This is a genomic window from Nocardioides sp. (genome assembly GCF_031397825.1).
Lineage (GTDB): Bacteria > Actinomycetota > Actinomycetes > Propionibacteriales > Nocardioidaceae > Nocardioides.
Map to the genome: position 1 here is coordinate 1 of NZ_JANNML010000002.1, position 54409 is coordinate 54409.

58 protein-coding genes (1 of these 58 cut by a window edge) are annotated in these 54409 nt (G+C 71.3%); 23 read left to right on the forward strand and 35 right to left on the reverse strand.

Annotation, left to right across the window (positions count from 1 at the left end; translation table 11 throughout):
- The first annotated feature begins 236 nt into the window (after positions 1-236).
- The 3 genes from RMN98_RS00020 to RMN98_RS00030 all read left to right on the forward strand — a co-directional run bounded on the left by RMN98_RS00020 (position 237) and on the right by RMN98_RS00030 (position 3659).
- A complete protein-coding gene (locus tag RMN98_RS00020; RefSeq protein ID WP_309646745.1) occupies positions 237-1619 on the forward strand; it encodes an ABC transporter substrate-binding protein in 1383 nt (460 codons plus the stop codon).
- 130 nt (positions 1620-1749) lie between these two features.
- A complete protein-coding gene (locus RMN98_RS00025) occupies positions 1750-2712 on the forward strand; it encodes a sugar ABC transporter permease (protein WP_309646746.1) in 963 nt (320 codons plus the stop codon).
- Complete coding sequence (locus RMN98_RS00030; protein WP_309646747.1) at positions 2709-3659, forward strand: carbohydrate ABC transporter permease; 951 nt, start codon at positions 2709-2711, stop codon at positions 3657-3659. Before RMN98_RS00025 ends, RMN98_RS00030 begins: the two co-directional genes overlap by 4 nt.
- 27 nt (positions 3660-3686) lie before the next feature.
- On the opposite strand, the gene RMN98_RS00035 is transcribed toward RMN98_RS00030, so the two are convergent.
- On the reverse strand, positions 3687-5063 hold the full coding sequence (locus RMN98_RS00035; protein WP_309646748.1) for a GH1 family beta-glucosidase: 1377 nt from the start codon (positions 5061-5063) through the stop codon (positions 3687-3689).
- Positions 5064-5110: 47 nt separating this feature from the next.
- Between RMN98_RS00035 and RMN98_RS00040 the strand changes: the two genes are divergently transcribed.
- Genes RMN98_RS00040 through RMN98_RS00050 form a run of 3 tightly spaced genes read left to right on the forward strand, consistent with a single transcriptional unit; the run spans position 5111 to position 9277 of the window.
- Entirely contained in the window at positions 5111-6142 is a 1032-nt protein-coding gene (locus tag RMN98_RS00040) for a LacI family DNA-binding transcriptional regulator (RefSeq protein ID WP_309646749.1), read from the forward strand.
- A gap of 37 nt (positions 6143-6179) precedes the next feature.
- Positions 6180-7760 (forward strand): GMC family oxidoreductase N-terminal domain-containing protein, encoded by a 1581-nt coding sequence (locus tag RMN98_RS00045; RefSeq protein WP_309646750.1) that lies wholly within the window; start codon positions 6180-6182, stop codon positions 7758-7760.
- Positions 7757-9277 (forward strand): aldehyde dehydrogenase family protein, encoded by a 1521-nt coding sequence (locus RMN98_RS00050; protein WP_309646751.1) that lies wholly within the window; start codon positions 7757-7759, stop codon positions 9275-9277. Before RMN98_RS00045 ends, RMN98_RS00050 begins: the two co-directional genes overlap by 4 nt.
- A 9-nt stretch (positions 9278-9286) precedes the next feature.
- Here RMN98_RS00050 and RMN98_RS00055 read toward each other — a convergent pair whose 3' ends face one another.
- On the reverse strand, positions 9287-9661 hold the full coding sequence (locus RMN98_RS00055; RefSeq protein ID WP_309646752.1) for a thioredoxin domain-containing protein: 375 nt from the start codon (positions 9659-9661) through the stop codon (positions 9287-9289).
- Between the two features lie 47 nt (positions 9662-9708).
- Complete coding sequence (locus tag RMN98_RS00060; protein ID WP_309646753.1) at positions 9709-10452, reverse strand: hemolysin III family protein; 744 nt, start codon at positions 10450-10452, stop codon at positions 9709-9711.
- Positions 10453-10545: 93 nt separating this feature from the next.
- Between RMN98_RS00060 and RMN98_RS00065 the strand changes: the two genes are divergently transcribed.
- The 3 genes from RMN98_RS00065 to RMN98_RS00075 all read left to right on the forward strand — a co-directional run bounded on the left by RMN98_RS00065 (position 10546) and on the right by RMN98_RS00075 (position 13924).
- Positions 10546-11319, forward strand: coding sequence for an isoprenyl transferase (locus RMN98_RS00065; RefSeq protein ID WP_309646754.1), 774 nt, complete (start codon positions 10546-10548; stop codon positions 11317-11319).
- 284 nt (positions 11320-11603) lie between these two features.
- On the forward strand, positions 11604-12959 hold the full coding sequence (locus RMN98_RS00070) for a PhoH family protein (protein ID WP_397208395.1): 1356 nt from the start codon (positions 11604-11606) through the stop codon (positions 12957-12959).
- Between the two features lie 251 nt (positions 12960-13210).
- Positions 13211-13924, forward strand: a complete 714-nt coding sequence (locus RMN98_RS00075) for a lytic transglycosylase domain-containing protein (protein ID WP_309646755.1) — start codon at positions 13211-13213, stop codon at positions 13922-13924.
- A 7-nt stretch (positions 13925-13931) separates the two neighbouring features.
- On the opposite strand, the gene RMN98_RS00080 is transcribed toward RMN98_RS00075, so the two are convergent.
- Entirely contained in the window at positions 13932-14516 is a 585-nt protein-coding gene (locus RMN98_RS00080) for a class I SAM-dependent methyltransferase (RefSeq protein ID WP_309646756.1), read from the reverse strand.
- Between the two features lie 88 nt (positions 14517-14604).
- Here RMN98_RS00080 and RMN98_RS00085 point away from each other — a divergent pair, with 88 nt between their 5' ends.
- Positions 14605-15171 (forward strand): CGNR zinc finger domain-containing protein, encoded by a 567-nt coding sequence (locus tag RMN98_RS00085; protein ID WP_309646757.1) that lies wholly within the window; start codon positions 14605-14607, stop codon positions 15169-15171.
- Between the two features lie 11 nt (positions 15172-15182).
- Here RMN98_RS00085 and RMN98_RS00090 read toward each other — a convergent pair whose 3' ends face one another.
- Genes RMN98_RS00090 through RMN98_RS00105 form a run of 4 tightly spaced genes read right to left on the reverse strand, consistent with a single transcriptional unit; the run spans position 15183 to position 18359 of the window.
- Positions 15183-15896, reverse strand: a complete 714-nt coding sequence (locus RMN98_RS00090) for a class I SAM-dependent methyltransferase (protein WP_309646758.1) — start codon at positions 15894-15896, stop codon at positions 15183-15185.
- The gene (locus tag RMN98_RS00095) at positions 15893-17245 is read right to left on the reverse strand and encodes a class II fumarate hydratase (RefSeq protein ID WP_309646802.1); all 1353 of its coding nucleotides are present in this window, start codon (positions 17243-17245) and stop codon (positions 15893-15895) included. The genes RMN98_RS00090 and RMN98_RS00095 overlap by 4 nt, the downstream gene beginning before the upstream one ends.
- A gap of 38 nt (positions 17246-17283) precedes the next feature.
- Positions 17284-17976 (reverse strand): hypothetical protein, encoded by a 693-nt coding sequence (locus RMN98_RS00100; protein WP_309646759.1) that lies wholly within the window; start codon positions 17974-17976, stop codon positions 17284-17286.
- Positions 17977-18023: 47 nt separating this feature from the next.
- Positions 18024-18359, reverse strand: coding sequence for a zf-TFIIB domain-containing protein (locus tag RMN98_RS00105; protein ID WP_309646760.1), 336 nt, complete (start codon positions 18357-18359; stop codon positions 18024-18026).
- 112 nt (positions 18360-18471) lie between these two features.
- Here RMN98_RS00105 and RMN98_RS00110 point away from each other — a divergent pair, with 112 nt between their 5' ends.
- Positions 18472-18690 carry a hypothetical protein gene (locus RMN98_RS00110; RefSeq protein ID WP_309646761.1) on the forward strand — a complete coding sequence of 73 codons (219 nt, stop codon included), beginning with the start codon at positions 18472-18474 and terminating at the stop codon, positions 18688-18690.
- Positions 18691-18693: 3 nt separating this feature from the next.
- Here RMN98_RS00110 and RMN98_RS00115 read toward each other — a convergent pair whose 3' ends face one another.
- Complete coding sequence (locus RMN98_RS00115; protein WP_309646762.1) at positions 18694-20382, reverse strand: fumarate hydratase; 1689 nt, start codon at positions 20380-20382, stop codon at positions 18694-18696.
- Positions 20383-20444: 62 nt separating this feature from the next.
- On the opposite strand from RMN98_RS00115, the gene RMN98_RS00120 reads away from it, so the two are divergent.
- Complete coding sequence (locus RMN98_RS00120; protein WP_309646763.1) at positions 20445-21014, forward strand: DUF1707 domain-containing protein; 570 nt, start codon at positions 20445-20447, stop codon at positions 21012-21014.
- A gap of 108 nt (positions 21015-21122) precedes the next feature.
- Entirely contained in the window at positions 21123-22205 is a 1083-nt protein-coding gene (locus RMN98_RS00125) for an ABC transporter ATP-binding protein (protein ID WP_309646764.1), read from the forward strand.
- A 63-nt stretch (positions 22206-22268) separates the two neighbouring features.
- Here the strand turns inward: RMN98_RS00125 and RMN98_RS00130 are convergent, their stop codons facing one another.
- On the reverse strand, positions 22269-23213 hold the full coding sequence (locus RMN98_RS00130; RefSeq protein ID WP_309646765.1) for an alpha/beta hydrolase: 945 nt from the start codon (positions 23211-23213) through the stop codon (positions 22269-22271).
- Between the two features lie 90 nt (positions 23214-23303).
- Between RMN98_RS00130 and RMN98_RS00135 the strand changes: the two genes are divergently transcribed.
- On the forward strand, positions 23304-24140 hold the full coding sequence (locus RMN98_RS00135; RefSeq protein ID WP_309646766.1) for an alpha/beta fold hydrolase: 837 nt from the start codon (positions 23304-23306) through the stop codon (positions 24138-24140).
- Here RMN98_RS00135 and glpX read toward each other — a convergent pair.
- Genes glpX through RMN98_RS00160 form a run of 5 tightly spaced genes read right to left on the reverse strand, consistent with a single transcriptional unit; the run spans position 24108 to position 28138 of the window.
- The gene (gene glpX, locus RMN98_RS00140; RefSeq protein WP_397208402.1) at positions 24108-25121 is read right to left on the reverse strand and encodes a class II fructose-bisphosphatase; all 1014 of its coding nucleotides are present in this window, start codon (positions 25119-25121) and stop codon (positions 24108-24110) included. The genes RMN98_RS00135 and glpX overlap by 33 nt on opposite strands.
- 23 nt (positions 25122-25144) lie before the next feature.
- The gene (locus tag RMN98_RS00145; RefSeq protein WP_309646768.1) at positions 25145-26146 is read right to left on the reverse strand and encodes an ABC transporter ATP-binding protein; all 1002 of its coding nucleotides are present in this window, start codon (positions 26144-26146) and stop codon (positions 25145-25147) included.
- Positions 26143-26955: an ABC transporter permease gene (locus RMN98_RS00150; protein WP_309646769.1), complete on the reverse strand. Its 813-nt coding sequence runs from the start codon at positions 26953-26955 to the stop codon at positions 26143-26145. The genes RMN98_RS00145 and RMN98_RS00150 overlap by 4 nt, the downstream gene beginning before the upstream one ends.
- Positions 26955-27743 (reverse strand): molybdate ABC transporter substrate-binding protein, encoded by a 789-nt coding sequence (gene modA, locus RMN98_RS00155; RefSeq protein ID WP_309646770.1) that lies wholly within the window; start codon positions 27741-27743, stop codon positions 26955-26957. The genes RMN98_RS00150 and modA overlap by 1 nt, the downstream gene beginning before the upstream one ends.
- On the reverse strand, positions 27743-28138 hold the full coding sequence (locus RMN98_RS00160; protein ID WP_309646771.1) for a helix-turn-helix domain-containing protein: 396 nt from the start codon (positions 28136-28138) through the stop codon (positions 27743-27745). The genes modA and RMN98_RS00160 overlap by 1 nt, the downstream gene beginning before the upstream one ends.
- A 172-nt stretch (positions 28139-28310) precedes the next feature.
- On the opposite strand from RMN98_RS00160, the gene RMN98_RS00165 reads away from it, so the two are divergent.
- Positions 28311-28877 (forward strand): DUF4245 family protein, encoded by a 567-nt coding sequence (locus RMN98_RS00165; protein ID WP_309646772.1) that lies wholly within the window; start codon positions 28311-28313, stop codon positions 28875-28877.
- 60 nt (positions 28878-28937) lie between these two features.
- Here the strand turns inward: RMN98_RS00165 and RMN98_RS00170 are convergent, their stop codons facing one another.
- Positions 28938-29138, reverse strand: a complete 201-nt coding sequence (locus RMN98_RS00170; protein WP_309646773.1) for an exodeoxyribonuclease VII small subunit — start codon at positions 29136-29138, stop codon at positions 28938-28940.
- Positions 29135-30394, reverse strand: a complete 1260-nt coding sequence (gene xseA, locus RMN98_RS00175; RefSeq protein ID WP_309646774.1) for an exodeoxyribonuclease VII large subunit — start codon at positions 30392-30394, stop codon at positions 29135-29137. Before xseA ends, RMN98_RS00170 begins: the two co-directional genes overlap by 4 nt.
- Positions 30395-30457: 63 nt before the next feature.
- Here xseA and RMN98_RS00180 point away from each other — a divergent pair, with 63 nt between their 5' ends.
- The gene (locus RMN98_RS00180; RefSeq protein WP_309646775.1) at positions 30458-31459 is read left to right on the forward strand and encodes a 4-hydroxy-3-methylbut-2-enyl diphosphate reductase; all 1002 of its coding nucleotides are present in this window, start codon (positions 30458-30460) and stop codon (positions 31457-31459) included.
- Here the strand turns inward: RMN98_RS00180 and RMN98_RS00185 are convergent.
- Genes RMN98_RS00185 through RMN98_RS00205 form a run of 5 tightly spaced genes read right to left on the reverse strand, consistent with a single transcriptional unit; the run spans position 31437 to position 38478 of the window.
- Complete coding sequence (locus RMN98_RS00185) at positions 31437-31865, reverse strand: GtrA family protein (protein WP_309646776.1); 429 nt, start codon at positions 31863-31865, stop codon at positions 31437-31439. The two genes, RMN98_RS00180 and RMN98_RS00185, sit on opposite strands and share 23 nt — an antisense overlap.
- Positions 31862-32920, reverse strand: coding sequence for a glycosyltransferase family 2 protein (locus tag RMN98_RS00190; RefSeq protein ID WP_309646777.1), 1059 nt, complete (start codon positions 32918-32920; stop codon positions 31862-31864). The genes RMN98_RS00185 and RMN98_RS00190 overlap by 4 nt, the downstream gene beginning before the upstream one ends.
- Entirely contained in the window at positions 32913-34862 is a 1950-nt protein-coding gene (locus RMN98_RS00195) for a glycosyltransferase (protein ID WP_309646778.1), read from the reverse strand. Before RMN98_RS00195 ends, RMN98_RS00190 begins: the two co-directional genes overlap by 8 nt.
- Entirely contained in the window at positions 34859-36535 is a 1677-nt protein-coding gene (locus RMN98_RS00200) for a hypothetical protein (protein ID WP_309646779.1), read from the reverse strand. Before RMN98_RS00200 ends, RMN98_RS00195 begins: the two co-directional genes overlap by 4 nt.
- A 2-nt stretch (positions 36536-36537) precedes the next feature.
- The gene (locus RMN98_RS00205; RefSeq protein WP_309646780.1) at positions 36538-38478 is read right to left on the reverse strand and encodes a cellulose biosynthesis cyclic di-GMP-binding regulatory protein BcsB; all 1941 of its coding nucleotides are present in this window, start codon (positions 38476-38478) and stop codon (positions 36538-36540) included.
- 217 nt (positions 38479-38695) lie between these two features.
- On the opposite strand from RMN98_RS00205, the gene RMN98_RS00210 reads away from it, so the two are divergent.
- Positions 38696-39316, forward strand: a complete 621-nt coding sequence (locus RMN98_RS00210) for an L-threonylcarbamoyladenylate synthase (RefSeq protein WP_309646781.1) — start codon at positions 38696-38698, stop codon at positions 39314-39316.
- Here the strand turns inward: RMN98_RS00210 and RMN98_RS00215 are convergent.
- The 10 genes from RMN98_RS00215 to RMN98_RS00260 all read right to left on the reverse strand — a co-directional run bounded on the left by RMN98_RS00215 (position 39276) and on the right by RMN98_RS00260 (position 48065).
- Positions 39276-39701: a DUF6542 domain-containing protein gene (locus RMN98_RS00215; RefSeq protein ID WP_309646782.1), complete on the reverse strand. Its 426-nt coding sequence runs from the start codon at positions 39699-39701 to the stop codon at positions 39276-39278. The genes RMN98_RS00210 and RMN98_RS00215 overlap by 41 nt on opposite strands.
- A 10-nt stretch (positions 39702-39711) precedes the next feature.
- A complete protein-coding gene (locus tag RMN98_RS00220) occupies positions 39712-40797 on the reverse strand; it encodes a DNA recombination protein RmuC (RefSeq protein WP_309646783.1) in 1086 nt (361 codons plus the stop codon).
- Between the two features lie 54 nt (positions 40798-40851).
- A complete protein-coding gene (locus RMN98_RS00225) occupies positions 40852-41190 on the reverse strand; it encodes a type II toxin-antitoxin system PemK/MazF family toxin (RefSeq protein WP_309646784.1) in 339 nt (112 codons plus the stop codon).
- Positions 41174-41368: a hypothetical protein gene (locus tag RMN98_RS00230; RefSeq protein WP_309646785.1), complete on the reverse strand. Its 195-nt coding sequence runs from the start codon at positions 41366-41368 to the stop codon at positions 41174-41176. Before RMN98_RS00230 ends, RMN98_RS00225 begins: the two co-directional genes overlap by 17 nt.
- A 37-nt stretch (positions 41369-41405) precedes the next feature.
- Positions 41406-42185 (reverse strand): exodeoxyribonuclease III, encoded by a 780-nt coding sequence (locus tag RMN98_RS00235; RefSeq protein ID WP_309646786.1) that lies wholly within the window; start codon positions 42183-42185, stop codon positions 41406-41408.
- A gap of 4 nt (positions 42186-42189) precedes the next feature.
- Positions 42190-43428 (reverse strand): cysteine desulfurase-like protein, encoded by a 1239-nt coding sequence (locus RMN98_RS00240; protein ID WP_309646787.1) that lies wholly within the window; start codon positions 43426-43428, stop codon positions 42190-42192.
- Positions 43428-44636: an acyl-CoA dehydrogenase family protein gene (locus RMN98_RS00245; RefSeq protein WP_309646788.1), complete on the reverse strand. Its 1209-nt coding sequence runs from the start codon at positions 44634-44636 to the stop codon at positions 43428-43430. Before RMN98_RS00245 ends, RMN98_RS00240 begins: the two co-directional genes overlap by 1 nt.
- Positions 44633-45481, reverse strand: coding sequence for a poly(3-hydroxyalkanoate) depolymerase (gene phaZ, locus RMN98_RS00250; RefSeq protein WP_309646789.1), 849 nt, complete (start codon positions 45479-45481; stop codon positions 44633-44635). The genes RMN98_RS00245 and phaZ overlap by 4 nt, the downstream gene beginning before the upstream one ends.
- Positions 45471-47162, reverse strand: a complete 1692-nt coding sequence (locus RMN98_RS00255) for an alpha/beta fold hydrolase (RefSeq protein ID WP_309646790.1) — start codon at positions 47160-47162, stop codon at positions 45471-45473. The genes phaZ and RMN98_RS00255 overlap by 11 nt, the downstream gene beginning before the upstream one ends.
- 102 nt (positions 47163-47264) lie before the next feature.
- Positions 47265-48065, reverse strand: a complete 801-nt coding sequence (locus RMN98_RS00260; RefSeq protein WP_309646791.1) for an LLM class flavin-dependent oxidoreductase — start codon at positions 48063-48065, stop codon at positions 47265-47267.
- 44 nt (positions 48066-48109) lie between these two features.
- Here RMN98_RS00260 and RMN98_RS00265 point away from each other — a divergent pair, with 44 nt between their 5' ends.
- The 4 genes from RMN98_RS00265 to RMN98_RS00280 all read left to right on the forward strand — a co-directional run bounded on the left by RMN98_RS00265 (position 48110) and on the right by RMN98_RS00280 (position 50576).
- Complete coding sequence (locus RMN98_RS00265) at positions 48110-48535, forward strand: acyl-CoA thioesterase (protein ID WP_309646792.1); 426 nt, start codon at positions 48110-48112, stop codon at positions 48533-48535.
- A gap of 70 nt (positions 48536-48605) precedes the next feature.
- Entirely contained in the window at positions 48606-49682 is a 1077-nt protein-coding gene (gene ychF, locus RMN98_RS00270) for a redox-regulated ATPase YchF (protein ID WP_309646793.1), read from the forward strand.
- Between the two features lie 57 nt (positions 49683-49739).
- Positions 49740-50243 carry a diadenosine tetraphosphate hydrolase gene (locus RMN98_RS00275; protein WP_309646794.1) on the forward strand — a complete coding sequence of 168 codons (504 nt, stop codon included), beginning with the start codon at positions 49740-49742 and terminating at the stop codon, positions 50241-50243.
- Positions 50244-50378: 135 nt separating this feature from the next.
- Positions 50379-50576 carry a hypothetical protein gene (locus RMN98_RS00280; protein WP_309646795.1) on the forward strand — a complete coding sequence of 66 codons (198 nt, stop codon included), beginning with the start codon at positions 50379-50381 and terminating at the stop codon, positions 50574-50576.
- Between the two features lie 76 nt (positions 50577-50652).
- Here the strand turns inward: RMN98_RS00280 and RMN98_RS00285 are convergent, their stop codons facing one another.
- The 3 genes from RMN98_RS00285 to RMN98_RS00295 are packed head-to-tail and all read right to left on the reverse strand — an operon-like array spanning position 50653 to position 52480.
- Positions 50653-50913, reverse strand: coding sequence for a hypothetical protein (locus tag RMN98_RS00285; RefSeq protein ID WP_309646796.1), 261 nt, complete (start codon positions 50911-50913; stop codon positions 50653-50655).
- Positions 50914-50943: 30 nt separating this feature from the next.
- Positions 50944-51411 carry a DinB family protein gene (locus tag RMN98_RS00290; RefSeq protein ID WP_309646797.1) on the reverse strand — a complete coding sequence of 156 codons (468 nt, stop codon included), beginning with the start codon at positions 51409-51411 and terminating at the stop codon, positions 50944-50946.
- A gap of 34 nt (positions 51412-51445) precedes the next feature.
- The gene (locus tag RMN98_RS00295; protein ID WP_309646798.1) at positions 51446-52480 is read right to left on the reverse strand and encodes a zinc-binding dehydrogenase; all 1035 of its coding nucleotides are present in this window, start codon (positions 52478-52480) and stop codon (positions 51446-51448) included.
- 119 nt (positions 52481-52599) lie between these two features.
- On the opposite strand from RMN98_RS00295, the gene RMN98_RS00300 reads away from it, so the two are divergent.
- Together RMN98_RS00300 and RMN98_RS00305 are read left to right on the forward strand one after the other, a co-directional pair.
- Positions 52600-53193 carry a hypothetical protein gene (locus RMN98_RS00300; RefSeq protein WP_309646799.1) on the forward strand — a complete coding sequence of 198 codons (594 nt, stop codon included), beginning with the start codon at positions 52600-52602 and terminating at the stop codon, positions 53191-53193.
- 96 nt (positions 53194-53289) lie between these two features.
- The coding region annotated (locus tag RMN98_RS00305) for a fatty acyl-CoA synthetase (RefSeq protein WP_309646800.1) crosses the window boundary (this coding region is incomplete at its 3' end): on the forward strand, positions 53290-54409 show 1120 of its 1534 nt. 414 nt of the annotated region lie beyond the right edge of the window.

Here is a 54409-nt window from a genome sequence, read left to right on the forward strand (position 1 = left end):
CCCCCCCCCCCCGCGCCCCGTGGGGCGGCGTCGCTCCGCTCCTCTCCCCCCCCCCCCCCCCCCCCCCCCTCCTCGGCGATTTCGGGCTGGCTGACCGCGATGTGACCTGCGTTACAGAATCGTGACTCTTAACTCTTGACCGAGGCTGTGTGTAAGCGCTTGCATACACAGCGTCGCAACGATCGACCTCAGAGGTGTCCGACGGTCGTCGACGAAGACCCAGAGAGGGAACACTGATGGCATCACGCAACAAGCGCCGCACCGCGGCAGTGTCCGCACTGCTCGTGGCCGGCTTCGCGCTGGCTGGCTGTGCCGACGACAGCACCGACGGAGAGACCCAGACCGCCGGGGGCACGTCGCCCGGCGAGGGCAAGGCCGGCTGCGAGCAGCTGACCGAGTTCGGCGACCTCAGCGGTCGCGAGGTCAACGTCTACACCTCGATCATCGCCCCCGAGGACCAGGCCCACAAGGACTCCTACAAGCTCTTCGAGGAGTGCACCGGGGCGACGGTCAACTACGAGGGCTCCAAGGAGTTCGAGGCGCAGCTCGTCGTGCGCGTGCGCAGCGGCAACGCCCCCGACATCGCCTACATCCCGCAGCCCGGCCTGCTCAAGACCCTGGTCGAGCAGACCGACAAGGTCGTCCCCGCGCCCGAGACCGTGTCGGCCAACGTCGACGAGTTCTTCGGTGAGGACTGGAAGTCCTACGGCACCGTCGCCGACACCTTCTACGCCGCCCCGCTGGGCGCCAACGTGAAGTCGTTCGTGTGGTACTCCCCAGCCATGTTCGAGGAGAACGGCTGGACCGTCCCCGAGACCTGGGACGACATGATGGCGCTGTCCGAGGACGCTGCGGGCAAGGGCATCAAGCCCTGGTGCGCCGGCATCGAGTCGGGCGAGGCGACCGGCTGGGTCACCACCGACTGGCTCGAGGACGCCGTCCTGCGAGACGCCGGCCCCGACGTCTACGACCAGTGGGTCAACCACGAGATCCCCTTCGACGACCCGGCCATCGCCGAGGCGCTCGACCGCGTGGGCTCGGTCCTCAAGGACGAGAACATGGTCAACGGCGGCATCGGCGACGTGAAGTCGATCGCCACCACGCCCTTCCAGGAGGGTGGCCTGCCCATCCTCGACGGTGACTGCGCCATGCACCGCCAGGCGAGCTTCTACGCCGCCAACTGGCCCGAGGGGACCACCGTGGCCGAGGACGGCGACGTCTTCGCCTTCTACCTGCCCACGACCAACGAGGACTTCGGCAAGCCCGTCCTCGGCGGTGGCGAGTTCGTCGCCGCGTTCTCCGACGCTCCCGAGGTCCAGGCCTTCCAGACCTACCTCTCCAGCGACGTGTGGGCCAACGAGAAGGCCATCGCCACCACCGCCGGTGGCTGGGTCAGCTCCAACACGGGTCTCGACATCAACAACCTGGTCAGCCCCATCGACCAGCTGTCGGCCTCGACCCTGCAGGACCCCGACGCGGTCTTCCGCTTCGACGGTTCCGACCAGATGCCCGGTGCCGTCGGCGCCGGCTCCTTCTGGAGCGAGATGACGTCCTGGATCACAGGTGCCAGCACTGCTGACGCCCTGGCCAACGTCGAGTCGTCCTGGCCCACCTCCTAGCGGTCGGGCCCTGACCGGGCCGGGCCGCGGTGTCATCACCGCGGCCCGGTCCGGCCCACGACGCAGCACCGATCGACAAGTCCAGATCCTGTGAAGACGACCCTGTGAAGACGACAAGGACGGGTGAGGCGTGACCACCACCGACAAGCTCCTGCAGATGGGCATCGCGGTGGCGCTGTTCTTCGGCGTCATGGGCGTGATCCTCGTGCTGACCTCCCGGCTGCGCTCCCGCGCCGGGGAGCGGGTCCAGACCGCGGCGTTCCTCGCTCCGTCCCTGCTGCTGATCGCGGCCGGGTTGCTCTACCCCGCGATCAAGACGATCTACCAGTCGTTCTACGACGCGGCCGGCACGACCTTCGTCGGCCTGGACAACTACCAGACGATCGTCACCGACGGCGACCAGCTCCAGGTCCTGCGCAACACCGCGATCTGGGTGGTCCTCACCCCGCTGGCCGCGACGGCGGTGGGGCTCGTCTACGCCGTCCTCATCGACCGCGCCAAGTTCGAGAAGTTCGCCAAGGCCCTGATCTTCCTGCCGATGGCGATCTCCCTGGTCGGGGCCTCGATCATCTGGAAGTTCGTCTACGACTACCGCGGCACCGACGAGAACCAGATCGGCGTCGTCAACCAGATCCTCAAGAGCCTGGGCTTCGACACCTACCGCTTCCTGCTCACCGAGCCGTGGAACACCCTCTTCCTGATCGTCATCATGATCTGGGTCCAGGCCGGCTTCGCGATGACGATCCTGTCGGCCTCGATCAAGGCGATCCCCGAGGACGTCATGGAGGCGGCGCGCCTCGACGGCGCGTCGGCGATGAAGATGTTCCGCTACATCACCGTGCCGAGCATCCGGCCGTCGCTCATCGTCGTGCTCACCACGATCAGCATCTCCACGCTCAAGGTCTTCGACATCGTCCGCACCAGCACCGGCGGCAACTTCGGGACCAGCGTGCTCGCCTACGAGTTCTACGTGCAGAGCTTCCGCTCGTTCAACCAGGGCCTCGGTGCCGCGCTCGCGGTGCTGATCTTCGTCCTGGTGACCCCGATCGTCATCTACAACATCCGTCAGATGCGAAGGATTGAGGCCCGATGACCGCCATCGCTCCGATCACGCCCGAGGTCGAGCCCACGCCCGACGCCCCCCGTCGTACGGCGTCGGAGGCGGCGCACACCGGCCTCACGAGCCGATGGGCCTCGGTCGCCGCGATCGCCATCGCGCTGCTGTGGACCGTGCCGACCTTCGGCCTGTTCGTCTCCTCGTTCCGTCCCGAGGGCGACGTCAAGACGTCAGGGTGGTGGGAGTTCTTCGCCAGCCCCGACGTCACCCTCGACAACTACCGCGCGGTGATCTCCGGCTCCGACACCGACCTCGCGACCTACCTGATCAACTCGATCGTCATCACGATCCCGTCGGTGCTGATCCCGATCAGCCTGGCGACGCTGGCCGCCTACGCGTTCGCATGGATGCGCTTCCCGGGCCGCAACTTCCTGTTCGTGGCCGTCTTCGCGCTCCAGATCGTCCCGATCCAGGTCACCATGATCCCGCTGCTGTCGGCCTACGTGCAGCCGCCGTTCAACCTGATGCCGCTCGCCGGCTCGGACGCCCCCGGTGGCGGTCTCTACACGATCTGGCTCTCGCACTCGATCTTCGCGCTGCCGCTGGCGATCTTCCTGCTGCACAACTTCATGCGCGAGATCCCCGCCGAGCTGATCGAGTCGGCGCGCGTCGACGGCGCCGGGCACGTGCAGTTCTTCCGCCGGATCATGCTGCCGCTGATGATGCCGGCGATCGCGGCCTTCGGGATCTTCCAGTTCCTCTGGGTGTGGAACGACCTGCTCGTCGCCCTCGTCTTCGGCGGCGGCAGCCTCGACATCTCACCGCTCACGGTGCGGCTGGCCGAGCTCTCCGGACAGCGCGGCCAGGACTGGCACCTGCTCTCGGCCGGTGCGTTCGTGTCGCTGGCGGTCCCGTTGATCGTCTTCCTGTCGCTCCAGCGCTACTTCGTGCGCGGGCTCCTCGCCGGCAGCGTCAAGGGCTAGGTCCGCGAGATGACCCCCGCCGGAGCGTCACGCTCGGGCGCGGGCCTCCGAGGCGAGCCATGCGTAGGACGCCTTGGGGGTGCGTGCCTGGTCGTCCGGGTCGATGTGCACGAGGCCGAAGGTCTTCGTGTAGCCCTCCGCCCACTCGAAGTTGTCGAGCAGCGTCCACACGACGTAGGCGCGCACGTCCGCCCCGGCGGCACGGGCGCGGTCGGTGGCGGCGAGGTGGTCGCGCAGGTAGGCCACGCGGTCGTCGTCCTGGACCCGGCCGTCGACGACAGCCGTGTCGGCGTAGGCAGCGCCGTTCTCCATGACCAGCACGGGCAGCGCCGTGCGCCGTGCGGTCTCGACCAGCAGCTCCTCGAGGCCGGCGGCCTCGACCTCCCAGCCGATGTCGGTCACGGGCTCGCGCACCACCAGGTCGAACGACGGCACGCCGGGGTAGGCCTGCCCCTCCGGGTGGTCGTGGGCCGCCGCGTCGGCTCCGGCCAGGTCGGGACGCACGGGGGTGTAGTAGTTGATGCCGACCCAGTCGGCCGACCCCTGGATGAGGGCGAGGTCGTCCTCGCGCACCAGTGCGGGATCGGCCAGCACGGGCGCCACGCTCAGCAACCCCGCGTCGTAGGCGCCGTCGACCAGCGGGTCCAGCCACACCCGGTTGCGGAGGGCGTCGACCCCGTCGGCGACCCCTGCCGCCTCGGGCCGCTCGGGCCAGATGGGGGCCAGGTTGAGCACGATGCCGACGTCGCACGGGCTCGCGGCCCGCATCCGCTCGGCCGCCATCGCGTGTCCCAGCATCAGGTGGTGGGCGGCCCGGTGCGCGTCGCCGCCCTCACGCCGGCCGGGTGCGTGCACGCCGGCGGCGTAGCCGAGGTAGGCCGCGCACCACGGCTCGTTGTGCGTCGCCCACAGCCCGACCCGGTCGGACAGCCGCTCGTGCACGACCATCGCGTAGTCGGCGAAGGCCTCCGACGTCTCGCGCACGAGCCAGCCGCCGGCGTCCTCCAGCGTCTGGGGGAGGTCCCAGTGGTAGAGCGTCGCGGTGGGCTTCACGCCGCGCGCGAGCAGGTCGTCGACCAGGCGGTCGTAGTAGTCCAGCCCGCGGGGCTCCACGCGTCCGGTCCCGCCCGGCACGACGCGCGGCCAGGCGACCGAGAAGCGGTACCAGTCGACGCCGAGGCCGGCCACCAGGTCGGCGTCCTCCTCGGAGCGGTGGTAGGAGTCGCAGGCCACGGCACCGTCGCTGCCGTCGCGCACCGCGCCCGGCCGCTGGGTGAAGGTGTCCCAGATCGAGGGTCCGCGGCCGTCCTCCGTCGTCGCGCCCTCGATCTGGTACGACGCCGTGGCGGTCCCGAGCTCGAGGGTGGAACCGTCCGGGAGGCGCGAGGGCGCGGCGTGGCTCATGGAGCCACCGTAATCTCCTGCGCCGGGGGGAAAGGAACACCGCGGCGATGACCAGCATCGATGACGTCGCTCGCGAGGTCGGCATGAGCACGGCCACGGTCTCCCGGGCGCTGCGCGGCCTTCCCCGGGTCTCGCAGGAGACCCGAGACCGGGTGATCGAGACCGCTCGCCGGTTGGGCTACGTCCCGTCCCCGCATGCGGCCAGCCTGGCCAGCGGGCGCACCGGCTCGATCGCGATCGTGGTCCCCTTCGTGACCCGGTGGTTCTTCGCGATGGTGGTCGACGGGGCCGAGCAGGTGCTGCGCGCCCAGGGCTTCGACGTGCTGCTCTACAACCTCGCCGGTGACGCCGGCACCCGCCACCGGGTGCTCCAGACCCACGTCCTGACCAAGCGGGTGGACGCGATCCTCGTCCTCGGACTGAGCCCCACCGCCGAGGAGGTGGACTGGCTCACGCAGCAGGCCTGCCCGGTCGTGATCCTGGGTGCCGAGGTGCCGAAGTGGCCCAGCGTGCGCATCGACGACACGGAGGTGTCGCGCACCGCCGTGCGCCACCTCGTCGAGCTGGGGCACCGCCGGATCGCCTACGTCGGCAGCCTGGTCGACGAGGGCCTCGACTTCGCGACGCCGAGGGCCCGGCGACGCGCCTACCGGGAGATGCTCGCCGAGCACGGCATCGAGCACGACCCGGCGCTGGAGACCGAGGGGCACTTCACCCTGGTCGGCGGGCGCGAGGCCGGCAACGCGCTGCTGGACCTCCCGGAGCGTCCGACGGCGGTCTTCTGCGCCTCCGACGAGATGGCGATCGGGGTGCTGCGCGCCAGCCGCGAGCGAGGGGTGCGGGTGCCCGAGGACTGGTCGGTCATCGGGATCGACGACCACGAGATGGCGCCGTACTTCGACCTCACGACGGTCCGGCAGCCGGTCAGCGAGCAGGGCGCGGTGGCCGGGCGCCACATCCTGCGCTGCCTGGGCGTGGCGACGGTCGAGGAGCCCGAGCACGTCGTGCTCCCCACCGAGCTGGTGGTGCGCGGGACGACCGCTGAGATCGGTCTGTCGGTGCAACCTACGCGCGGGTAGGTTCTGCCCCAGGACCTCGAGGTGAAGGGCGTCACACATGCCGCAGGACACGTACGACTACGTCATCGTCGGAGCAGGGAGCGCGGGCGCCGTGCTCGCCGCCCGCCTGACGGAGGACCCGGGCACCACGGTGCTCCTGCTCGAGGCGGGGGGCGAGGCCGACGCCGACGAGGTGATGATCCCGGCCGCCTTCCCCACGATGTTCAAGACCAAGTGGGACTGGAACTACTCCACCACCGAGCAGAAGCAGCTCCACGGCCGCCGGGCCTACTGGCCGCGGATGAAGGCCCTCGGCGGCTGCTCCTCGATGAACGCGATGATCTACATCCGCGGCAACCGCGCCGACTACGACTCCTGGCGCGACCAGTACGGCGCCGAGGGCTGGGGCTTCGACGACGTGCTGCCCTACTTCGTGAAGAGCGAGGGCAACACCCGCCTCGGGGGCCCGCTGCACGGGCAGGACGGCCCGCTGCACGTCGAGGACCGCGCCTACGACCACGAGCTCAGCCACCTCTTCGTGCAGAGCGCCGTCAGCGCCGGCCACAAGCCCACCGACGACTTCAACGGGGCCGAGCAGGAGGGCGCCGGTCTCTACCAGGTCACCTGCAAGAAGGGTCGGCGCTGGTCGACCAACGAGGGCTACCTGCGCCCCGCCCGCACCCGGCCCAACCTGACCGTCACGACGGGGGCCCTCGCGTCCCGCCTGGAGATCTCCGGGGAGCGGGTCACGGGCGTGACCTTCCGCCAGGGCGGCTCCGAGCACACCGTGCTCGCCGCCCGCGAGGTGCTGCTCTGCGGCGGGGCGATCAACAGCCCGCAGCTCCTGATGCTCTCGGGCATCGGCCCGAAGGCCCACCTGGCCGAGGTCGGCATCGACACCGTGGTCGAGCTGAGCGGTGTGGGCGCCAACCTGCAGGACCACCCGGTGACCCCGCTGCTCTGGTACACCCGCGGCACCACCGACCTGGGCCAGCTCAACAACCTCACCAACTTCATCCGCTGGAAGGCACGCGGCACCGGCCCGCTGTCCTCCAACGTGGGGGAGGCGGGCGCGTTCTTCGCCAGCCGCGACGGCCTGGCCGCCCCGGACATCCAGATCCACGCCGCACCGGCCGGCTTCTACGACAACGGGCTGCACGAGCCCACGAGCCGCATGTTCACCGCCGCCCCGACCCTGGTCTCGGTGCAGAGCCGCGGCTCGATCCGGCTGCGGTCGGCCGACCCGTCGTGGCACCCGGCCATCGACGCGGCCTACCTCGAGGACCAGACCGACCTCGACGCCCTCCTCGCGGGAGCGCGTCGTACCTTCGAGATCGTGACGCAGGGCGCCCTGAGCAACTACATCGACCGCCCGTGGAACCTGCCCCACCACCCCACCGACGAGGACCTGCTCGAGCACATCCGCACCTGGACGCAGACGCTCTACCACCCGGTCGCGACCTGTGCGATGGGCACCGGCGAGGACGCCGTCGTCGACGCGCAGCTCAAGGTCCGCGGCATCGAGGGCCTGCGCGTGGTCGATGCCTCCGTCATGCCGGCCGTGCCGCGCGGCAACACCAACGCCCCCACCGTGATGGTGGCCGAGAAGGCCGCCGACGAGATCAGGAAGAGCCGATGACCGAGATCCAGGACCGTCCCGCCGCTGCCCCCGTCGCCACGGCGACGTTCGAGTCGCTCAGCCCGATCACCGGCGACGTCGTCGGCACCCACCCGATCCACACCGCGGAGGAGGTCGAGGCCGCCGTCGTCCGTGCCCGCGATGCCGCCGCCTGGTGGGCAGGTCTGTCGTACGACGCCCGGGCGACGCACCTGAGCACCTGGAAGGGGGTCATCACACGACGCCTCGCGCAGCTGGCCGACCTGATGCACCAGGAGACCGGCAAGCCCCACGGCGACGCGATGCTCGAGGCCGCGCTGGCGATCGACCACCTGGCCTGGGCCGGTGGGCACGCCGAGAAGGTGCTCAAGCGGCGGCGGGTGCCGTCCGGGCTCCTGATGGCCAACCAGGCCGCGTCCCTGGAGTACCGCCCACTCGGCGTCATCGGGGTCATCGGCCCGTGGAACTACCCGGTCTTCACGCCGATGGGCTCGATCGGCTACGCGCTGGCCGCCGGCAACGCGGTCGTCTTCAAGCCCAGCGAGTTCACCCCCGGGGTCGGTGAGTGGCTGGCCCGCACGTTCCAGGAGACGGTCGGCCGGCCGGTCCTCCAGGTCGTGACCGGCTTCGGCGACACCGGCGCCGCGCTGTGCCGCGCCGGGGTCGACAAGGTCGCCTTCACCGGCTCCACCGCGACCGGCAAGCGGGTCATGGCGGCCTGCGCGGAGAACCTCGTGCCCGTGATCATCGAGGCCGGTGGCAAGGACGCGGTCATCATCGACGCCGACGCCGACATCGACGCCGCGGCGGACGCGACGCTCTGGGGTGCGTGCTCCAACGCCGGCCAGACCTGCACCGGGGTCGAGCGGGTCTACGTCCACGACAAGGTCTACGACCAGTTCATGGCCGTGCTCACCGAGAAGGCCCGTGACCTCTACGCCGACGCGAGCCCCAGCTCCCCGATGGGCCCGATCACGATGCCGAAGCAGATGGACGTGATCCGCGGCCACATCCAGGACGCGCTCGACCGGGGTGGTCGCGCGGTCGTCGGCGGCATCGACGCCGTGGGGGAGCGATTCGTGCAGCCGACGATCCTGGTCGACGTGCCGGAGGACTCGCGCGCGGTGCAGGAGGAGACGTTCGGACCCACCGTCACCGTGGCCCGGGTGCGAGACATGGAGGAGGCGATCGCCCTCACCAACGCGACCAGGTTCGGCCTCGGCTCGACGGTGTTCTCCCAGGCGCGCGGCATGGAGATCGCCGAGCGGATCCGGTCGGGCATGACCGCGATCAACGGCATCATCAGCTTCGCCGCGATCCCCTCGCTGCCCTTCGGCGGCATCGGCGACTCCGGCTTCGGGCGCATCCACGGCGCCGACGGACTGCGGGAGTTCACCTACGCCAAGGCGATCGCGCGCCAGCGCTTCAAGCCGGCCATGGCGCTCACGTCGTTCGGCCGCACGGAGAAGGCCGACCAGCAGCTCGCCACGATCATGACGATGCTGCACGGTCGGGGCACGACGATCCCGAAGGACTGACCAGCGGGCTCAGCCCGTGGCGCCGTCCTCGGCCTCGGCGATCTGGCGGCGTACGTCGGTCATGTCGAGGCCCTTGACGCCGGCGATGACCTGCTCCAGGCCGGCGGCGGGGAGCGCACCGGGCTGGGCGAAGACCAGGATCCCCTCGCGAAAGGCCATCAGCGTGGGGATCGACTGGATCCCGGCGGCTGCCGACAGCTCCTGCTGCTCCTCGGTGTTGATCGACCCGAACGTCACGTCGGTGTGCACCTCGGAGGCAGCCTCGTAGGTGGGGGCGAACTGCTGGCACGGACCGCACCAGCTCGCCCAGAAGTCGACGAGCAGGATGTCGTCGCTCTCGACGTGGGTCGCGAAGTTGTCGTTGGTCAGCTCGATGGTGGCCATGTCTCCACCGTACGACGGGCCCGGAGAACCGTCACGTCGGCGACCGCTCAGCGAAGCTGGTAGGTCGCCAGGGACACACCGACGTAGTGGCTGACGAACGCCAGGATCGTGAAGGTGTGGAAGACCTCGTGGAAGCCGAACCAGGTCGGCCACGGGTTGGGCTTCTTGAAGCCGTAGACGATGCCGCCGGCGGTGTAGAAGATCCCACCGACCGCGATGAGGACCAGGACGGCCGTGGCGGGTCCGCTCCCGAGACGCTCGGTGGCACCGTCGATGAACCCGGGGATGAAGAAGACCGCGGCCCAGCCCATGCCGATGTAGATCGGGGTGTAGAGCCAGCGGGGGGCGTCGGTCCAGAAGACCCGGAAGAGCACGCCGAGGATCGCGCAGGCCCACACGGTGGTGAGCAGCACGGCCCGCTGGGTGCCCTCGAGCAGCATCAGCGTCAGCGGCGTGTAGGAGCCGGCGATGAGCACGAAGATGTTGGCGTGGTCGAAGCGTCGGAGCGTCTGCCAGGTCCGAGGCGACCAGGACCCGGTGTGGTAGATCGCCGACACGCCGAAGAGCAGCAGCGCGCTGGCGGCGAAGACCGCTGAGCCCCAGCGGGTGGTGGAGTCGGGGGAGAGCACGACCAGCACGATGCCGCCGGCGAGGGCCAGGGGCGTCAGCACCAGGTGCAGCCACCCGCGCAGCTTGGGCTTGACCTCGGCGATGGTCTCACTGACGACCTCGCCGAGATGGTCGAGTCCGGCACGCACGGCTTCGTTGGCGTGGTTCAGCGGTCGGCTCATGGATCGACGATAGCGGGGGTCCGGCTGCGAGTGACACTTCCGGGATGATCGTCACGCGCCACCGTGGGGCGTCTCACCCCTTACGCTGGGCCGGTGGCCGACTGGAAGCGAGGACTGCGGCGGGTGCTCTACCCCGCCTACGAGTCGCGGCTGCTGCGCCGGATGCCGGCCAACCTGCCCCAGCACGTGGGGGTCATGCTCGACGGCAACCGTCGCTGGGCCAAGGAGGTGGGGCGCGACACCGCCCACGGGCACCGGGCCGGGGCCGCCAACATCGAGCCGCTCCTCGGCTGGTGCGACGAGGTCGGCATCGAGGTCGTCACGCTGTGGCTGCTCTCGACCGACAACCTCAACCGTCCCGAGGCCGAGCTCATCCCGCTGCTGCAGATCATCGAGGAGGCCGTCGACTCCCTCGCCGACCAGCGCAAGTGGCGGCTGCACCCCGTGGGGGCGCTCGACCTGCTTCCCGCGGCGACCTCCGCACGGCTGAAGGCGGCCGCCGAGGCGACGCGCGACGTCGACGGGATGCTCGTCAACATCGCGGTCGGCTACGGCGGGCGGCGCGAGATCGCCGACGCCGTACGCTCCCTGCTCCACGAGCACGCCGCCAAGGGCACGTCCCTGGAGGAGCTGGCCGCCGTGCTGGACGTCGAGCACATCTCCGACCACCTCTACACCAAGGGTCAGCCGGACCCCGACCTCGTGATCCGCACGTCGGGCGAGCAGCGGCTCGGCGGGTTCCTGCTGTGGCAGAGCGCCAAGTCGGAGTTCTACTTCTGCGAGGCCTACTGGCCCGACTTCCGCCGCGTCGACTTCCTGCGCGCGATCCGGGCCTACGCCCTCCGCGAGCGGCGCCACGGCACGTGACACGACGTAACCCAGCCTTCACCCCGTGTTCGGGCGTGTCGCTGCTGGACGGCTTGGTCCCAGGCGTACTTTCGGCTCAATGGCGAGTGGGGAAGCTCGCCACATCGGAGGCCCGTTCGTGATCGCTCACGACCAGCTCGCTGGGACCAGACTGCAGGCGCAGACCTGCACGTCGTCCTGGCTGGACGGATGCCGGCACTCCGGCGTTCGGGTGACGTTCCGGTCCATCTGCGTCGACTAGGGCCGGGCGTCGAGTGCGCGCGCGGTCTCCTGAGGGGTGTCCCGTGGCATCAACGCCCAAGAAGTCCGAGCAGAAGGCCCGCAGGGCCAAGGTGGCTGCTCCGCTCAACCGCACCTACGTCCTGGACACCAGCGTCCTGCTGGCCGACCCCGCGGCGCTGCGACGTTTCGAGGAGCACGAGGTCGTGCTGCCCGTTGTCGTGATCACCGAGCTGGAGGCCAAGCGGCACCACCCCGAGCTCGGCTACTTCGCACGAGCGGCCCTGCGTGCGCTCGACGAGATGCGCGTCGTGCACGGTCGCCTCGACGAGCCGGTCCCCGTCGGCGAGCTCGGCGGGACGCTGCGCGTCGAGCTCAACCACACCGACCCCAACGCCCTCCCCTCGGGCTTCCGGCTCGGCGACAACGACACCCGCATCCTGGCCGTGGCCCGCAACCTCGCCGACGAGGGCCACGACGTCACGCTGGTCTCCAAGGACCTGCCGATGCGCATCAAGGCCTCCGCGGTGGGCCTCGACGCCCAGGAGTACCGCGGGGAGGCGATCAACGACTCCGACACCGGCTACTCCGGGATGGCCGAGCTCGAGGTCGAGGCCGCCGAGCTCGACGAGCTCTACGACGACGGGGTCCTCGACATCGAGGCCGCCCGGAGCCTGCCCTGCCACCAGGGGCTGGTTCTGCTCTCCGACCGCGGCACCGCGCTCGGTCGGGTCGGACCCGACAAGCAGGTGCACCTCGTGCGTGGCGACCGGGAGGCCTTCGGCATCCACGGCCGCAGCGCCGAGCAGCGCATCGCGCTGGAGATGCTGCTCGACCCCGAGGTCGGCATCGTGTCCCTCGGTGGGCGCGCCGGCACCGGCAAGTCGGCCATGGCGCTGTGCGCGGGGCTCGAGGCGGTGCTCGAGCGTGGCCACCACAAGAAGGTCGTGGTCTTCCGGCCGCTCTTCGCCGTCGGCGGCCAGGAGCTCGGCTACCTGCCCGGCTCGGAGTCGGAGAAGATGTCGCCCTGGGGCCAGGCGGTCTTCGACACCCTCGGCGCGATGACCTCCAAGGACGTCATCGACGAGATCCTCGACCGGGGCATGCTCGAGGTGCTCCCGCTGACGCACATCCGCGGTCGATCGCTGCACGACGCGTTCGTGATCGTCGACGAGGCCCAGTCGCTGGAGCGCAACGTGCTGCTCACCGTGCTCTCGCGCATCGGGGCCAACTCCAAGGTCGTCCTGACCCACGACGTCGCCCAGCGCGACAACCTGCGCGTCGGGCGCCACGACGGCGTGGTAGCGGTCATCGAGAAGCTCAAGGGCCACCCGCTCTTCGCCCACGTGACCCTGACCCGCTCGGAGCGCTCGCCCATCGCCGCGCTCGTGACGGAGATGCTGGAGAACGTCACGGTCTGACGCCGAGCGACCCCACCCCCGACAGCTGGGGCCGCTGTGCCCCGCGAGTCCTTTGTGACGCGTGGGGCACGGTGTGCTCCAGGTCTCGTGAAGTTTTCCACCAATGCCGTGGTTCGGTTTGCGCGCCCCCGAGTGTTCATGCAAGGTGGGTCGAGATCTTTCCGTGACCTTCTGGGCTGCGTCGATCGCCCGTGTCACCGAAGCACCTCCGCATGACCTGCCCGTGTCGTCTACCTCTGGACTCATCCTCTGTGTCGAAGCACGCCAAGCACGTCCCCCAGCACCGCGCCCCTGTCCAGCGACCCGGCGCGGCCCTCGTCGAGGCTCCTCGCAAGGCGCTGCGCACCACGCTGATCCTCTCCTCGGTGGCCGTCGCCGCGACCGGCGCGACCGTCTCGGCGGGCCTGCTGACCCAGTCGCCGGCCGTCTCGGCCAGCGCCGACGACCTGGCCGTCGACCCCAACGTCCTCTCGTCGACCACCGACGACGTGGCCGAGGTCGACGACGCGCCGCAGAGCTCGCTGAGCGAGGCGGGCCTCGCGCGGCGCAGTGCCGAGGTCTCCCGCTCCTCTCGCCGACAGGAGCTCGCGCCGGCCGCTGGCAAGGAGGCCGAGCTGCTCCAGTCCGAGGGCACCACGCTCACTCGCACCGAGGATCTCTCCGACAACGACCCGCGCGACATCGGTCGGGCTCTCCTCGCGGAGCTCGGCTTCTCCTCCGACCAGTTCGGTTGCCTGGACTCGCTGTGGACCCGCGAGTCCGGCTGGAACGTCTACGCCGACAACCCGAGCTCCTCGGCCTACGGCATCCCGCAGTCGCTGCCGGGCTCCAAGATGGCCTCGGCCGGCGCCGACTGGGCGACCAACCCCGTGACGCAGATCCGCTGGGGCCTGGGCTACATCCAGGACCGCTACGGCAGCCCCTGCGGCGCCTGGGCGCACAGCGAGTCCAACGGCTGGTACTGACCAGCCCTCAACGGCTGACGAGCAGGTAGCGCTCGTCGGTGATCGGCCCACCCCAGAAGACCTCCTCGGGCAGCAGCCGCACCTCCACGTGGTCACGCTGCGCGCCCACGAGCGCCGCACAGTCCTCGGCGCCGATCCCGCCGCCGGTGTGCCAGCGCCCCTCGACGAGCAGCAGCCGCCCGCCGGGCCGGAGCAGCGCGACCCAGCGGCGCAGTGCCTGAGCCGGGTCGGGCATCGCCCACAGGACGTGACGCACGAGCACCACGTCGACCGAGCCCTCGTCGTACGGCGGGTCCCCGGCGTCCCCGACGACGACCTCCACGTCGAGCCCGGCAGCGACGTGCTTGGCGCGGGCGGCGTCGACCATCGCGGGGGCGAAGTCGAGCCCGCGGACCCGGTGACCGTCCCGCGCGAGGAGCGCCGACAGCGTCCCGGTCCCGCAGCCGAGGTCGACCACGTCGCACGGTGCGGAGGGCAGGTGCTCGCACAGCAGGCTGCGCCAGGCCTCCCTCGTGACCGGGTCGCTCAGCCCGTGGTCGGGCTCCTGGTCGAAGGTGGCGGCCTCGCCGTCCCAGTAGTTGCGCTCGCTCATCGGTCCCTCGGCTCGCTGGTGACTGGTAAAGTGCGGTTCGTCAGTGATGCACGAGGGGACGCTATCCAGACAAGGAGTGACTGGTCAAGTGGCATTCGACAGTCATGTGCTCACGTTGGTCGAGGTGGCCGCCCGGTTGGTCAACGAGCTGACGCCCGGGTCCCGGGGCGGTCACGACCTCGAGGCGCCGACCGGTGAGGCGCGCGTCCGAGCCACGGCTGCGGCGCTGGGTGGCGACGGTCGACGCACGCCCGACGTGCTTCCCCGCGAGGCCGAGATCCTCGCCGGACACGCCGTCGACCTGCGTGACGCCTTCGAGGCCGCGCACGGCGGCGACCTGGAACGAGCGGCCGGCGTCGTCAACACGCTGCTGGGCGCGACGGGGGCCCGGCCCCAGCTCGACCCGTTGCCCGGGGGCGCGTGGCACGTGCACTTCCACGGGGCCGACGACACCCTGGCCACGGGGTGGGCGGCCGGGTGCGCCACCGGTCTCGCGCTCGCGCTCGGCAGCGACCTCGCCGGCCGGCTCGGCGTCTGCGACGCCGATCGCTGCGACCGGGTCTACGTCGACACCTCCAGGAACGGTCGACGCCGTTTCTGCTCCACCACCTGCCAGAGCCGTGTCAAGGCTGCAGCCCACCGCGCGCGGCGGTGAGCCGCGCCGGCTCATCGGGCGACGAAGACCGTGACGTGGCCCGCGTACTCGCGGGAGCCCTCGAAGTGGGGGAGGTCCCACTCGACCGGCTCCTGCGAGGAGTGCAGGTAGGCCACGGCGGCGGCGTGGTCGGGGAAGACCGCCCGCGTGCGCAGGTCGTCGCGCCGCGCGTCGGAGAAGTGGCGTCGCAGGGCCTCCTCGCCGTTCTCGCTGCTGAAGTGGGTGAGCGCGAGCGGTCCGCCGGCCGACTGCCGCAGCTCACCGACGTGCTCGTCGCCGTTGGTGACGGCGACGAACGTGCCGCCGGGGCGCAGGACGCGGCGCACCTCGGCGAGGCCGCGGTGCAGGTCGGTGACGTGGTAGAGCATCCACATCGCCGCGACGACGTCGAAGGAGTCGTCCGGGAAGGGCAGCGACTGGGTGTCGGCCACGTGCGCGGTGATGCCCCGGGCGGCGGTCAGCTCCACCAGGCGCTCCGACTGGTCGATGGCGACCAGGTCGAGCCCCGGCAGCCGGGCGGCGACGCGCTCGGCGAAGACCCCGGTCCCGCAGCCCACCTCGAGCATCCGGGCCGGCGAGGCGGCGGCGACCTCCTCGAGGGCGACCGTCGACGGGTCCCGACCCTCGTGGGTGGGCTGCCAGACCGACTCGCGGGTCTGGAGGTTGCCCTCGTCGGCGTACTGACGCCGGACGGTGTCGGGTGCGTGCGCCTCGAAGCCGGTCACGGGTGGGTCATCCCTTCCAGGTCGAGTGCGGCGTCGAGCTGGGCCTCGGTGAGGTCGCCGCGCTCGACGTGTCCCAGGGCGATCACGGTCTCGCGGATCGTCGCTCCCTCGGCCAACGCCCTCTTGGCGATGGCGGCGGCGGCCTCGTAGCCGACGTACGTGTTGAGGGGGGTGACCACGGATGGCGACGAGGCGGCGTAGCGGCGCATGCGCTCGGCGTCGGCGGTGATCCCGTCGACGCAGCGCTGCGCGAGCAGGGTCATGGACGTGGACAGGATGCGGATCGACTCCAGCAGGTTGCGGGCCATCACGGGCATCGCGACGTTGAGCTCGAAGCTGCCGCTGGCCCCGGCGACGGTGAGGACCGTGTCGTTGCCGATGACCTGGGCGCAGACCATCAGCGTGGCCTCGGGCAGCACCGGGTTGACCTTGCCGGGCATGATGCTGGAGCCCGGCTGGAGGTCGGGGAGATGGATCTCCGCGAGGCCGGTGGTCGGTCCCGAGGACATCCAGCGCAGGTCGTTGCAGATCTTGGTCAGGCCGACCGCGATGGTGCGCAGCACGCCGCTGAGCTCGACGAGCGAGTCGCGGGTGCCCTGCGCCTCGAAGTGGTTGCGTGCCTCGGTGAAGGTCTCACCGGTCAGCTCGTTGAGCTCGCCGATCGCGCCGGCGGCGAAGCCGGCGGGCGTGTTGATCCCGGTGCCGACGGCGGTGCCGCCGAGCGGCAGCTCCCGAACCCGCGGGAGCACCGACTCGAGCCGTTCGGCGCCGTAGCGCACCGTCGCGGCATAGCCGCCCAGCTCCTGACCGAGCATCACCGGCGTCGCGTCCATCAGATGGGTGCGGCCGGACTTCACCAACCCGCCGAACTCCTCGGCCTTGGCGCCGAGGCTGCCCTCGAGCACCCCGAGGGCCGGCAGCAGGTCGCCCACGACGGCGCGGGTGACCGCGACGTGGATGGCGGTCGGGAAGGTGTCGTTGCTCGACTGGCTGGCGTTGACGTGGTCGTTGGGGTGCACCTCGACGCCGGCGCGGGCCGCCAGCGAGGCGATGACCTCGTTGGCGTTCATGTTGGAGCTCGTGCCCGACCCGGTCTGGAAGACGTCGATCGGGAAGTGGTCGTCGTGCTCACCCTCAGCCACCTCCGCAGCGGCCTCCCGGATGGCGCCGGCCTGCTCCGCGGTGAGGATGTCGAGACGCTCGTTGGTGGTGGCGGCCGCCGCCTTCACCAGGGCCAGGGCCTCGATCATCCGGCGCTCCAGGCGGGTGTCGCTGATCGGGAAGTTCTCCACCGCCCGCTGCGTCTGGGCCCGCCAGAGGGCGTCGCGGGGCACCCGGACCTCGCCCATGGAGTCGTGCTCGGTGCGGAAGTGATCGCCTGCGTCAGTCACTCCGCGAGGCTACCCACAACCACCCGTGCGACGTAGAGCCAGTAGCGCTCGTCGCGTCCCTGGAGCAGCACCTGGAGCGGCTGGGCCTCGCTGTTGCCGAAGACGCCGCTCAACGCCTCGCCGAGGTCGGGAGCCTCGTCGGCCGACCAGATCGCCAGCGCCCCACCGGGACGGAGCACGGCCTTGGCCGCCGCGAGCAGGGGCTCCTCGTAGAGCGCGGCGTTGCCCTCGTGGACCAGGTAGCCGGGGCCGTTGTCGACGTCCAGCAGGATCAGGTCGTACGACGCCGGGCGGGCCTCGGCGAGGGCGACCGCCACGTCGCACACCACCAGGTGCACGCGCTCGTCGGCGAGCAGGGCCGGACCGTGGTGGATGGTGCCGTCGCGCATCCAGCCGACCAGGGCCTCCTCGATCTCGACCACGGCGCACCGCTCCACGCGGTGGTCGGCGAGCACCTCGTGCATCGTGAAGCCGAGGCCGAGCCCGCCGACGACGACGTGGCGGGGCTGCTCGACCAGGGCCAGCGCGGCGGTCGCGAGCGCACGCTCGGTGCTGACCTCGACGGTGTCCATCACGAAGGCCCCGTTGGCCCGCAGCTCCAGGGAGGGCGGGCCGTCCACGGACCGGCGCTCGCGCAGCACCAGCTCGCCGCGCTCGGACTCGGCGCGGGCGATCTCGACGTACTCCATGGGAGCAGTCTCGACTCCCCGCCCTGGGCGCCGACGCGAGGGGTCCCTCAGTCGAAGATCTCGCTGAGCCAGCTCTCCTTGCGCTTCTTCTTGTAGTGGCCCTGCTGGGGGTAGCCCTGCTGAGAGCCCTGCTGGCGGGGCTGCTGGTAGGTCTCGTAGCGGCCGTCCTGGTCCCGGCTGCGGTCCCGGTCGTCGCGGTCGTAGGACTGCTGCGGGGGAGCGGCCGGTGCGGCCGCGGGAGGCTGGAGGCTCATGGAGCGGTCGATGATCTTGTCGAGCTCGCCACGGTCGAGCCAGACGCCTCGGCACGTGGGGCAGTAGTCGATCTCGATGCCGCTGCGCTCGCTCATGACGAGCGTGGTCGCGTCGGTGGGGCACTGCATGTGGATCTCCTGTCGTCCTCCTGTGAACGCGTCGCGGGGCACGGGGGTTCCCTCCGCCCGCTGGGTATCGTCGAGACGACCGCACGACACGACGCCGATCCCAGGAGCGCCCATGACCCCGACCGAGCAGCCGCAGGACCAGAGCGAGGAGCAGGCCCAGTCCCAGGGGCAGGTGTCGGAGGTCGGCGCGATGGACCCGGCCGACGCCGACACCCCGATCTCCGACGACCAGTCGGTCGCGGGATCGCCCAGCGACGAGAGCGGGCGCCCCGACGAGGGCCCCACCGGTCCCAACTCCAAGCCCGACCACGCTCACGAGCCGCAGGGCTGATCCCTACTCCGCAGAGCGCACCCGGATGCCGGAGATCGGGACCGTGACGGTCCCGGAGGGGTCGGTGAAGAAGTCGTTGCCCTTGTCGTCGACGACGATGAAGGCGGGGAAGTCCTCGACCTCGATCTTCCAGACCGCCTCCATGCCGAGCTCTTCGTACTCGAGGACCGACACCGAGCGGATGCAGTCCTGGGCGAGACGGGCGGCCGGGCCGCCGATCGAGCCGAGGTAGAAGCCGCCGTGGGTGGCGCAGGCCTCGGTGACGACCTTGGAGCGGTTGCCCTTGGCCAGCATCACCATCGAGCCGCCGGCGGCCTGGAACTGCTCGACGTAGGAGTCCATCCGTCCGGCCGTGGTGGGGCCGAACGACCCGGAGGCCAGGCCCTCGGGGGTCTTGGCCGGTCCGGCGTAGTAGACGGGGTGGTCCTTGAGGTACTGCGGCATCTCCTCCCCGGCGTCGAGGAGCTCCTTGATCTTGGCGTGGGCGATGTCGCGCGCCACGACGAGCGGGCCGGTGAGCGAGAGCCGGGTCTTGACCGGGTGCTGCGAGAGGGTGGCCAGGATGTCGGCCATCGGCTGGTTGAGGTCGATCGGCACCACCTCGCCGCCCGCGATGTCGTCGGCCACGCCGGCGTCGGGCATGTAGTGGGCCGGATCGGTCTCGAGCTGCTCGAGGAAGACGCCCTCGGCGGTGATCTTGCCGAGGGCCTGGCGGTCGGCCGAGCAGGAGACCGCGATCGCCACGGGGCACGAAGCGCCGTGGCGGGGCAGGCGCACGACCCGGACGTCGTGGCAGAAGTACTTGCCGCCGAACTGCGCTCCGATCCCGAAGGACTGGGTCAGCTTGAAGACCTCCTCCTCGAGCTCCACGTCGCGGAAGCCGTGAGCGTCCATCGACCCGGACGTCGGGAGGTTGTCGAGGTAGTGCGCCGAGGCGTACTTGGCGGTCTTGAGCGCGAACTCCGCCGACGTGCCGCCGATGACGATCGCCAGGTGGTAGGGCGGACAGGCGGCCGTGCCGAGCGACCGGATCTTCTCGTCGAGGAACTCCAGCATCCGCTTCGGGTTCAGGACGGCCTTGGTCTCCTGGAAGAGGAAGGACTTGTTGGCCGAGCCGCCGCCCTTGGCCATGAAGAGGAACTTGTACTCCGGCTTCCCGTCCTTGCTCGGCGTGGAGTAGAGCTCGATCTGTGCCGGCAGGTTGGTGCCGGTGTTCTTCTCCTCCCACGTCGTCAGCGGTGCGAGCTGGGAGTAGCGCAAGTTCAGCTTCGTGTAGGCGTCGTAGACGCCCCGGCTGATCGCCTCGCCGTCGTCGACGCCCGTCAGCACGCCCTCGGACTTCTTGCCCATGACGATCGCGGTGCCGGTGTCCTGGCACATCGGCAGCACGCCGCCGGCGGAGATGTTGACGTTCTTGAGCAGGTCGAGCGCGACGAAGCGGTCGTTGCCCGACGCCTCCGGGTCGTCGATGATCGTGCGCAGCTGCGCGAGGTGGGCCGGGCGCAGGTAGTGGCTGATGTCGTGCATCGCCTCCGCCGTGAGGCGCTGGATCGCCTCGGGAGCGACGCGGAGGAACGTCTGGCCGTCCGTCTCGAAGGTGGACACCCCCTCCGTCGTGATCAGCCGATAAGGGGTGTCGTCCTTGCCGGTCGGGAGGAGGTCGGAGTAACGGAACTCAGCGCCAGTGCTCACGCGGTCAAGGGTATTCCTGTGCTCCCGCGGACCCGGCAGAGGACCGACGTAGGCTGCCGGACATGAGTGGCGAGCTCGAGCCCGACCCGGCGCGCATGCGCGTCTCCGACGCTCAACGTCACGAGGTGGCGGAGATCCTGAGGGAGGCCGCAGGGGACGGACGGATCGACCTCGGCGAGCTCGATGAGCGCCTCGAGGCGACCTTCGCCGCCAGGACCTACGCCGAGCTCGCACCGATCACGAGCGACCTGGCACCGGCCACCCGGTCGACCCAGCCGGTCCGGCCGACCGAGCGCGGGATCGCGATCATGAGCGGCTTCGAGCGCTCGGGCACCTGGACCGTCCCCGAGCACCTGACGGTGCTGTGCGTGATGGGAGGGGCCAACCTCGACCTGCGCCAGGCGTCGTACGCCGCCGACGAGGTCGTCATCACCGTCAACGCGATCATGGGCGGCGCATCCATCGTGGTCGGGCCGCACACCCGGGTGGTCCTCGAGGGCACCGGCATCATGGGCGGCTACTCCGGGCCGTCCGGGCTCGTGGCCGCCGAGCTCGACGAGACCTCGCCCACCGTCCGGGTGCGGGGAGTGGCGATCTGGGGCGGGGTCTCCGTGGAGCGCAAGCACGGCTGACCTCTCAGCCGTGACCACCAGTGCCCCGCGCAGCCAGGTCCATTAGGGTGACCCACGTCACTTCACGATGGATCGTCCGGCACGTACCTGCCGGTGAAGGAGCAGAAAATGGCAACAGTCACGTTCAAGAAGGCGCAACGCTGGTTCCCCGGGGCGGACAAGCCCACGGTGCCCGGCATCGACCTGGAGATCCGCGACGGGGAGTTCATGGTCCTCGTCGGGCCCTCCGGCTGCGGCAAGTCCACGACGCTGCGGATGCTCGCGGGGCTCGAGGAGGTCAACGAGGGCAGGATCTTCATCGGTGACAAGGACATCACCGACCTGCCCCCCAAGGACCGCGACATCGCGATGGTGTTCCAGAACTACGCGCTCTACCCGCACATGACGGTCGCCGACAACATGGGCTTCGCGCTCAAGATGGCGAAGGTGTCCCCGGAGGAGCGCACGAAGCGCGTCGCGGAGGCGGCCGAGATCCTCGGCCTGACCGACTTCCTCGACCGCAAGCCCAAGGCGCTGTCGGGTGGCCAGCGCCAGCGCGTGGCCATGGGCCGCGCGATCGTCCGGAGCCCTCAGGTGTTCTGCATGGACGAGCCGCTGTCCAACCTCGACGCCAAGATGCGCGTGCAGACCCGCACCGACATCGCCAAGCTCCAGGCCGACCTGGGCGTCACGACCGTCTACGTCACCCACGACCAGGTCGAGGCGATGACCATGGGCGACCGCGTCGCGGTGATGAAGGACGGCGACCTCCAGCAGGTCGACACCCCGCTCAACCTCTACGACAAGCCGGTCAACCTCTTCGTCGCGGGGTTCATCGGCTCCCCGCAGATGAACCTCATCAAGGCGACGGCCAACGACGGCAAGGCGCAGATCGGTCAGTACCAGGTGCCGGTCGACCCCACTGCTGCGAAGCGGATGGAGGGCAACATCACCGTCGGCGTCCGGCCCGAGTCCTGGCGCGTCGTCAGCGCCGAGGACGGCGGCCTGCCGGTCAAGGTGACCGTGGTCGAGGAGCTCGGCTCCGACGGCTTCGTCTACGGCACCTCCGACGTCGAGGGCACGCCCAACCACATCATCGTGCGCGTCAACGGCCGCGACACCGTGCACAAGGGCGAGACGATCTACGTCACGACCGACCCGCACAGCGTGCACGTGTTCGACACCGACACGGGGGCCCGCCTCAGCGAGTGAGCACCTGAGGTCCGGCTCGAGCCGACGGCCCGTCGCCCCTCGCGGGTGGCGGGCCGTCGTGCGTCAGCGGAGGCGGTCCGCCGTACGCCGGATGGCGCTGACGAAGGTCTCGAAGAGGGCGGGCGGCACGTCGTGGCCCATGCCGTCGATCAGCAGCAGCTCGGCGCCGGGGATGGCGGCCGCGGTGGCCCGCCCCCCGGAGACGTGGACCATCTTGTCGGCCAGGCCGTGCACGACGAGGGCCGGCATCGGCAGGCTGTGCAGCCGCGCGCCCCGGTCGGGCTGGGTCAGGATCGCCAGGGTCTGGCGCATGACGCCGCTGGCGCTGACGCCGCGGTCGAAGGTCTCGCCCGCGCGAGCCGTGATGCGCTCGTCGGTCTGCGGGTAGGCGGGGGAACCGATCATCTTCCACAGCGCCGCGCTGGACCTGATGTAGGCGTCGCGACCGGCGCCGCGGTTGGCGATGAGCGACGGCAGCAGGCCCGGGTGCTGCCAGCCGACGGTGCGCTTGCCGGTGGTCGACATGATGCTGACCAGGCTCCGCACGCGACGCGACTCGGCGATCGCCATCGTCTGCGCGATCATCCCGCCCATGGAGACCCCCACCACGTGGGCGGACTCGACGCCGAGGTGGTCCAGCAGCCCGAAGGCGTCCTCGGCCATGTGGACCAGGGTGTAGGGCGGCCTGACCCGGGTGCCGGCGAACGCCCGCACGAGCGTCGTACGACGCACGCGGGTGCCGCTGCGGCTCGAGCGGCCGGTGTCGCGGTTGTCGTAGCGGACCACGTAGAACCCGCGGCGCGCCAGCATCGCGCACAGCTCGTGGTCCCACCAGGTCATCGGTCCACCGAGCCCCATGACGAGCAGCAACGGCTCGTCGTCGGGGCTCCCGAACGTCTGGTAGCAGAGCTCCACGCCCTGCGACACGGGGGCGAAGAGCTCGCCGGAGACCGCGACCGGCACCTCGGCGGATGGGGCGTCGGGCTGCCGGCGCGCGCGTGGGGACATGTCACCGAGTCTCTCGCACGGGTGAGGAGGTGTCTTCGAATGGTCCGGATTTCCCACATACCCGTGTTACGTCCGCGTAACGTCGTCCAGATGAGCACCTCCACGCTGGCCTCCTTCCTCCTGCCGGAGGGCTATGCGCGGCCGGCGCTGGTGGCCGTGGCCCGCGAGGCGAGCCTCGTCACCGAGGCCGGACGCTATGCGCTGCGCTCGGTCGACGACGGCCGCACCCGGCGCAGCACCCCCTACACGGGCCGCGGGCCGGTGCGTGCGGCCGACCCGGTGCTGCTCGTGCCGGGCTTCCTGGCCGGCGACACGTCGCTGGCCCTCATGGCCGCGGCGCTGCGGAGGCAGGGCTACCGCACCTACCGCTCGACGATCCGCGCCAACATCGGCTGCACCCTCAACGCCGCCGCCCAGCTCGAGTCGCGGCTGGAGTCGATCGCGATCCGCCGCGGCAGGCGGGTGCAGGTCGTCGGCCACAGCCTCGGCGGGATGCTCGCGCGTGGGATCGCCGTGCGCCGCCCCGACCTCGTCTCCGGGATCATCACGATGGGCAGCCCGATGCTGGCTCCCGGCGCCCACCACCGCGCCCTCACCGCTGGGGTCGACGTGCTCGTGCGGCTGAGCCGGGCCGGCGTGCCGGGCCTCATGTCGGAGGAGTGCGTCGCGGGCAGCTGCGCGCGCCAGAGCTTCGACGAGAGCCGCGAGGCGGTGCCCCTCGGCGTCGGCTTCACCGCGATCTACTCCAGGCGCGACGGGATCGTCGACTGGCGCGCCTGCGTCGACCCCGCGGCACACGCCATCGAGGTCCGGGCCTCGCACGTCGGGATGGCCATCGACCCGCGCGTCATCGACCACGTGGTCGAGTCGCTGCGCCGCCAGGCGCAGCCCGTCTCAGTCGAAGTCGATCGCGGAATAACTGCGTAGCTTCTGGAGCTTGTGCTCGCTGGTGATCGAGCGGATCGTGCCACTGCGCGAGCGCATGACCAGGGAGTGGGTCGTCGCACCACCGGAGCGGTAGCGCACGCCGCGCATCAGGTCGCCGTCGGTGATGCCGGTGGCGACGAAGAAGCAGTCGTCCCCGGTGACGAGGTCGTCGGTGTGGAGGACGAAGTCGCGGTCGAGGTTGTGCCCCGCGTCGAGCGCACGCTGCCGCTCGGCGTCGTCCTGGGGCCACAGCTGGCCCTGGATCACGCCGCCCATGCACTTCATCGCGCAGGCGGTGATGATCGCCTCGGGGGTGCCGCCGATGCCGAGGAGCAGGTCGACGCCGCTGTCGGGGCGAGCGGCCGAGATCGCGCCGGCGACGTCGCCGTCGACGATGAACTTGATGCGGGCACCGGTGGCCCGGATCTCCTCGGCGAGCGCCTCGTGGCGCGGGCGGTCGAGCAGCATGACGGTGACGTCCTCGGGCTTGCCGCCCTTGGCCTTGGCGACCCGGTGGATGTTCTCCGCGACGGGGAAGCGGATGTCGACGACGTCGGCGGCCTCGGGACCCGTTGCGAGCTTGTCCATGTAGAACACCGCGGACGGGTCGTACATCGAGCCGCGCGGGGAGACCGCGAGCACGGCGACCGCGTTGGCCATCCCCTTGGCGGTCAGCGTGGTGCCGTCGATCGGGTCGACGGCCACGTCGCACTCGGGGCCGGTGCCGTCGCCGACCTTCTCGCCGTTGTAGAGCATGGGCGCGTTGTCCTTCTCGCCCTCGCCGATCACGACGGTGCCGTTCATGCCGATGGTCGAGATCATCACGCGCATCGCGTTGACCGCCACGCCGTCGGCACCGTTCTTGTCGCCCTTGCCCACCCAGCGGCCGGCCGCCATCGCGGCGGCTTCGGTGACCCGCACCAGCTCGAGCGCGAGGTTGCGGTCGGGGGACTGGGGCGCGACGTCCAGGGTGGGTTCCATGGTCGGCATCGTAACGGTGTCCGTCACCTCTCCCGGTCCGCCGCGTAGGTCTGGACCGCCGTCTCCTTGACGGAGAGCCACACGTCGCGGCCCGGGGTCAGCCCGAGCTCGGTGGCCGCACCGGGGGTCACGTCGGCGAGGAGCTCCCGCGGGGCGGGTCCGTGAGCGGCGACGAGGAGGCGTACGGCGTCGCCGTGCGGCGCGACGCTGGCGATCGGGCCGTGCCACTGGTGGCGCGCGGAGCCCTCGGGCCGGCGCACCGACACGGTCACCGAGCTGGGGGTGAAGGAGCGGTAGGTCTCGCCGTCGCGGATGACGTTGAGCCCCACGAGCCGCGCGACGTGCTCGGTGAGCGGGCGGGCCGCCACCTCCTGGGGGCTGCCGGACTGGGCGACCCGACCCTCGTCGACCACCAGGACCCGGTCGGCCAGGGTCAGCGCGTCGATCGCGTCGTGGGTGACCAGCAGGCTCACCCCGGCGTAGTCGGCCAGGTGGCGGGCCAGCTCGATCCGCAGGCTGGTGGCGACGCCGACGTCGAGCCCGGCGAAGGGCTCGTCGAGCAGCAGCAGCTGGGGCTCGGACGCCAGGGCGCGGGCGATCGCGACGCGTTGGGCCTGGCCGCCGGAGAGCTCGCCGGGCTTGCGACCGGCCAGGTGGCCAATGGCGAAGCGGTCGAGCCACCCCTGGGCGACCTGCTCGGCCGCGCGCCGCGGCGTACGACGGGACTGGAGGCCGAAGGCCACGTTGGCCAGGGCGGTGAGGTGGGGGAAGAGCGACTGGTCCTGGAAGACGAAGCCGAGGCGCCGCTCGCGCACCAGACGCGGTGGGTCGCTCCAGCTCTCGCCGTCGACGGTGACGTGGCCGGTCATCTCGACCAGGCCGGCCAGCGCGCGCAACAGGGTGGTCTTCCCGGCGCCGTTGGGGCCGATGACGGCGACGACCGAGCCGGGCGGCGCCTGGAGGGTCGCCTCGAGACGGTCGGGGACGTGGATGCGGGCGTCGAGGCCGGTCCTGGTCCCGGTCATGGCGTCGTCAGCCAGCGGTTGCGCAGGGCGGCGAGGATCGCGACGGAGGCGAGCAGCAGGATCATGCTGAGCGTGCGCGCGAGCGCGGGGTCGCCCTGGAGGGTCGTGTAGATCAGCGACGGCATCGTCTGGGTGGTGCCGGGGTAGTTGCCGGCGAAGGTGATCGTCGCGCCGAACTCGCCCAGCGAGCGGGCCCACGCCAGCACGGAGCCCGCGAGGATGCCCGGCATGGCCAGCGGCAGCGTGACCCGGCGGAAGGTCGTCCAGCGGGTGGCGCCCAGGGTGGCGGCGACGACGTCGAAGCGCTCGCCGGAGGAGCGCATCGCGCCCTCGACGCTGAGCACGTAGAACGGCATCGACACGAAGGTGTGGGCGATGACGACGGCGCCGGTCGTGTAGGGCAGCGTGATCCCGCCGTCGCGCAGCAGCGGGCCGACCAGGCCGTTGCGGCCGAGTGCGGTGACGAGGGCGACGCCGGCGACGACGGGCGGCAGGACCAGCGGCACGGCGACGGCGGCGCGCAGCACCGCCCGGCCGCGGAAGTCGACGCGGGCCAGCAGCCACGCCAACGGGGTGCCGAGCACCAGGCAGGCGACCACCGTGGCGCCCGAGGCGACCGCGGTGAGCCGTAGCGCCTCGCGGACCGGCTCGCTGCCGAGCTGGTCGAGGAAGGTCGACCAGGGGGTGTCGAGGACCAGGGCGACCAGGGGCAGGACCAGCAGGCCGGCGGCGATCGCGGCGGGGACGACCAGGACCGCCGGTGGTCGACCGAGGGTCTGCCGCGTCGTCGGGTCGCTGCGTCGGACCATCAGCTCGGCGGGCCGAAGCCGGCGTTAGCGAGCGTCTGCTGGCCGGCCTCGGAGAGCACCAGGTCGACGAACTCCTGCGCGAGGCCGGACTCCCCGGACTGCACCAGCGGCGCGATCGGGTAGGAGGTCACCTGCTCGGCGGCGCCCGGGATCTCCACGGTGGTGACCGCGTCCCCGGCGGCGACCGCGTCGGTCGCGTAGACGAAGCCCGCGTCGGCCTCGTCGGTGATGACCTTGGACAGGACCGCCTTCACGTCCACCTCGAGACTGGAAGGCTCGGCCGTGAGGCCGGTGCTCTCGATCAGGGCCGCAGCCACCTTGCCGCACGGGGCGGTGTCGACGCAGACGATGTAGGTGACCTCACCCGAGCCCAGGTCGTCGTAGGAGGTGATGCCGGCCGGGTTGTCGGCGGGCAGCGCCAGCACCATGGTGTTGGTCGCGAAGAGCTGCGGGTCGGCGGCCAGGGCCTCGCTCGCGTCGTCCATCGTCGCGGTGTCGGCCGTGGCCAGCACGTCGGCCGGCGCGCCGCCCACGGCCTGCTCGGCCAACGTGGCCGAGGAGTCGAAGGCGAGCTTGACGCTCACACCCTCGTGCTCGGCCTCGAAGTCCTCCGCGAGCGCGGTGAAGGTGTCGGTCAGGGAGGCCGCCGCGAGAACGGTGATCGTGGTGTCGCCGCCAGCGCTGCCGCCGTCGCCCCCGTCGTCGGAGCCGCAGGCGGCCAGGGGGAGCAGGAGGGCGAGCAGGGCGCCGGGGGCCAGGGCTCGGGCGGGTTGCCACATCTGCTTCATCAGGCACGCTCCACGACGACGTTGGTGGACTTGACCGAGGCGACGGCGCGCACCCCGGGGCGGAGGCCGAGCTCGTCGGCCGCCTCGGCACTCATCAGCGACACGACCCGGTAGGGCCCGCAGATCAGGTCGACCTGGGCCATGACGGTGTCCTTCTTGATCCGGACGACGATGCCGGTGAGCCGGTTGCGGGCGCTCACGGCGGAGGCCCGCCCGGGGTCGGGGTCGCGGCCGTCGGCGAGGGACTCGGCCAGCTCGGCCAGGTCCTCACCGGCGATCGTGCTGCGCCCGTCGACCGACGTGGCCGCGACCTTGCCGGCCTCGATCCAGCGGCGCAGGGTGTCGTCGCTGACGCCGAGGATCTCGGCTGCCTCCGCAACTCGGTAGATGTTCACGCTCAGATCATGCCGCACCTGCGGTCAAGTGACCAGTCACAGTGCCGCAACTGCGGCAGTCAGGAAGACCTTCGCGTCGAGGCTCACGACGGCCGTCACCGCGGCGGCCCCGGCCGCGAGGTGGGCGAGGGTCGGCACACGGCGAATTCAGGGCACCTGTGACACTGGTCCGGTGAGCGAGAGCGGGACGCCCGGGCGTTACAACAGGTCGGTCGACGGTCTGGTGGCCGCGCTGGTCATCACGGTCGTGGCGGTGCTGGCGTGGGTGGTCTTCCGCGCCCTGACCAGCCAGGACGAGGAGATCGAGCGGGACGCGGTCGACTACCTCGAGACCGTCCAGCTCGCCCAGGACGCCGACGTGGAGATCGCCTATCCCCCCACGCTGCCCGAGGGGTGGAAGGCGACCAACGTGACGATCGTGCCGGGGGAGCGGCCGGCCTTCGGCCTGTCGATCCTCACCGACGCGGGGACGTTCGTGGGTGTGCGCCAGGAGGACGAGGCGCTCGACGAGCTGCTCGCGACCTATGTCGACGAGGAGCCGGACAACATCTCCGAGGAGGACGCGCTGTCCGTGGACAGCCCGATCGCCACGTCGTGGGAGGGCTACTCCGACGAGGGCGGCGACCTCGCCTATGCGGCCGAGCTCGGCGAGGAGCAGCTGCTGGTCTACGGATCGGCCAGTCGGGCCGATCTCACGCTGCTGATCGAGCTGCTCACCACGGAGCCTCTGACTCCCTGAGTCGTCCGCGACGTCATGCGTGCTGTGGAGTCGCAGGCTCGGAGCGCATGACGTCCCGGCTCAGTCTTCCTCGGCCTCGATGACCGCGTCGAGCCGGGCACGCGCTCCGTCGAGCCAGGTCTGGCAGACGGTGGCGAGCTGCTCACCGCGCTCCCAGAGCGCCAGTGACTCCTCGAGCGTCGTACCGCCGGTCTCGAGTCGTCTCACGACGTCGAGCAGCTCGTCGCGGGCGGCCTCGTAGGAGGGGGTCTCGTCACTCATGCGGGCTCGTCTTCCTCGTGCACGGTCGGGGGAGTGGGGTCGGGGGTGGCAGCGGTGATCGTCGCGGCGATGCGGCCGTCGGCGACGCGGACGCTGATCCTCTGCTTCGCCGCGAGTCCGTCGACCGACGACACGACGTGTCCGTCGTCGTCCTGGACCACGGCGTAACCGCGCCGGAGGGTCGCGAGCGGGGAGAGGGCGCGGGCGCGGGCGCGGTGGTGGCCGATGTCGTCGGCGGCGCGGTCGAGGGCGTGGCGCAGCGTGCGGCGGGCCCGCTCACGCAGGGCGACGAGCTCGGCGTCGCGCGCGTCGAGCAGTGAGCGCGGGTCGGCCATCGCCGGGCGTGAGCGGAGCTGGTCGAGGCGTGACTGCTCCTGGTGGATCCGACCGCCCACGGCCTGGCGCATGCGCAGCCGGGCCTGGGCGATGCCGGCCAGCTCCTGGCCCACGTCGGGGACGACGAGCTTGGCGGCGTCGGTGGGCGTGGACGCGCGTACGTCGGCGACCAGGTCGAGCAGCGGGGTGTCGGGCTCGTGGCCGATGGCGGAGACGACCGGGGTGCGCGCCTTGGCGACCGCCCGGATCAGGCCCTCGTCGGAGAACGGCAGCAGGTCCTCGACGGCCCCGCCGCCCCGGGCGATCACGATCACGTCGACGGTCGGGTCGCGGTCGAGCCGGTCGAGCGCCTCCATGACCTCGGCGGCGGACCGGGTGCCCTGCATGGCGGCGTGGCGGACCTCGAAGGCCACCGCCGGCCAGCGCCGGCGGGCGTTCTCGAGCACGTCGCGCTCGGCCGCCGAGTTGGGCGCCGTGACCAGCCCGACCTTGCCGGGCAGGAACGGCAGCCGCCGCTTGCGGGCCTGGTCGAAGAGACCCTCGGCGGCCAGGAGCTGACGCCGCTGCTCGAGACGGGCCAGCAGCTCGCCCAGCCCGACCATCCGGATCTCGCGGGCATAGAGCGACATCGTGCCGCGGGTCGCGTAGTAGGACGGCTTCGCGTGGATCACGACACTGGCGCCCTCGACGAGCGGCGGATTGAGCCCGTCGTACATCACCCGCGAGCAGGTCACCGGCACCGAGATGTCGGCCACCGAGTCGCGCAGCGTGAGGAACACCGTGCCCACGCCCGGTCGGCGGCTCACCTGCGCCACCTGCCCCTCGACCCACACGGCCCCCAGCCGGTCGACCCAGCCGGAGATCGCGTTGGCGATCTGCCGCACCGGCGCCGGCGACTGGGGTGAGGTGTCCAGGGCCATGCGGTGACCCTAGGACACCGCAGCCGTCGAGACGCCGCCGCCGGCCCCCGTAGACTCGGACCCATGAGCACCGACCTCGGCACCCCGCGCCTCCTGCCCACCGACGAGGCGGAGCGAGCGGTCCTGCTGGCCGCGCCTCGGGGTTACTGCGCGGGCGTCGACCGGGCCGTGGTGACGGTGGAGAAGGCGCTGGACCTCTACGGCTCGCCGGTCTACGTGCGCAAGCAGATCGTCCACAACAAGCACGTCGTGGCCGACCTCGAGTCGCGGGGGGCGATCTTCGTGGAGGAGATCGAGGAGGTGCCGGCCGGCGCCACGGTGGTCTTCTCGGCCCACGGCGTGAGCCCCGAGGTGCACCGCCAGGCCGAGGAGCGTGAGCTCAAGACGATCGACGCGACCTGCCCGCTGGTGACCAAGGTCCACCACGAGGCGAAGCGGTTCGCCGAGGACGACTACGACATCCTCCTCATCGGCCACGAGGGCCACGAGGAGGTCGAGGGCACCGCGGGCGAGGCGCCCGACCACATCCAGCTCGTGCAGAGCCCCGCCGACGTGGCGGGCATCGTGGTGCGTGACCCGGCCCGCGTCGCCTGGCTCAGCCAGACCACGCTCTCGGTCGACGAGACGCTCGAGACGGTCGCGGCGATCCGCGAGCGCTTCCCGCTGCTGCTCGACCCGCCCAGCGACGACATCTGCTACGCGACGCAGAACCGCCAGCTCGCGGTCAAGGAGATCGCCCGTGACGCCGACCTCCTGATCGTGGTCGGCTCGGGCAACTCCTCCAACTCCGTGCGCCTGGTCGAGGTCGCGCTCGAGGCCGGCGCCAAGGCGTCCTATCGCGTCGACGACGCCTCCGAGATCGACGAGGCCTGGCTCGAGGGCGTCCGCAACGTCAGCGTGACCTCCGGGGCCAGCGTCCCCGAGGCCCTGGTCGACGGCGTGCTCGCCTACCTCGCCGAGCGCGGCTACCCCGACGCCCAGGCGGTCCACAGCGCCGAGGAGTCGCTGATCTTCTCGCTGCCCAAGGAGCTGCGCCGCGACCTCAAGGCCGCCGGCCGGAGCTGACCGGTCCGACCGCCTCGTCGTACGACGTCGGCCAGACCACCCAGTGGTAGGCCGCGAAGTTGAGCACCACGCTCACCGTGAGCGCCAGCAGCTTGGCTGCGAGGACGGGGAGTGGGCCGTCCAGCAGCCCGATCAGCACGGGTTGCACGACCCACATGGTCACGCCCGTGGTGGCGAGGAACAACGCCGCGTGACGCAGGGTCAGGCGACCGCTGCCGAAGGTGACCAGGCCGTTGACGACGAAGCTGAAGGCCATGCCGGCGCTGGTGGAGACGAGGTTGGCGCCGATGATCCCGAGGCTGCCGTGCAGCAGCATGAACAGCGTCACGTCGATGGCGGTGTTGGTGAACCCGACGGTGGCGAAGCGCGCCACGACCACCCCACGGGGATGCACCCGGGAGGTCATCCGCCACCTTCGGCCAGCACGGGATCGACGACCGGCTCGCGCGGCGCCGACTCGCGTGGCGCCGGCACTCGGCGGGCGGACACGTGGGTGCCACGCGCAGTCATCGCCAGCGAGTAGAGGGGCCGGTCCTGCGTCTCGACGTAGACCCGCCCCAGATAGCTGCCGATCACGCCCATCATGACCAGCTGCAGCCCGCTGAGGAGGAACATGCCGACCCCCAGGAAGGCCCATCCGGGCACGGCCTGGCTGGGCACGAAGAGCCGCACGTAGAGCACGTAGCACGCGAGCGCCACGCTGACCCCGGAGATGAGGATGCCGAGCCTGGAGATCCAGCGCAGGGGCGCGGTGGAGAAGCCGAGGATGCCGTTGGCCGCGAAGTGCAGCATCGAGCGCAACGGGTAGTGGCTGCGTCCTGCGTGTCGTGCGTCGCGGTCGAAGAGCAGCGCCTCCTGTCGGAAGCCGACGTCGGCCACGATGCCGCGCAGGAAGCGCTCGTGCTCGCGGTAGCGCGAGACCTCCGCGACGACGGCTCGGTCCATCAGCCGGAAGTCGCCGACGTTGCGTGGGATCTTCACCGAGGCGAGCCGGTCGAGGGCCCAGTAGAAGGCGTAGGCCGTGACGCGCTTGAACGCCGAGTCGCGCCGGCTGCGGCGCTGGGCGTAGACCACGTCGGCATCGGCCTCCCAGCGCTCGATCATCTGCATGCTCACGCTCGGGGGGTCCTGAAGGTCGGTGTCCATGACGATGACCGCGTCGGCGTCTGCGGCAGCGTCCAGACCGGCCGTGACAGCGATCTGGTGCCCGTAGTTGCGCGAGAAGCTGAGCACGCTGACGCGGTGGTCAGCGCCGCGCAGCGCGAGCAACCGGCCCAGGGAGTCGTCACGGCTGCCATCGTCGACGTAGATGAACTCGAAGCGCAGGTCGGGCCGGGTGCGGGTGGCTCGTTCCAGCACCTCGTGGAAGGCCGCGAGGTTCTCCTCCTCGTCGTAGACCGGCAGGACGTAGGTGATCAGCGGGCGCTGGGACCGGGCGGGGGTGGTGGGGCGCTCAGACATGGGCATCGCTCTCGTAGTCCTCGGTCATGCCGTGGGGGGTCTTCTCCCATCGGTGCGGGTCCCGGATCACCTGGTACAGAGCGCGCCAGGCGGCGAAGCTGTGGAGGAGCCAATAGACAGGACTGAAGATCGCGAAGACCCCGATCCGCCAGCTGTAGCGCCAGGTCGCCGCGGCGCCGGCGGAGACGATCATCACCAGGTTGCCGAAGACGAAGGTGAGGACGCTGACCTCCACGAGCAGCGGCGGCAGGGTGAGACCGATGAACTGCACCCCGACGTAGGTCGCGACCGTCAGTGCCAGCGCGAGGGGGTAGGCAAGGAACGCCAGCGGGGTGGCCATGATCAGGCCCAGCATGCCGATGACCCCGAGGGGGCCGACGGCGCGCGCGAAGCGCAGCGGACTGCGGGTGTTGACGGCCGCGGTGATCATGTAGCCCTTGATCCACCGGGTGCGCTGCTTGATCCAGGCGCCGACGTGGGCGCAGGCCTCCTCCCCGGTGGAGGAGTCGATCACCGCGACGCGGTAGCCCAGGAGGTTGGCGCGCAGGCCGGCGTCGGCGTCCTCGGTGACGTTGTAGGGGTCCCAGGCTCCCATCTGTCGCAGCGAGGCGACGTCGAAGTGGTTGGACGTGCCGCCCAACGGGAGCGGCAGCCGGGCCATGTCCATGCCGGGGAGCATCGCCTCGAACCAGTGCGCGTACTCCACCGCGAACATCCGGGTGAGCACGTTGTAGTCAGCGTTGAAGTAGTGCAGCGAGGCCTGCACGACCGCCAGCGGGGGGCGGTGGCTCAGCCCGTGCGCGCGCTCCAGTCGGTCGCGCGCGAACGCCGACGCGGCCATCCGCAGCTGCTGGGGGTCGGGCCGGTCCTCGGCGTCGTAGATGACGGCGTAGGTGCCGCGGGCGAACGCGAGGCCGTAGTTGCAGGCACGCGGCTTGGTCTGCGGTGATCCCGGAGGCACGATCACCACGCGCACGTGCTCCGGCAACGCGATGGCGCGGGCGACCGCGATCGTCTCCTCGTCGTCGGCCTCGAGCAGGAGCATCACGTCGAGCTTGGCCGGCGGGTAGTCCAGCGCACCGATGTTGCGGACCAGCTTGGCCACGATGTTGGCCTCCTTGTAGGCCGGCACCAGCACCGTGTACGTCGGCAGGAGGGCGTCGCTGTCGACCGGGACCCACACCGGTGGCAGGCCGCAGCGCTGCCGCGCCCTCATCTCCGCCAGCGTGCGGCGCGAGCGGAGCAGTGCACGGGTGGGGACCAGGAAGGACGCGACGGTCTTGAAGACGATGTTGCTGAGGAAGAGGGTGTTGGCCAGCGAGAGCACCAGCACGAGCGTGTTGAGCGGGGCAAGCACGAAGCCGGCCGCGAGCGAGAGCACGATGGCGACCGGCACGCGACGCTGCCAGGGGGCGAGCCCGGCGCGGGCGGAGGCCATCGGGTGCTCGGTCGCGAGCCGCTCGGCCGACTCGTAGAGCAGCAGGTCGTGATGACCGACCTCGAGGGCGCTCCACAGGTCCCACGGGGTCGTCGCGCGGAACTCGACGCGCCCGGAGCCGAAGAGCTCGCGCGCCACGCCCGCTGCCGCCTCGCTGGGTTGCACGGTGGTCGCCAGCACCACCAGGTCGCCGGAACGGCGCCACGGGATCCAGCCCTCGCGCATGGCCACGCGTCGGCTCATCCGCGACAGCAGGGCGGGGTCGCAGGGCTCGCGGATCAGGTCGACGTGGGGGATCCGCCACTCCTGCGCGAGGTGGTCGTAGAGCTCGGCCCTGCTCAGGACGCCGTCCATCAGCAGGTACTGGTGCAGGTCACCCCCCTCGAGCAGCTGGCGCCGGCGGGCGGCGGCGTGCTGCTGCGCCGTGACGGCGCCTCGCCTCACCAGCATCGGTCGCTCGTCGCCGAGCGCGTTGGGCGCGGTCGGCTCCCGGGTCGTCGTCACGGCGTCCCCTCCAGCCGCCGGTAGATGCCGATGTCGGCGATGGCGTAGACGAGCCGGTAGCGCGCGTGGAACTGCGGGTCCTTGGCGAGGGCCCTGGTCACCAGGTCGCGGCCGGTCTCGGTGGCGCTGCTGGTCACCTGCCGGCGGTGCATGAAGACCCACCGCGCGTGGGCGTAGGGATCCTCGATCGCCTCCTGGAAGACAGGTCCGGAGGCGCGGGTGAAGAACTCGTCGATCCGGATGCCGAGGACCGGGGCCAGCGACGACTTGTCGGGGGTCTGGTCCATCAGGATCCCGCCCCCGTCGTAGTGCGTGTGCAGCCAGGTCGCCGCCGCCTTGATCCGGGTGTAGGCCACGTGCTGGTCGTGTGCCTCCTCGATCACGGTCATGTGCGCGGTCGGCGCCTGGAGCCACCACACGTTCTGCGCCGTCACGGCGACCAGGAGCGCGGCGGCGAGCAGCATGCGGACCTGCGGTGCACGGCGTACGACGTGGTGGACGCCGACGGCGGCCAGCAGGGCCAGCCACGGGATCGCGGAGAGCACGTAGCGGTTGTTGTAGGCCCCGGTGGGCAGAGACTTGTCGTTGACCATGATGTGCTGGCCGGTCGTCAGGCTGAAGAGCAGGAACGCGCTCGAGCTCGCGGCCATCCAGACGATCAGTGCTCGGTCCTCGAGCCCCCAGTGCCAGGTCATGAGGAGCAGCCCGACCCCGGCGGCGACGAGCGCGACCAGGCCGGCGGTCTCCAGCAGCGCCCAACCGAGGACCGCGAACGACAGCCCGGGGTTGCCCTTGGTGGCCAGGAGCCCGTTGTCGAGGTAGACCTGGGTGAAGGCGGCTGCCGAGTACTGCCCGGTGAGGAACTCCACCGGCGTGCCGTAGACGGCGGTGTTGTAGGCCAGCCACCAGCTGGCGGCGAGCATCGAGGGTGCCGCGAAGGCCAGTCCGTAGAGCCCGGACCGTCGCCACGAGCAGCCGCGCCGATGGCTGGCCACGATCACGACGACCAGGGCGCTGATGACCAGCGGCCAGGCCTCGTAGCGGGTCAGGACCCCAGCAGCAGCGGGGATCCCGGCGAAGACCGCCAGCTCTCCGCCGCTGAGCTGTCGGCGGCTGCGGCACCAGCCCGCCACTCCCGCGATGGTGCCGAGCATCGTCGCGATGAGCACCGGCTCGGTCAGGGCGGTCGTCGAGACGTAGAGCAGGCTCGGGTTGGCCACGAGCACCAGCAGGGCGACCAGACGCGCGAGCATGCCGAGCCCGAGCCGTGCCGTCGTGCGCCACAGCGCCGTGGCGGACGCCCCCAGGCACAGGGTGCTCACGATGCAGCCGGCCACGCCGGTGCGGAAGAGCCACATGTCCTGGACCAGGGGCATGAGCAGCAGGTGGGGCAGCGGCAGCCACACGGTGCCGAGCTGGGCCAGCCCCGGTGCCTTGTTGTCGATGACCCGCCGCGCGATCGTCAGGTGGGCCATCGCGTCGCCGTAGTCGAGGTTGGTGCCGGACCTCACGGTGTGGACCGATGCTGCGGTCCCGACCAGGACCGCGAACGCGAAGACGGGCAGGCTGCCGCGGACGCGACGCCCGGTGGGGTCGCCCTGCATGCGCGCGGCGTACGACGTCGTGCTCGCTGGTGCCGGGTCGGCGGGCGGCGCGGACGTCTGGAGGGTCATGGTCAGTCGTCCAGTCCCGGGCCGTCGCCGCTCTCCTGTGCCCGCACCAGGTCGCGGATGGCGCGGTTGCGGTGACTGGCGAGCCCGAGCTGAAGGAGCAGCACGAGGAGCACCAAGCCGGTCCCGATGCCGAACCACCAGATCAGGGAGCGTTGCTCGTCGAGACGGTCGGCCTGGGGGATCACGGAGTCGGTCGAGAGCCGGAAGGGCTCGCGGTCCTGGGTGGCGATCAGCAGGTCCGCGTGCAGGTCGCGCCAGCCTGTGCTCGCCACGCTCTGCACCGCCCGGTCGGTGAGGTCGGCGCGGCTGAGCGTGGCCTCGGGATACCACTCACCGAGCAGCAGCACGTCCCGGCCGCCCTCGTGCACGGCCTCGAGCGCCGCATAGGGGCTGTCGGCGGCGAAGGAGAAGGTCTCCTCCGCGAGATCGACCAGCCGCATGCCCGACAGGCGCAGCGGGGCACGCAGCGCGGCGGAGTCGTCGTAGGTCGCGCCCACGAGGAGGCCCGAGTCGGTCCCGGTGATGAGCTCGTCGGGGCTGACCAGGCGGATGGTGAGGAGGTGGCTCGCGACACGTTGCAGGGCGGCGAGGAGCACCGCGGCGTCCTGGGCGTCAGCGAGGGGCTGGGTCGAGGTGGGGCGGACGGCCACGGCGACCTCGCCCCCGAAGACCTGGGGGAAGCGGTCGAAACCGCTCAGGTGGCCCGTGCCGCGTGTCGTCGCGACGAACGACCGGGCCGGGTCGATGTCGAGCAGCACCGGCGCCTGGGTCGCGGTCGTCCCGCACCGGCCGTCGTCGGGGGCGGCGGTGAGGGTCACCTCCAGGGCGTTCTCGGCCCGCATCATGCTGGCCGGTGCCTCCACGTGGATGCTGAAGTCGGCCTCCTCGTCGAGGACGGTCGAGCCGACGAGGCGGTCGTTGAGGAAGACCTCGACCTGGGCGTGGGCGTCGCGGACGGCGGTGTGCACGCCGACCAGGTCCAGCTCGAGGGAGTCGACCGGGCCGCCGAAGGAGTCCTGGGGGATGCCGACGTAGGCACTGGACCGCCCCCACCCGGAGAGCCGGAGCGTCTCGTTGCCCAGCTCGGCCAGGGACAGTCGTGTGTCGACGTCGCGGTCGGGTTGCGAGAGGCCGAGCGTCGTGACGCTCGGGGCGTCGCCCAGGGCGAGGGCGTCGGAGTCCAGGGCGCGGGCCGCGTCAACCAGTCCGGGCCCGGAGCCGGCGATGGTCAGGGTCGGGACGTCGCGCCAGGTGGCGATCGTCGAGATGACCTCCGATCCGGGACCGGGATCGATGCGGATGATCCGCTGTCCGGCACCCGTGTCCGGGACACGGCTGCTCTCGGGGGTGAGCAGCACCGGTGTGGGTGCGGGGTAGCGGTCGCTCAGGGCCACCACGGCCGTCAGGCCGGCCTCGAGCACGGCCGGCGACGCGTCGTCGGGCACGACGACGTCCACGCGCGAGGCGGTCGCGGGCAGGAAGCCTGCGACGGAGGTGGGGGTGCGTTCGGTGCCGTCGAAGGCCAAGGTGATCCCACTGAGCCGCGTCAGCACCGGGTCCTCGCCGACCCGGCAGCCGGTGGCGCGGGGCTCGACGTACTGCGTCCCGACCGAGATCGTGCCGTTCGGACCGACGTCGGCGCGCGAGACCGGCAGGGACAGGGGCTGGCTCGGCCGGGCCGCGACGACGACACGGGTCCGGCCGGCGACCACGACGCGCACCGACCCGCCGCGCGCGCCCTCGACGCTGAGCCGGGCGCGGATCGCGGTCGGGACGACCCCGGCAGGCACCGGCAGCGAGATGGTGTTGGGCGCCGTGCCCTGCGTGCCCAGCGCCTGCGGCAGGCCCATCTCGTCGGCGCTCGCGGCAGGGACCGGCAGCATCACGCCCAGGCTGGTGGACAGGCACGTGGCCACCACGGCCACGATCAGCGTTGCTCTCATCGTTCCCCCCGAGCGAGGACGTCCGGCGCGGCTGCGCGTTCCGTCCTGCTCCCCGCGGCGAGGGTAGGGCCGAGGAGGGTGCGCATACCTCGAATTGATGAAATCCTCGTACGAGGAACACTGAGGTACCAGCCGGTCGGCGGGGCGTCCGCCCGGGCTGAGACCATCGAACCGACGGGTCGGTGCGACCGGTCTTCGACGGAAGCAGGAGGGGCCGATGGCCAGGTTCGTGGACATCCACCCGGACAACCCGCAGCCGCGGCTGCTCGAGATGGTCGCCGAGGAGCTGCGCAACGACGCGCTGATCGCCTACCCGACCGACTCCGGCTACGCCTTGGGCTCGCGCATCGGCAACCGGGACGGCCGTGACCGGATCCTGCGCATCCGCGGGCTGGACGAGCGTCACCACCTCACGCTCATCTGCAAGGACTTCTCCCAGCTGGGACAGATGGTGCACGTCGACAACTCGGCCTTCCGGGCCATCCGCTCCGCGACGCCGGGTCCCTACACGTTCATCCTCCCGGCGATGCCGGAGGTGCCGAAGCGGCTGATGCACCCCAAGAAGAAGACCGTCGGCGTGCGCATCCCCGACCACACCTTCGTCCAGGCGCTGCTGGAGGTGCTCGGCGAGCCGTTGCTGTCGAGCTCGCTGATCCTGCCGGGGGAGACCGAGCCGCGCACGCTTGGCTGGGAGGTCAAGGAGGAGCTCGACCACGAGGTCGACCTGGTCATCGAGGCCGGCGACACCCCGGCCGAGCCGACCACGGTCGTCGACTGGTCCTCGGGCGCCCCCGAGGTCACGCGTCGTGGTGCAGGAGACCCCGACCGTTTCGCATGACCCGCTGGCGGACGTAGAGGGTGGCCAGGCACAGCACGTAGCCGGAGACGAGCGCGAGGCTGTGCTCGGACAGGCCGGTGATGACCGCTTGGACAGCGCCGTCCTCGGGGTGGCCGATGACCGCCGGGCGGCTGATGCCGACCAGGACGAAGACCCCGATCATCAGCAGTGGCGGCAGGACGCCGACGGTGAAGAAGTCCGAGGGGCGCACGGTCAGGGCGAGCGCCACGCAGAGGGCGACGAAGCAGAGGTCGAAGAAGAAGCTGATGTGACCGCCGAGCAACAGGTCGACCACGACCACGGTGAGGGCAGCAGCGACCCCGAGCGCGACGACCTGTCGGCCTGGCTCGCGCCCCTCCTCCCAGAGGGTCCGGGCGTGCGTCATGATGCCTCGATCACAGGGCCACCGTATGGTCCTCGTCCGACTCGCCGGGGGCGACGCGCCGGGAGACCGCCCGCAGCTCGACCGCGCGCGGCGTCGCCAGGTCGTCGTCGGTGACCGACAGGTCGCTGAACCGGCGGGCCGCCACCAGCACCCGCGACTCCAGCGACCCGACCGCCTGGTTGTAGTGACCGACGGCCGCGTTGAGCGAGCGACCTAGCTGGTCGACGTGGGTGCCGAGGGTGCCGAGCCGCGCGTGGAGGTCGCGCCCGAGCCGGTGGATCTCGCGGGCCTGGTCGGCGAGGGCCTCGTGGCTCCAGCCGTGGGCGACGGTGCGCAGCAGCGCGATCAGCGTCGTCGGGGTGGCCAGCACGACCTGGCGGGTCGCGGCGTAGTCGATCAGGTCGCCGTCGGCCTCCAGGGCCGCGGCGAGGAACGACTCGGCGGGCATGAAGAGCACCACGAACTCCGGGCTCACCTCGAGCGAGCGCCAGTAGGCCTTGGCGCCCAGCTGGTCGACGTGGGTCCGCACCTGGCGGGCGTGGCGGGCCAGGTGGCCGGCGCGCACGTCGTCGTCGTCGCTGGAGGTGGCGTCGAGATAGGCGTCGAGCGGCACCTTGGCGTCGACGACCAGCGCTCGCTCGCCGACCAGGTGGATCACGAGGTCAGGACGGCGGGCGCCGTCGTCGAGGCGCACCTGCTCGGAGAAGTCGCACCGGTCGACGAGCCCCGCGAGCTCCACGGCACGACGCAGGTGCAGCTCGCCCCAGCGCCCACGCACCTGTGGCTTGCGCAGGGCGGTCGACAGCGACTGGGTCTCCCGGCGCAGCGCGTCGTTGGCGTGACGCATGTCGAGGACCTGCTCGTGCAGCTGGCTCTGCCACGCCACCCGGTTGTGCTCGAGGTCGCGCATCTGGTCCTGCAGCCGGTCGAGCCCCTCCTTCACCACCGCCTGGTCCGCGGCGCGCTGGTCGAGCGCGGCGCCCGCGCGCTCGTCGTACGACGAGTGGTCGCGGCCGCGGAGCAGCCCGGCGAGGTAGCCCACGAGGGCACCGACGGCGAGGCAGAGCAGCAGCGCGACGAGCGTGGTGACGGTCATGATCACCAGCATGGACGTGACCACCGACAGTGCCGGGGACGTCGCGGACGTGCCTCACAGATCCAGCAGAAGACCCAGCGTCTCGCGGATCTGCCGAAGCTGGACGGAAGAGACCGTCCCGATGGCCGGGCTCAACCTCGAGACCGCGATGGAGCGCACGTGCTGACACTGCGCCGCCGAGTCGTTGCCCAGACCGTTGCCGTCGTCGGCCTCGATCAGCACCTCGGCGTCGTAGTCACGGATCGTCGACGTGAGGGGGACGACCTGGACGACGGTGGGCTGGTGCCTCAAGACGGCCGACGAGGTCACCACGACGGCAGGCCGGGGGAAGCCCGCCTCACGTCCTTGCGGGACACTTAGATCGAGCCGAACGACGTCACCCGAGTTCGGCATCGAGCCAAGCGATCTCGTCGCCAGTCAGGGGAGCGTTCAGCTGTTGCCCCATCTGTTCCTGCGCCAAGGACCTGACGGCCAAGGTGACGGTATTGCCGACCGTCGTGCCCAGAGCGAGGGCGAGACGTTTGATCTCGTCATGAGTGGCCGTGTCGATGCGCACGCTGGTGGTCTGCATGCAGATCAGCATACGTCGGCTGCGTCCGCCAGTCCGATCAGTCAGCCAGGTCCACGATGACCGGCGCGTGGTCGGAGGCACCGGTGCCGGCGCGCTCCTCGCGGTCGATGAAGGCCCCCGTCACCCGGCCCGCGAACGGCGCCGAGCCGAGCACGAAGTCGATGCGCAGGCCGCGGTTGCGCTCGTAGCGCTGACGGTAGTAGTCCCAGTAGGTGTAGACGTCCGGGCCGGGAGTGTGGGGCCGCACGACGTCGACGTAGCCGTCGTCGAGGAACGCCTGGAACGCCGCCCGCTCCGGCGCCGTCACGTGCGTCGAGGTGGCGAACTGCGCCATGTCGAAGACGTCCTCGTCCAGCGGCGCGATGTTCCAGTCGCCGACGAGCGCGGTCGGTCCCCCGCGCCAGTCCAGGGCCGCGGCGCGCAGCCGCGCGAGCCAGTCGAGCTTGTAGACGTAGTGCGGGTCGTCGACCTTGCGACCGTTGGGCACGTAGAGCGACCACACCCGCACGCCGGCGCAGGTCGCGCCGATCGCCCGCGCCTCCGCGGTCAGCGGGTCGCCGAACCCGGGCATCCCCTCGAAGCCGACCTGGACGTCGTCGAGCCCGACCCGGCTGATGATGGCGACGCCGTTCCACTGGTGGTAGCCGGCTGCCGCGACCTCGTAGCCGGCCGACTGCAGCCCCATCAGGGGCAGCTGGTCCTCGCGCGCCTTGGTCTCCTGGAGCGCCAGCACGTCGACGTCGTGGCGCTCGAGGAAGGCCTCGACCCGGTCGATGCGCGAGCGGAGGGAGTTGACGTTCCAGGTGGCCAGGCGCATCCGCTCAGCCTAGGAGTGCCCGCACCCCGTCGAGCAGCCGGTCCACCTCGTCCCGGGTCGTGTAGGCCGCGAGCCCCACCCGCACGCCGCCCTCGTCGCCCAGGCCCGCGTGGCGCGAGGCCTCGAGCGCGTAGAAGTGGCTGGCCGGGGCGTTGACGCCCAGCTCGCCGAGGTGGCGGTGGACCGCGCCGGGGGAGTGGCCGGCGACGGTGAACAGCACCGTCGGCGTACGACGAGCGGGTCGGCCGTGGACCGTCACGGCCTCGATCCCGGCCAGCCCGTCGAGCAGGTGGTGCAGCAGCAGGTCCTCGTGGGCCTCGAGCGCGGCCATCGAGGCGAGGACGCGCTCGCGCCGTGGGCCTCCCTCGACAGCGGGCGACGGGAGGAGGTCGGCGATGAAGTCGACCGCGGCGGTGACGCCGGCGAGCAGCTCGTAGGGCAGCGTGCCGAGCTCGAAGCGCTCGGGCACGGCGTCGCTCGACGGCAGCAGCTTGTCGGGCCGCAGCCCCTCGAGCAGGGCGGGAGACGCGACCAGCGCGCCGAGGTGCGGGCCGAAGAACTTGTAGGGCGAGCAGACCAGGACGTCGGCGCCGAGCGACGCCAGGTCGACCGGTGCGTGGGGCGTCAGGTGGACCGCGTCGACGAACACCAGCGCGCCGACCGCGTGGGCGGCAGCCGCCACGGCGGCGACGTCGGGCCGGGTGCCGAGGAGGTTGGAGGCGCCGGTGAGAGCCACCACGCGGGTGCGCTCGGAGAGCAGCGGCGTCACGTCGTCGAGGTCGGTGGTGACCGGGTCGAAGCCCAGCCAGCGCACGGTCGCCCCGGACCGCTCGGCGGCGATCACCCAGGGCCGGATGTCGGCGTCGTGGTCGAGCCGCGTCACGACCACCTCGTCGCCAGGGCCCCAGTCCTGAGCCAGCGTGCGCGCGAGGTCCATCGTCAGCTGGGTCATCGAGCGGCCGAAGACGACGCCGCCCGGGTCGCCGCCGACGAGGTCCGCGACCGCCTGGCGGGCGGCGAGCGTCACGGCGTCCGTACGCCGCTCGCTCGCGGTGAGCGTGCCGCGCTGGCACATGCCCGACGTCATCGCGTCGGCGACCGCCTGCGCGACGACCAGCGGCACCTGCGAGCCACCGGGACCGTCGAAGTGAGCCACGCCCGCATCCAGCGCGGGGAAGTGGGAGCGGATGCGCGCCGTGTCGAGCCCGGTGTCGAGCCCCGTGCCGAGCCCACGGTCGGCCATCAGACGAACGCGCTCTCGCCGGTGATCGCGCGCCCGACGATCAGGGTGTTCATCTCGCGGGTGCCCTCGTAGGAGTAGATCGCCTCCGCGTCGGCGACGAAGCGGCCGACGTGGTGCTCGAGCAGGATGCCGTTGCCGCCGAGGACCTCGCGGGCCCAGCCGACGGTCTCGCGCATCCGCACGGTGCTGTGCACCTTGCAGAGCGAGGCGTGCTCGTCGCGCAGCAGCCCGGCGTCCTGGAGCTGGGAGGCACGCACGTTCATCGCCGTCGACGCCGTGACGTTGGAGAGCATCTTGACCAGCAGGTCCTGCACCAGCTGGAAGGAGGCGATCGGTCGGCCGAACTGCTCGCGCGACTTGGTGTAGCGCAGGGCGTGCTCGTAGGCCCCGCGGGCGCACCCGGCGGCCTGCCACGCGACGCCCATGCGCGTGACGCGCAGGACGTTGGCGGTGCTGGCGAAGCCGGTGGCCTCCTGCAGCCGGTTGGCCTCGGGCACGTGGACGTCGCGCAGGTGGATCTCGGCGTTCTGCACGACGCGGAGCGCGATCTTGTCCCGCTGCACGTCGAAGGTCATGCCCTCGGTGTCCTTCTCGACCACGAAGCCCTTGACCTCGCCGTCGTCCTCGTCGCGTGCCCAGATGACGACGAGGTCGGCGAAGGAGGCGTTGCCGATCCACTTCTTCTCGCCGTTGAGCACCCAGCCGTCGCCGTCGCGGCGGGCACTGGTCGCGAGGCCCTGCGAGATCGCGGAGCCGACGTCGGGCTCGGTCAGGCCGAAGGCGCCGATCAGCTCCATCCGCGCCATCGCCGGCAGCCAGCGCTCGCGCTGCTCGTCGGATCCGCAGAGCTGGATCGAGCCCATCGCGAGCCCGCCGTGCACGCCCATGAACGTGCCGATCGACGGGTCGATCCGGCTGAGCTCCATCGCGACCATGCCGTCGACCAGGGCACCGCGCGCCGGGCAGCCGGGGCCGTCGTAGGCCAGGCCGGCGATGCCGAGCTCGGCGAGCCCGGCGACGAGCTCGTGGGGGAACTCCCCGCGCGTCCAGTGCTCGTTGATGACCGGCTCGACCTCGCGCGTCATGAACGCGCGGACGCTGCTGAGGAGCTCACGGTCGGCGTCGTCGAGGAGCAGCTCGAAGCCGAGGAAGTCGGAGAACGGGGAGTCCTCGAGGTCGCGTTCGGTCAGGCCTGGGCTGTCGGTCATGAGGGGGTCTCCTCGTCCAGGAACCGCTCCACCACGGGAGCGAGCTCGTCGGCCTCCGTGACGATGCCGAGGTGGCCACCGTCGTAGAGGTGCAGTCGGGCGTGCGGGATCAGGCGGGCCTGCAGCCGGGGGTTGGCCGCAGGGATGATCGGGTCGTCGGTGCCGCCCATCACCAGCGTGGGCTGACGGATCAGCCCGAGGAACGGCAGGCTCGACCAGCCGGTCATCGCGGCCAGCTGGTAGTAGTAGCCGCGCTTGGGGCCCGACCGCGTCACGGCGTGCAGCAGCTGTGCCCCCTTCTCGGGGTCGGTGCGCATGGTGCCGCCGTAGATGTCGGCGGCGATGCGCCGCGCATAGGCCGGGTCGCGGTGCCTGCGGGGCGTCGCCATCTTGGCCAGCACCGAGGGGTGGGCGGGGACCATCAGGAAGCCGGTGCCGGTAGCGACCAGCACCACGCGGCGTACGCGCTTGCGGGACTGGACCGCGAGCTGCTGCGCCAGCCCGCCGCCCCACGAGAGGCCGAGCACGTCGAACTCGCGGTGCCCGAGCTTGCTCATCAGGGCCGAGACCCAGGACGCGAGCCCGGCGATCGGGTAGGGCAGCGGGGGAAGGGCGCTGCCGCCGACGCCGGGGACGTCGAAACGTACGACGCCGCGCTCGGGGTCGAGTGCGTCGACGAGGGGCTGCAGCACCTCCAACGAGACCCCGATGCCGTTGCACAGCAGGAGCGGCGGCTCGTGGACGAAGCGACCGACGCCGGGGCGCACGGAGACGCGCGCCGCGATGCCGCGCACGGCGACCGTGCGCACGGTGTCGGGTGCTGCCAGGGGCAGCTCAGCGGTCATGGACATAGGTCCCAGGAGCGTCGCACAGCGGCTCGAACCTCGCGGATCCGGCCCGGCGCGGCTTGCCCCGCTCGGGACCGGTGCGGGCGGCGAGCCAGGCGGCGTAGTCGTCCCACCAGGTGCCCTTGACCCTGCGGGCCCCGTCGAGCCACTCCGCGGCGCTCTCGGGGTTGGAGTCGGAGGTCTGGAAGCTGGCCTTCTCGTTGCCCGGAGGGTTGACCATCGCGGCGATGTGGCCGCTGGTCGAGAGCACGAAGCGGGAGTCGCCGCCGAAGAGCTGGGTGGTGCGGTAGCAGGACTCCCACTTGCACAGGTGGTCGGCGATGCCGGCCACGACGTAGGAGTCGACGTCGATGTCGCCCAGGTCGATCGGGGTGCCGAGCAACGTGGCGCCGCCGGCCTCGGTCAGTGCGTTGCGCAGCGCGAGGTCCATGAAGTCGCGGTGCATCCCGGCGGTCATGCGCACGGGGTCGGCGTTCCAGTAGAGGATGTCGAACGCCTTGGGGGCGTGGCCCATCAGGTAGTTGTTGACCCAGTAGTTCCAGATCAGGTCGTTGGGACGCAGCCACGCGAAGATCTCGGCGAGGGCCCGCCCGTCGAGGTAGCCCTTCTCCCGTGACGCGCGTGTCGACGCCGCCGCGCCCTTGTGCGAGAGCAGGGCGCTGGGCAGGCCGGCGTCGTGCTGGTCGAGGACCGTGACGGCGAGGCTGAACGCCGCGACGCGGTCGAGGTCGTCGGTCGCCGCCAGGTGCGCCATCACCATCGAGGCGAGCATGCCGCCCGAGCAGATGCCGAGCACGGCAACCTGGTCCTGGCGGGAGATGTCCTGGGCCGTGGTCATCGCCTCGAGGATCGCCTCGCCGTAGGTGTCGAGCCCCCAGTCGGCGTGCCGGGCGTCGGGGTTGCGCCAGGAGATGCAGTAGACCTGCTGGCCGTCCCGGACGAGGTGCTCGACCAGGCTGCGCTGCTCGGCGAGGTCGATGACGTAGTACTTGTTGATCGTCGGCGGCACGATCAACAGCGGGACCGTGCGGACCTTGGGGGTCTGCGGGGCATATTGGATGAGCTCGAAGACATCGGTCCTCAGCACGACCTGGCCCGGCGTCACCGCCAGGTCCTCACCGACCTCGAAGGCGTCGGGCTCGACCATCGACGGCACGCGCGGGGCCGTGGCGAAGTCGCGCACGAAGCGCCGCCCACCCGCCACGAGGTTGCCGCCGCCGGTGTCGATGATCCGCTTGAGGACCTTGGGGTTGAGCACGGGGCTGTTGCTGGGGGAGGAGGCCTCGACGAGGTTGTCGACGATGAAGCCCATCCGCTGCTCGTCGCCGTGGCCGAGCCCGGCGTCGTCGACCAGCCCCCGCATCGCCTCGCCGGCGGCGAGGTAGGACTGCAACGTGCGCCTGAGGAACGGGTTCTTGGCCCAGGCCTCGTCGCTGAAGCGACGGTCCTTGGGGTGCGGCGCGATCTCCGAGCGGCCGACCTGCACGCGGGCGAGCTCGGCGGTCAGGCCGGCGGTGCGACCGGCCACGGCCCGGGGGTGACGGGCCAGTCCGGCCGCGAACTTCACCCCCGACATCCCGGGCAGGAAGCGGCGGACGGGACCGCGGCTGGCATCGGCGAGGAGGAGGTCGAGCGGGGTGCCCAGATCGTCCTCGTGATGGGTGGTCGTGTCGGTCATGGGTGCCTCCGAGCGGCGTCGACCCACCCACGACGGACGCCGCGGGCAATCACCTGAGTGTGACGGGCGCCACCAAGATCGCCCCCACCCGGGAGGATGAGGTCAGGCTCCGGCGCGCGCGAGCGCGTCGATCAGGGGCGACGGGTCGGGGGCGTCCCCCGTCGCCTGGAGGACCACCGTGTCGGCTCCTGCCGAGCTGAAGGAGTCGACGACCTCGCGCACGTGGGCGTCGAGGGCGACATCGGTGCTGTGCTCACGCCAGTCGACCTCCGCGTAGACGACGACCTGGCCGCGGCCCTCGCGCCCCGCCGGCCGTGAGGAGTCCACCAGCGCCCGGGCTCGTCGTACGGCGTCGGGGTCGGCGACCGCGTCCAGCAGGACCCCGTCGGTCAGCTCGCCGGCCAGCGCCACGCTCTTGTCACCGCGCGCGCCGAGCAGCAGGGTCGGTGGCGTCGGCGGGGGCCAGTCGAGGCGCACGGCGTCGAGGTGGACGTAGCGACCGTCGACGTCGACCTGCTCCCCGGCCAGCAGGCCGCGCACCGCGGTGGTGTGCTCGCGCAGCAGCGTCATGGGGGAGTCGGCGCGGGCTCCGACCTGCGCCATCCAGGGCTGTACGCCGTGCCCGAGGGTCGCCACGAAGCGTCCCGGGAAGAGCCGGGCCAGGGTTGCGACCTCCATCGCCACCAGGGCGGGGTTGCGCAGCGGCACGGGCAGGAGCCCGACCCCGACGACGAGCCGCTCGGACCAGGCGAGGGCGGCCGTCGCGGTGGTGAGGCCACCCTCGAGGAAGCAGTCCTCCCAGAGCCACAGCTGGGCGATCCCGGCCCGGTCCGCGTGCTCGACGACGGCGCGAATCTCCTCGGGCGGGGTCTGGGGGCGCAGGACGACTCCGGTCTGGGGCATGGTCCAACGAAAGCACCTCCGCCGGCCGGCGGCACACTGGTGCCGTGAGCAACGCACCCACCCTCGACCACTTCCCGGCGCACGCGCAGGACAAGCTGCGCTACGGCGACACCGACCGCCAGGGTCACGTCAACAACGCGGTCTTCTCCTCGTTGCTGGAGACCGGCCGCGTCGAGGTGCTGCACGGGGCGGCGGGCCCGTTGGCCGACGCGGGCGCGTCGTTCGTGATCGCGCGGCTGGTCGTGCAGTTCGTCGGTGAGCTCCAGTGGCCGGGCACGGTCGACATCGGCACCCGCGTCGCGCGGGTCGGCCGCTCGTCGGTGACGATGGAGCAGGCGATCTTCCAGGACGGGCGCTGCTGCGCGACCGGGGAGAGCGTGATCGTGCAGGTCGACGACGCGACGCGCACCTCCAAGGCGCTGTCGGTCTCGGCCGTGATGCGGTTGAAGGCGCTCATCTCGCCGGCCTGACCTCGGTCTGACCTCGGTCTGACCCGGCTGATTCGTCGGGGACCCTCGCGGCTCCGTAGACTGCCCGCCCGTGGCACTCACCATCGGTATCGTCGGGCTCCCCAACGCGGGCAAGTCCACCCTCTTCAACGCCCTCACCAAGAACGACGTCCTCGCGGCGAACTACCCGTTCGCGACGATCGAGCCGAACGTCGGGGTGGTCGGCGTGCCCGACGACCGGCTGCCACAGCTCGCGGAGGTCTTCGGCTCGGCCAAGCTGCTGCCGGCCACGGTGGAGTTCGTCGACATCGCCGGCATCGTGCGCGGCGCCTCGGAGGGCGAGGGCCTGGGCAACAAGTTCCTGTCCCACATCCGCGAGTCGGCGGCGATCTGCCAGGTGACGCGCGTCTTCCGCGACGAGGACGTGACGCACGTCGACGGCGAGGTCAACCCCGCCAGCGACATCTCCACCATCCAGACCGAGCTGATCCTCGCCGACCTCCAGACGGTCGAGAAGGCCATCCCGCGCCTGGAGAAGGAGGCGCGCGGCAACAAGTCCGTCACCGCCAACCTCGACGCCGCGCGCGAGGCGCTGGGTCACCTCGAGGCCGGCACGCCGATCATCGCGACCAAGGTCGACCGGTCCCTGATCCGCGAGCTGTCGCTGCTGACGGCGAAGCCGTTCATCTACGTCTTCAACTGCGACGCCGACGAGCTCGCCGACGAGTCGCTCAAGGCCACCATGCGCGAGATCATCGCGCCGGCCGAGGCGATCTTCCTCGACGCGAAGTTCGAGTCCGAGCTGGTCGAGCTCGACGACGACGAGGAGGCGCGCGCGATGCTCGCCGAGATGGGTGTCGAGGAGCCCGGGCTCGACATGCTGGCCCGTGTCGGTTTCGCCACCCTCGGCCTCCAGACCTACCTCACCGCCGGCCCCAAGGAGACTCGCGCCTGGACCATCCCCCAGGGCGCCACGGCTCCCGAGGCGGCCGGTGTCATCCACACCGACTTCCAGCGCGGCTTCATCAAGGCCGAGATCGTCTCCTTCGACGACCTGATGGCCGCCGGCTCCATGCAGAAGGCCAAGGAGGCCGGCAAGGTTCGCATGGAGGGCAAGGACTACGTGATGGCCGACGGCGACGTCGTGGAGTTCCGCTTCAACGTGTAGTTCCCGTTCAACGGGTTGGTTCGTCGCCCCCGGAGGCTCGTGCGTAGCCTCCCTGCCATGGATGAGCCACGAGACTGGCGCGAGGAGCGCATCGAGGCCGCTATCGATGGGCGCAACCCGACGGTGCTCGCCGAGTTGTCGGCGGCGTACGCCGTCATCGGCGACGTGCAGTTCCTGCCCGGCTACTCGCTCGCACTGACGAAGACACCGGGGATCGACCGCTTGTCCGACCTGCCGCGCGTCGAACGTCTGCGCTACCTCGCCGACGTCGACCTGCTGGCCGATGCCGTCGAGACCGTCTGTCGGCGTCTTGATCCCGCCTACCGGCGGCTCAACGTCGAGATCCTCGGGAACACCGACGCCTTCCTTCACTGCCACATCTGGCCGCGGTACGAGTGGGAGCCGCCTGAGATCATCGGTCGGCCGGTGTGGTTGTACGACGCCACCCGCTGGCGAGACCCTGCGACCGCGCTCGGCTCGGCCCACGACGAGATGAGAGCGGCCTTGACTTCTGAGGTTGTGTCGCGACGTGACTCGGTGGAGTTCCGCTTCGACGTGTGACGCCACCGGTCGGCCGTCCGAGGCTGATGGTTCGTCCCGCATCGTCGGGACCATGGACCCTGATGGTGACGCGCGGAGCAATGGAGGCTGGACGTGAGAGACCGTCGGTCCCTCACACTCTCAAGGAGTCTCGCCATGAACACGACCACACTCGTCGCCCTGCCCTTCGCGCTCGGCCTGCTGATCGCCCTGCCGGGTGCCGCCCAGGCGGAGTCGGTGCCGGGAGGTTTCGGCCAGCACGTGTCCGCCTGCGCGCAGACCATGGGACTGAGCGGCGACCACAATCCGGGCTCCCACCAAGGGGCCCACGGCTGGGACGGCATGCCCTGCTGACCTGTGGGACGCGCGGCGCTGCGAGGGCGGACATCAGGCCGGTGTGACAACCTGGCGGCGCTGCGCGGCTCGAGGGCTAGGTGCGCGAGATCCTGGCCAGCACCTGGTCGGGAGAGCAGCCGGTGGCGTCGGCCACCTCGTGGAGCAGCTGGGCGGCGATCCGGAAGAGCTCGGCCGCGGTCTCGGCCGGGTCGTCCTCGACGAGCTGGTCGATCAGCTCCTGGACGGCCGGGTCGTCGGGGTCGACGCCATACGTCGCGAAGGCGTCCCTCGTCGTGCGGTCGCGCTGGAGCGCGAGCTTCCTGGCGTTGGCCCGGAGGATCCGCTTCTGCGTCATGGCAGTCAGTATCGCCGACGCCCGCGGCGCTCAGCCCGCCGCACGCAGCTGCTCGACCAGGATGTCGCCGTGGCCGGCGTGCCGGGCCAGCTCCTGGATGAGCTGCAGGTGCACGAACCGCAGGCTGACCGGGCGTCCGTGCCACTCCCACTGCTCGTCGAGGTCGTGCTCGGCGGCGATCTCCCGCGAGCGGGCGCACGCGTCGAGGTGGGCCGTGCGCACGGACTCGACCGTGTCCGCGTCGTCGAGCACGAAGCTCTCGTCGACGGTGACCGGGATGCCGAGATCCTCGCGCGGCACGCCGGCGACCCGCGAGTGGAACCACACGCGCTCCACGAAGGTCGCGTGCTTGACCAGGCCGAGCAGCGTCGTCAGCGACGGCACCAGGCTGGCCCGCGCCTGCTCCTCGTCGATGCCGTCGAGCAGCGCGGCGATCTCGCCCCGCTGCACGTCCAGCATCTGCTCGAGCATCGCGCGTTCGTCCGTCGTGGAGTCCATGGAGCCAGGCTAGGCGGCTACGAGGAGCCCTGGGTCACCCGAGCCGCGGGTCGACCACGGTGATGCCGGCAGGCGACGCGGAGTCGAGGTCGGGCAGCAACCGGGCCGCCTCGTCGAGCGTCACGGTCCGCTCCAGGAGGAGCGACGGGTCGAGCGCGCCGGAGGCCACGAGCGCGAGCATCGGTGGGTAGTCCGCCGCCGCCATCCCGTGGCTGCCGAGCAGGTCGAGCTCCCAGGCGATCACCCGGTCCATCGGCACGACCGGCGCCGCGGCCAGCAGCCCGACCTGCACGTGCCGGCCACGTCGGCGCAGGCTGAGCACCGAGTCGGCCAGCGTCTCCGCGGTCCCCACGGCGTCGAGGGCCACGTGGCTGCCGCCGTCGGTGAGCTCCCGCACCCGGTCCGGTACGCCGTCCCCGTCGGCCAGCACCACGTGCTCGGCACCGAGCCGCGTCGCCAGGTCCAGCGCGGCGGCCGAGCGGTCGACGGCGACGACCCGGGCGCCGGCGGCGACCGCGATCATCACCGCGCTGAGGCCGACCCCGCCCGCGCCGACGACGGTCACCCACTCGCCCGGCTGCACCCGGGCCCGGGACGTGAGCGCGCGGAAGGACGTGGCGAAGCGGCAGCCGAGGCTGGCCGCAGCTGCGTCGTCGACACCGTCCGGGATCGCCACGAGGTTGTGGTCGGCCGCGTGCAGCACGACCAGCTCGGCGAAGGAACCCCCGTGGGTGAAGCCGGGCTGGGTCTGGTCGGGACAGACCTGCGCGTCGCCGGCTCGGCACCACGAGCAGACGCCGCAGCCGCAGACGAAGGGCGCGGTCACCCGGTCGCCGACCTGCCAGCCGGTGACGCCCGCCCCGACGGAGGCCACCACGCCGGCCAGCTCGTGGCCCGGCACGTGGGGGAGCGCCACCCCGGAGTCGTGGCCCGCCCACGCGTGCCAGTCGCTGCGGCACAGACCGCTGGCGTGCACGCGCACCACGACCCCACCGTCCGGAGCGACGGGCTCGGGCACGTCGCGGACCGACACGGGTCCGCGGAACTGGTCGAGGACGATGGCACGCATGGCTCACATGCTGGCAGTCCTGCGGCGTACAACGACGTGGGTATGGCCCGAACTGACCATTCCCGCCCTCGGGAGGGGCTTCTAACGTGAGCAGGACCCCATCCGAGAAGAGGCTTCCGATGCCACGTCGTCCCAGCGCCACCTTCGCCAACGTCACCTCCATGCTCGCCCTGCTCGTCGCCGTCAGCGGCGGCGCCTACGCCGCCAACACCGTGCGCAGCTCCGACATCAAGAACGGGCAGGTCAAGACGGCCGACCTCGCCAACAACGCCGTCACCGGCAAGAAGGTCAAGAACGGCAGCCTGAAGCGCGCCGACATCGGCGGTCCCCTGACCCGCGCCTACGTCACGCGCGACACGTCCGCGACGTTCACCAACCTGCCTACGTCGACCAGCACCACGCTGCGCACCCTGGACCTGCCGGGCGGCTCCTACGTGGTGACCGCGAAGTTCCTGGCCAATAGCAACAACGCCAGCAAGTTCAGCCTCGCCTGCACCCTGACGGGGAGCGACCAGACCGAGGACTTCGCCGACGGGCTCACCCTGGGCGACGCGGCGGGAGACGACCGCGAGATCGTCTCGATGCTGATCACCCCCACCTTCGCGGCGGCGGGGCAGGTGACCCTCTCGTGCGACCCGGGCACGGCATCGATGAACGTCGGCAAGGCGGCGATCACCGCAGTCGAGGTCGACCAGGTGATCAGCCAGCCCTGAGGGTCGAGCACTCGGACCAGGCGCGGCGCGCGGCCTGCCCACTAGCCTGGGGTGACCGCCGTCACGCCGCGTGCCGACCACCGTCTCGGAGGACCCATGACCGACCCCCGCTCCAGCACCGTCGACGACGTCCTGCACCGCAGTGCGGTGCGCGCGCCCGACCGGGTCGCGCTGGAGTTCGCGGACCGCAGCTGGACCTACGCCGAGCTCGATGCGGCGACGTCGCGCGCCGCGGCGTACCTCCTGGGCCTGGGGCTGACGCAGGGCGACCGGGTGGCGACGGTGGGGGCCAACTCGGATGCCTACCTGCTCGCCTATCTCGGCTGCGCCCGGGCCGGGCTGGTGCACGTACCGGTCAACTACGCGCTGACGGGCAGCGAGCTCGACTACATCCTCACGCAGTCGGGCAGCCGCGTGGCGCTGGTCGACCCGGACCTCCGTGAGGCCGTCGAGGGCACCCGCAGTCGGGGCACCAACAGGATCGAGCAGGTGCTGGTGCTCCACGGCGCCGACGACGCCGTCCTCCCGTCGTGGTCGCAGGGCGAGGTCCCGGCGATCGACGCCGACGTGGTCGACACCGACCTGGTGCAGCTGCTCTACACCTCCGGCACGACCGGCAACCCCAAGGGCGCGATGATGACGCACCGGGCGCTGGTGCATGAGTACGTGTCGTGCGTGGTGTCCCTTGCGATGGCCGAGGACGACGACCCGCTGCACTGCATGCCGCTCTACCACTCGGCGGGGATGCACGTGTTCCTCATGCCCTACCTCTCGGTCGGCGCGACCAACCGGCTGATGGTGCGGCCCGACGTCCCCGAGGTGCTGCGCCGGGTCGAGGAGGACAGGGCCGGCGCGCTCTTCCTCGCCCCGACGGTGTGGGTGCCGCTGGCCAACCACCCCGACCTCGCGACGCGTGACCTGTCCTCGCTGCGCAAGGCCTTCTACGGCGCCTCGATCATGCCGGTGCCCGTGCTCGACCGACTCCAGGAACGGCTGCCCGAGCTGCGGTTCTTCAACTGCTTCGGCCAGTCCGAGATCGGTCCGCTCGCCACCGTCCTCCAGCCCGAGGAGCACCTCGAGCGGCCCGAGTCGTGCGGGCGCTCGGTGCTCTTCGTCGAGCTGTTCGTGGCCGACGAGGAGGGCGCCCCTGTCGAGGCCGGTACGCCGGGTGAGCTGCTCTACCGCTCGCCGCAGCTCTGCACGGGCTACTGGGACG

What these genes read in the sequence shown, in the direction of transcription:
- RMN98_RS00210 (WP_309646781.1), top strand. Translation starts at nt 38,696, where the DNA reads ATGGCCAGGTTCGTGGACATCCACCCGGACAACCCGCAGCCGCGGCTG.
- RMN98_RS00055 (WP_309646752.1), bottom strand. Translation starts at nt 9,661, where the DNA reads ATGGCCACCATCGAGCTGACCAACGACAACTTCGCGACCCACGTCGAG.
- RMN98_RS00135 (WP_309646766.1), top strand. Translation starts at nt 23,304, where the DNA reads ATGAGCACCTCCACGCTGGCCTCCTTCCTCCTGCCGGAGGGCTATGCG.
- RMN98_RS00190 (WP_309646777.1), bottom strand. Translation starts at nt 32,920, where the DNA reads ATGTCTGAGCGCCCCACCACCCCCGCCCGGTCCCAGCGCCCGCTGATC.
- RMN98_RS00170 (WP_309646773.1), bottom strand. Translation starts at nt 29,138, where the DNA reads ATGAGTGACGAGACCCCCTCCTACGAGGCCGCCCGCGACGAGCTGCTC.
- RMN98_RS00275 (WP_309646794.1), top strand. Translation starts at nt 49,740, where the DNA reads ATGGATGAGCCACGAGACTGGCGCGAGGAGCGCATCGAGGCCGCTATC.
- RMN98_RS00125 (WP_309646764.1), top strand. Translation starts at nt 21,123, where the DNA reads ATGGCAACAGTCACGTTCAAGAAGGCGCAACGCTGGTTCCCCGGGGCG.
- RMN98_RS00230 (WP_309646785.1), bottom strand. Translation starts at nt 41,368, where the DNA reads ATGCAGACCACCAGCGTGCGCATCGACACGGCCACTCATGACGAGATC.
- RMN98_RS00030 (WP_309646747.1), top strand. Translation starts at nt 2,709, where the DNA reads ATGACCGCCATCGCTCCGATCACGCCCGAGGTCGAGCCCACGCCCGAC.
- phaZ (WP_309646789.1), bottom strand. Translation starts at nt 45,481, where the DNA reads ATGACCGCTGAGCTGCCCCTGGCAGCACCCGACACCGTGCGCACGGTC.
- RMN98_RS00150 (WP_309646769.1), bottom strand. Translation starts at nt 26,955, where the DNA reads ATGGTCCGACGCAGCGACCCGACGACGCGGCAGACCCTCGGTCGACCA.
- modA (WP_309646770.1), bottom strand. Translation starts at nt 27,743, where the DNA reads ATGAAGCAGATGTGGCAACCCGCCCGAGCCCTGGCCCCCGGCGCCCTG.
- RMN98_RS00050 (WP_309646751.1), top strand. Translation starts at nt 7,757, where the DNA reads ATGACCGAGATCCAGGACCGTCCCGCCGCTGCCCCCGTCGCCACGGCG.
- RMN98_RS00280 (WP_309646795.1), top strand. Translation starts at nt 50,379, where the DNA reads ATGAACACGACCACACTCGTCGCCCTGCCCTTCGCGCTCGGCCTGCTG.
- RMN98_RS00295 (WP_309646798.1), bottom strand. Translation starts at nt 52,480, where the DNA reads ATGCGTGCCATCGTCCTCGACCAGTTCCGCGGACCCGTGTCGGTCCGC.
- RMN98_RS00255 (WP_309646790.1), bottom strand. Translation starts at nt 47,162, where the DNA reads ATGACCGACACGACCACCCATCACGAGGACGATCTGGGCACCCCGCTC.
- RMN98_RS00060 (WP_309646753.1), bottom strand. Translation starts at nt 10,452, where the DNA reads ATGAGCCGACCGCTGAACCACGCCAACGAAGCCGTGCGTGCCGGACTC.
- RMN98_RS00235 (WP_309646786.1), bottom strand. Translation starts at nt 42,185, where the DNA reads ATGCGCCTGGCCACCTGGAACGTCAACTCCCTCCGCTCGCGCATCGAC.
- xseA (WP_309646774.1), bottom strand. Translation starts at nt 30,394, where the DNA reads ATGGCCCTGGACACCTCACCCCAGTCGCCGGCGCCGGTGCGGCAGATC.
- RMN98_RS00290 (WP_309646797.1), bottom strand. Translation starts at nt 51,411, where the DNA reads ATGGACTCCACGACGGACGAACGCGCGATGCTCGAGCAGATGCTGGAC.
- glpX (WP_397208402.1), bottom strand. Translation starts at nt 25,121, where the DNA reads ATGGAACCCACCCTGGACGTCGCGCCCCAGTCCCCCGACCGCAACCTC.
- RMN98_RS00120 (WP_309646763.1), top strand. Translation starts at nt 20,445, where the DNA reads ATGAGTGGCGAGCTCGAGCCCGACCCGGCGCGCATGCGCGTCTCCGAC.
- RMN98_RS00020 (WP_309646745.1), top strand. Translation starts at nt 237, where the DNA reads ATGGCATCACGCAACAAGCGCCGCACCGCGGCAGTGTCCGCACTGCTC.
- RMN98_RS00285 (WP_309646796.1), bottom strand. Translation starts at nt 50,913, where the DNA reads ATGACGCAGAAGCGGATCCTCCGGGCCAACGCCAGGAAGCTCGCGCTC.
- RMN98_RS00200 (WP_309646779.1), bottom strand. Translation starts at nt 36,535, where the DNA reads ATGACCCTCCAGACGTCCGCGCCGCCCGCCGACCCGGCACCAGCGAGC.
- RMN98_RS00220 (WP_309646783.1), bottom strand. Translation starts at nt 40,797, where the DNA reads ATGACCGTCACCACGCTCGTCGCGCTGCTGCTCTGCCTCGCCGTCGGT.
- RMN98_RS00205 (WP_309646780.1), bottom strand. Translation starts at nt 38,478, where the DNA reads ATGAGAGCAACGCTGATCGTGGCCGTGGTGGCCACGTGCCTGTCCACC.
- RMN98_RS00045 (WP_309646750.1), top strand. Translation starts at nt 6,180, where the DNA reads ATGCCGCAGGACACGTACGACTACGTCATCGTCGGAGCAGGGAGCGCG.
- RMN98_RS00105 (WP_309646760.1), bottom strand. Translation starts at nt 18,359, where the DNA reads ATGCAGTGCCCCACCGACGCGACCACGCTCGTCATGAGCGAGCGCAGC.
- RMN98_RS00240 (WP_309646787.1), bottom strand. Translation starts at nt 43,428, where the DNA reads ATGGCCGACCGTGGGCTCGGCACGGGGCTCGACACCGGGCTCGACACG.
- RMN98_RS00095 (WP_309646802.1), bottom strand. Translation starts at nt 17,245, where the DNA reads ATGGGCGAGGTCCGGGTGCCCCGCGACGCCCTCTGGCGGGCCCAGACG.
- RMN98_RS00100 (WP_309646759.1), bottom strand. Translation starts at nt 17,976, where the DNA reads ATGGAGTACGTCGAGATCGCCCGCGCCGAGTCCGAGCGCGGCGAGCTG.
- RMN98_RS00225 (WP_309646784.1), bottom strand. Translation starts at nt 41,190, where the DNA reads ATGCCGAACTCGGGTGACGTCGTTCGGCTCGATCTAAGTGTCCCGCAA.
- RMN98_RS00300 (WP_309646799.1), top strand. Translation starts at nt 52,600, where the DNA reads ATGCCACGTCGTCCCAGCGCCACCTTCGCCAACGTCACCTCCATGCTC.
- RMN98_RS00180 (WP_309646775.1), top strand. Translation starts at nt 30,458, where the DNA reads ATGAGCACCGACCTCGGCACCCCGCGCCTCCTGCCCACCGACGAGGCG.
- RMN98_RS00130 (WP_309646765.1), bottom strand. Translation starts at nt 23,213, where the DNA reads ATGTCCCCACGCGCGCGCCGGCAGCCCGACGCCCCATCCGCCGAGGTG.
- RMN98_RS00260 (WP_309646791.1), bottom strand. Translation starts at nt 48,065, where the DNA reads ATGCCCCAGACCGGAGTCGTCCTGCGCCCCCAGACCCCGCCCGAGGAG.
- RMN98_RS00185 (WP_309646776.1), bottom strand. Translation starts at nt 31,865, where the DNA reads ATGACCTCCCGGGTGCATCCCCGTGGGGTGGTCGTGGCGCGCTTCGCC.
- RMN98_RS00040 (WP_309646749.1), top strand. Translation starts at nt 5,111, where the DNA reads ATGACCAGCATCGATGACGTCGCTCGCGAGGTCGGCATGAGCACGGCC.
- RMN98_RS00110 (WP_309646761.1), top strand. Translation starts at nt 18,472, where the DNA reads ATGACCCCGACCGAGCAGCCGCAGGACCAGAGCGAGGAGCAGGCCCAG.
- RMN98_RS00245 (WP_309646788.1), bottom strand. Translation starts at nt 44,636, where the DNA reads ATGACCGACAGCCCAGGCCTGACCGAACGCGACCTCGAGGACTCCCCG.
- RMN98_RS00215 (WP_309646782.1), bottom strand. Translation starts at nt 39,701, where the DNA reads ATGACGCACGCCCGGACCCTCTGGGAGGAGGGGCGCGAGCCAGGCCGA.
- RMN98_RS00145 (WP_309646768.1), bottom strand. Translation starts at nt 26,146, where the DNA reads ATGACCGGGACCAGGACCGGCCTCGACGCCCGCATCCACGTCCCCGAC.
- RMN98_RS00080 (WP_309646756.1), bottom strand. Translation starts at nt 14,516, where the DNA reads ATGAGCGAGCGCAACTACTGGGACGGCGAGGCCGCCACCTTCGACCAG.
- RMN98_RS00035 (WP_309646748.1), bottom strand. Translation starts at nt 5,063, where the DNA reads ATGAGCCACGCCGCGCCCTCGCGCCTCCCGGACGGTTCCACCCTCGAG.